A 57,671-nucleotide genomic window follows, 5' to 3' on the forward strand; every position below is an offset into this window, starting at 1 on the left:
CATTGTTGATAGCGACATCAAGATCTTCAGGTTTTACTCCAGCTATAGTGGATTTGATAACAATCTCATTTTCGGTTTGGTACATATCGATAGTGAGCTGTCCATCTGGATCATCAGAAGAATTTGAAACCTGACGCATTTGAGGGCGTGGTTCATCAGTTTGAATTTGTGGGCTATAAGCGGGTTGAGTGTGACGCATTGGTGTTTCCATATTTGTTGTTATAGGTGCTATTGGTTGAGATATTTCTTCTTCTTCATCGGAATAAACTGGCATAGCCCGTCCTTGGTGGAAGGATTCTTCGGCCTTTGCTCCAGTTAACCTTTCAAGAAAAGATCGTTTTTCTTTTGTCATACATTTTTGTTTATATTTACGAAGTTACCCTTTCCTTTTTTAATTATAATATGTTCGAAAAATCCATGCAAGTTTTTTGTTTTTTAGGAGAAAAATAACAAGAGAATACTGTTGTATAAACCATGGATAAATATTGCTAATAAGCCAAAAATTAAAATATAAAGGGTTGATGATTTTTGAATTCCCAAAGACCAAAATATTGAAGTTATGATGTGAATAAAAGAAGGAAAAAAAACAGCAATGGAAAATATGTTTTTTTCAGGAGAGGAAAATATAAGAGAAATTTCGAGAAGAGAAAAGCCTAAAGCAAAAAATAATCCTAGAATAACTGTATTCCAAATTGACTGTTGGGAAGATAATAATTTTTTGAGAAAAAGAAATTTCATTCCTTCTTCTATGAAAACAAAAGAAAATAAAAGGAAGAAAGGAATAAAGGCTGTGGAGGGAAATAACGTTACGAGAAATGATTGAAAAAGAAAAGAAGCTATAGCAGAAAATATTCCGTAAATAAGAGCTAAGAAATAGAATTTTGGAGAAAAATAAAGCATTACGCTATTTTTTCAAACATTTGTTTAAGTTCTTTCTTTTGTTTTTGAATTTCATGAAGTTTTTCTTGGGATTCTTTTACTATATTTTCAGGAGCGTTATTTCTGTAAGAAGGATTATCTAATCTTTTTCTGAGAGAATCTTCATAGAGAGTAAGTTTTTCAATTTCTTTTTGGAGGCGTAATTTTTCAGCTTCTTTATCAATGATATTTTCTTGGGGAATATGGAGAAGAATGTGAGCAGATACGGATTGTGAAAGACAAGGCATTTTTGGATTTTCTGAAATAAGAAATGAAATTTCGGAAATACCTGTTTTGAGAGAAGTAATAAGACTCGCATTTCTTTCCAAAAGATCGAAAAGTTTTTCTGAATTTTTGGGAAGGGAAATGATAAGTGTGATTTTTTTGGCTGGTTCTATATGATAATGAGAACGAAGATTTCGAATAGCCACTATAATATCAACAATGATCTGAAATTCTTCTGAATTTTTTACATTTTTTGAATAAGCATCCGCTGATGGCCAGGAAGAAACGAGAAGTAAATTTTCCTTTTTATTTCGAAAACTTTCCCAGAGTGTTTCCGTAACGAAAGGCATAAAAGGATGCCAAAGTTTGAGGAGATCTTTGAAAACAAACAAAAGAATGTCCTCTGTTTCTTTAATGTTTTTTTCGAATTTCACAGTTTCTATATACCAATCAGCAAAGATATTCCAAGTGAATTCTCGGAGACGTTCGCCTGCTTGAGAAAATCGAAAATGATCAAAATCCTCTGTGACATTTTCAATAAGAGCTTTCATTTTTGAAAGTATGAAATAAGAAGAATCAAGCGTTATATTCTTTGGTAGGGAGGAAGGGCTTTCTTTTGAGGAAGATCGGTCTAGAATAAAGCGAGCTATATTCCAAAGCTTATTAGTAAAATTTCTATATTGAGCTATTTTTTCATCACTAAGGCGGAGATCGTTTCCAGGAGTATTTCCCAAAAGAAGAGAAAGACGAACAGCATCTGTTCCATATTTTTCAATAACATCCAACGGATCAATGACATTTCCTAATGACTTGCTCATCTTTTTTCCATTTTCATCACGAACAAGACCATGAAGATAAACTGTTTTGAAAGGAACTTCTTCCAAAAGATAGGTGCTCATAAGGATCATTCGAGCAACCCAAAAAAAGAGAATGTCATAGCCTGTTTCCAAAACGTTATTGGGATGATAAAGAGAAAGGTCATTTGTTTTTTCGGGCCAACCGAGTGTGGAAAACGTCCAAAGACCTGATGAAAACCATGTATCTAGAGTGTCATTGTCTTGTTTCCATCCCAAACCTTTCGGGGGAATAACGTCGCAATACAACTCATCTTTTCGATACCAAACAGGAATGCGATGGCCATACCAAATTTGTCGTGAAATGCACCAATCGCGAAGATTGTCGATCCAATGAAAATAGGTTTTCTCAAACCGTTTAGGAAGGATGTTAATATCCTTATTTTTTACGGCATTTTGCATGAGTTTTTTGAGTGTGGTTTTCTTGTTGTTTCGTGTAAAAGTTTTATTTACATCAACAAACCATTGTTTTTTTATTTGAGGTTCTATAATGCCACCCCCACGAGAATTTATTGCTATATTGTGCTTGTAACCTTCTTCTATGCGGACAAGAAGATTTTTTTTCTTAAGTTTTTCTATGATTTTTTTCCGTGCTTTGAAAATATCAAGACCCAAAAATTCTTCTGAAATATTAAGCATCCGACCGTCATAATCAATGATTTGTTCTTTTTCGAGATTGTGGCGCTCTGCTATTTCAAAATCCGTAGCGTCATGCCAAGGTGTAATAGTCATAGCACCAGTTCCAAATTCTTGATCGATGGCAGTATCCTTAATAAGTGTTGCGGTAATGGGTGTATCGTCGATCCATTCTATTTGGAATGTTTGCCCGTGAGTATATTGAGAATATCTTGCATCATCAGGATGCACAACGACATATTTATCTTTAAATTTTGTCTCTGGACGAGAGGTTCCTATAACAAAAGGTCCATATTGAAAGTAATAAAAGGGGATACTTTCTTCTTTCCATTCTACCTCATCGTCAGATACGGTTGTTTGCATTTTTGGATCCCAATTAACAATACGATCTCCTCGGTAAATAATGCCATCATCAAACATTTTTTTGAAAGCGGTATTTACAGCATAATGTCTTTTTTCGTCCAGAGTGAAAGCTTCTCGACTCCAATCAAGGGAGGATCCCATTTTTTTTATTTGATTGACGATAAAATCATGACTTTCTTGGGCAAATTCATGTACACGAAGCAAAAATTCTTCTCGGCCGAGATCATGCCTATTTTTCTTTTCATTGAGCCAAAGAATACGTTCGACTTTTTCTTGCGTTGCAATAGCTGAGTGATCTGTTCCTGGAAGCCAAAGCGTTTTTTTGCCAGTCATTCGAGCATAACGAATCATGGAATCTTCGAGGGCAAGCATGGCTGCATGTCCGATGTGAAGATGTCCCGTTACATTGGGTGGGGGAAGAACTATACAAAAAGAGGGTGCATTTTTTTTGGTAATACCTTTTTGTATACAAATATCAGGATTGAAAAATCCGCTATCTGTCCATTTAGTATAAATGGAATCTTCGTAAAGTTTGGGCTCATAAATTTTAGAAAGCTTTTTCATATGTGTTCTATGATAACACTTTTGACTCATATGACAAGAGAAAATGAGTGGTTGTGTGTTTGGGCTATAAGGAAAAATTGACGAAGAATTTTTTTGCTTTTAGAATAGAAATCAGTATTTTGAACAGAGAGGAAAAACGTATGTTAGAAATTACTACGAAGTTGTTTGTTTTGTCTAGTAGATTTTTTCGAAGTGAAGAAGAAAATCGTATTGATGATCTTCAAAAAGAGAACGCTCTTCTTCGAGAAAAAATTTCTCTTTTAGAATATGAACTTGATTCTATGGGACAGATTACAAGATCACTCTATTGGAAAAAATATTGTAGTCACCAACAATAAAAAACTCTAGCCGTCGATTATTACAAAGAATAATTGACGGTTTTTATTTTTTTAAAGAAGTGATTATTTCATAGTGTGAGCATAGTCTTCAAGAGAGAAGTTTGCTCGAGCCTCGAGATTTTTCCAAAGAGTAGAAGCTTTTTGTTTTTCAGAATCAGAAAATAAATCCCAACGGAGTAATCCGGCTATACCAATCATGGCGGCATTATCAAGAGAAAGATCTTTTTGAGGAAGTCGGAGAAAAATATGAGGAAACTTTTCGTCGATGCATTTTTTGAGCATTTCTCGTAAATGAATATTAGCGCTTACGCCTCCAGCAATGAGTACTGACTGAATAGAAAAACGTTCAATTGCTTTTTGTGTTTTGGATAATAAAACATCAACACAAGCATCTTCAAATCCAGCACTCACTGCCTTTTGAAAATGTTTCGGAAGAGGATCATTTTCAGAGAGATTGTTTTCTTTGCGATACGTTTTTACGGTATAAAGAACTGCTGTTTTGAGACCAGAAAAAGAAAAGTGAAAATTAGGAGAATGTATCATTGGGCGAGGAAATTGAATGATATTTTCATTTCCATTTTCATTTCGAAATTCTTGTGCAAGGCGAGAAATTTCTGGTCCACCTGGATAAGGAAGTCCCAGAACACGGGCTGTTTTGTCGAAAGCTTCTCCAACGGCATCATCTTGCGTTTCACCAATAATAGAATAAGAAAAATGTTCTTTCATTAAAACGAGTTGTGTGTGACCACCACTTACTACGAGAGCGAGAAGGGGAAATCGTAAGGAATCAATAACGGTATCATTTTCATCTTTTGGTGCAAAATTGGCATAAATATGACCTTCTATATGATGTATTCCCAGAAGAGGCTTCTTCCAAAGCCAAGAAAGTGTTTGTGCTGTAGTGGTTCCTACAAGAAGAGCAGGAATAAGTCCTGGTGCGATAGTTACGGCGAGAGCATCTAAGGATTCAATGGAACATCGAGCTTGAGAGAGAGTATTCTCGATAACGGGTAATATGTTTTTGGTGTGTTCTCGAGCTGCTAGATTGGGTATAACTCCGCCATTTTGAGAATGAATCTGTGTTTGAGAAGATATAACATTAGAAAGAACGTGTATACTATTATTTTTCTTTTCGATAATAGCGCAGGCAGTATCGTCGCAAGAAGTTTCTAGGGAAAGAATTGTTGACATATTGCTAAAAATAGGTTATTTTTGAATGATATGTGCGATTTATTGAAGAGGAAAATATGCTCGTTTTATGGGAAAAAATGAAAATGCTCAAGAAAAAGACGAATTAAATAATAGTAGCGATAAAGATCTTGTTTTGCAAATCCGAAAAGGAAATGAAAAATATTTTAATGATCTCCTTGGTCGTTACCGAGAAAAATTGTTTTTTTACCTTAGGCATTTTGTGGGGGGGAAAGAAGAGGCGGAAGATCTTTTGCAAAATGTTTTTGTAAAAGCATATGAAAAATTTTCAAGTTTTGATCAAGAAAGGCAATTCTCTTCTTGGATTTATAGAATTGCTCACAATGAAGCAGTAAATTATCTTAAGAGAAGAAGTCAAAAAATATTTCTTTCTTGGGAAGATATTGTAACTGCCAAAGATCGATTAGAATCTTCGAGTAAGGAACGATCAGCTCAAGAAGAATGGATTCGCAAAGAAGTTCGTGATGATGTTCGGCTTGCTCTAGAAAGATTGAATGAAAAGTATAGAGAAATATTGATACTGCGATTTTATTTGGATCATTCGTATGAAGAGATAGCAAAGATTATTGATAGACCAACAAATACCGTAGGAACACTCATTAGTCGAGCAAAAAAAAGACTTCTTCGAGAGATGAATACTTTAGTAAAATAAAAAAGTTTTCTCTTTTCCGTCTTTGTAAGTGTAGCGAAGCAATCCAGTCCGATTCGAATCATTGCGAGGAGGAGTCTTCGCGTGAAGTGGCAATCCAGAGCTAATTCCTCCCCCTTAGAAAAAGGGGGATTGAGGGGGATTTTCTTTGTATGAAATTCTTTTGTGAAATCAATACAAATCCCTCCCCCTCGAAGACTCGGGTACTCCCTTTTAGCAAAGGGAGAGAAGATATAAAAAAAGTGAAAAAACTCAATTTCCAAAAAAATAAAAAAATGATACTATAGAAATGTTATGAATAAAAAATAGAAGAAAAACAAATGTGAAGAATGACTTTAAAAAAGAATTTTTCTTTCACTTTTCCCTTCCTTTTCTTTTTGGAATTCTTTGTGTTTTCTTTTTTTCTTTTTCTTCTCCTACTCATGCTTCCACTGTAACCTGGACAGGAACAACAAGCACTGCTTGGACTACAGTAACGAACTGGAATACAGGAACTGTTCCTACAAGCACAGATGATGTTGTTATAAATTACACAGGAACGAATCAACCTACACTCGATGTAAATGGTGGAACCATTACTATACAATCTCTTACTCTTGGAGGAGGAGCATCAACTTCTACTCTTACTATGAGTAATGGGTACAACGGAAATGATACAAACAAAAAATTGAATGTTACAGGAAATGTTACGATTCTCAACAATGGTTACCTTACCCACACCGCAAACACTACTACAGAAACCCATAGACTCTTTATGGATATCGGAGGGAATCTCGATGTTCAGACAGGAGGGCAGATTAATGTGGATGTTAAAGGATATAGTAGTGGACCAGGAAATGGGGGCTGTTCAAGTCAAGGCGCTTCTTATGGTGGACAAGGTGGCTGTGGTTCTACTTTTATCGATACTTATGGGTCAATCTCTGATCCCGTAAATATAGGAAGCGGAGGCGCTGGCAATGGGACGCTTGGCGGGGGTTCTACTGTTCTTGAAGTTGTCGGAGAAACAACGATTAATGGGATTGTTGCTTCTAGTAGTATTTCATCTGCAAATCGGTGTGGCTCAGGAGGAACTATCTCTTTAAAAACAGGTTCACTTAACGGCTCTGGTCTTATTCGTGCGGATGGAGTAGTAGCTTCATATGGGACTTCGCAGGGAATTGGGGGGGGTGGTCGTATTGCTATAAAGCTCACGTCTAGTAATAATTTTGGATCTGTTATGATGCGGGCATATGGTTATGGTGGTGCAGCAGCCGGTACCATCTACACTGAAACGGCAAGTCAAAGAGAGGGGAATGGAACGGTAATTATTGATAATAACAATCAAAATTCTTCCGTTTTTACCGCTATTCCCGCAACACAAACATGGACGATTAAAAATCTTGTCCTAAAAAACAAAGGACAAATCAGTGTACCAACAGGAACGACGTTGGATATTAGTAATGTAACAATTACCACAACAGACGCCACTCCCATAAGTGGAATAATGGTAAATGGTGGAACTTTTATCCCTCCATTAAATACCCATTCTTTTTCTCTTCCTCTTTTTTACAATTTTTACGCTCCCTATACCATCACTGGAGATCTTACTCTCGGTGGAGGATCAGCTCAGACACAACTTATTATTACCAACGGATCCCCAACAAACAAATTCACTGTTACCGGAAATGTTACGATTCTCAATAATGGTTATCTTACTCATACCAGTGACTATTCTTCCGAGACCCATCGTCTTTTTATGGACATAGGAGGAAACCTTGACATTCAAACCGGAGGACAAATTAATGCTGATGATAAGGGATATGGTAGTGGTCCGGGTTATGGAGGAACAAATCCATATTGTGGATCTTATGGTGGTCAAGCCCTTCCTTTGGGCGTTACTTATGGGTCTATTACTTCACCAGTTAACTATGGCAGTGGTGGGGGAACAAATGTGTATGGTGGTGGGTCTATTCAATTAACAGTTTCAAGAAATACAAATATAGCAGGAATTGTTAGTTCAAGCTCAACTGTTTATAACGGATCTCGATCGGGGTCAGGCGGATCTGTTAATATTATTACAGAAACTCTTTCTGGTTCGGGAAGTATAATTACCAAAGGGGCTCAATCTCCTTGTGGTGCAGGTGGACGTATTGCTGTCAAACTTACCTCTGGAAACGATTTCGGATTAGTAACAATGCAATCATTTGGAGTGGGTGGAGCTGCCGGAACCATCTACACTGAAACTGTCTCTCAAGGCCCCAACAATGGCACCCTCACCATAGACAACAACAACATTTCCACTTCAGCCCAAACCCTCATCCCCCAAGACAACTTCACCAACAACTCCCTCTCTCTCGGAAACATCATTGTAAAAAACAAAGGACTTCTTGCCATTCCTACAGGAACCACTCTTAACACTACAGGAGACATAACCATAGGAACTCTTAACTCTTCTACTGACACCTCACACATAGTAGCCAATGGAACAGGAACTCTCATTTCTACCAATCTCACTATTCATGGAGTAAGTGGTACAGGAGCATCCATAAACACCAACACGAAAGGTTACACTCCTACTCTTGGAACAGGAGCAGGAACAACAGGCTCTCTTGGATATGGATCAGGAGGAACATATGGAGGAAGAGGAGGAAATAGTAGTGATGGAGCAACTTCCCCTAACACCTATGGAAATGACTTTGTTCCCGAAGATCTTGGAAGTGGAGGAGGAAAGTCTACAGGAGGAACAGGAGGAGGAGATATACGAATCAGAACGAATAACAATCTCAACCTCTATGGAACCATATCCAGTAACGGTAGCGCTGGACTCACCAATGGTGGAGGAGGATCAGGAGGATCTATAAACATACTCTATGCAAAAAACTTCACCATAAACGGTGGAAAGCTTCAAGCCAATGGTGGGGCGGGACAAGGTGGTGGAGGAGGAGGGGGAGGAGGAAGAATCGCCTATGCCTATGAAAACAAAACATTTACCAATCAAACGATTCAAACACTCGGAGGAACAAAAGGAGCTACCGCACCTGCAACTGATGGAAGCGCAGGTTCACTTAAATCTGGATACCTTGCTGGTTCTCTTATCTCTTCAGCATTTGATTCCAGTAGTGATGCTAATGTCATGGGAACAATAGAATGGAAAGAAAATGAAATACTCCCAGCAAATACAACCGTAACCATCTCTCTCAAAACTGCAGGAACGAAAGAAAATCTTTCTTCTTCCCCCTGGACACAACTTGCACAGTCCACTGCTTCTTCTCTTACCTCAGGATGTACAAAGAATGGAATCAATGTTATCTGCTCTCTTTCTTCTATCCCTAATACTCTACGAGATACTATAGGAGATCGCTTCTTTCAATACAAAGTAGATCTTTCTTCTCCTGACCTTCTTTCTCAACCTCAAGTCGATGATGTAAGTGTTTCCTATGTTGTAAACGCTCCTCCTGAAATAGAATCAGTAAGTGCTTCTCAATCTACTCCCAATGATACCATTACCTTTACCTACAGTATTCAAGATATCGATACACAAACAGGAACCTATACTCCCAACTACATCACTCCTACCTTTGAATATTCTCTTGATGATGGATCAAGCTGGCATACCATCTCTTCTTCATTCTTTACCTACAACAGCGCACCCTTTGGAGGAGATATTTCTGATCAAAACGCTGATACTATCATGGAGAATAAAGTTACCGATACCTACAAAACCTATTCCATTAATTGGAACGCTCAACAACAACTCGGTCTTAATACACAAACAAACAATGTACGCATACGACTCACCATTACAGACAATGAAGCAGCAAACAATAACAAATTCCTTGTAAGTGATCCTTTTGGTATAGACACAAGACCTCTTACCTCCATTACCGTTTCTCAATCATACCAAGAAGCTACACTCGGACAGGTTCTCATTTCCTATGACTATGAGATTCAACCTACTATCCAAAACAATACAACACTCACTCTTGAATACTTCAATGGAAGTACATGGATAGAAGCAGTAAGTGTAACAGGGGATATCGGACTCAATGTATCTACAGGAAACAAAAGTCTGGTATGGATTCCAAAAACAGATATCCCTGAACATTTCTCTTCTACCTCCAGAGTTCGACTCATCGCTTCGTATCAAGTTGCTTCATACACCATGACTTCAGTAAACTACACCCTCGATACAAAAACTCCCACCAATCCCTCCCTCCTTGTTGATGCTTCCACTCAAGACCTCACCATTCCCTCCACCACATCTGTTCTTACTCTTGGAGTCAGTGATGACTCTCCAACACAGATGAAGATTTCTCTTGACGAAAACCTTACCAACTCTCCTTGGGAACCTTTTAATGCAACGGTAACAATAAAACTCGAAACTGATCCCGACATTGTCTATACTCGCTTCAAAGATCAATACGGGAATGAAACACAAACCATACACACAACTACTCCAGAAACTCCTACACGAGTCATTTCTCAAGATACGAGTAATATGCTTCTTACCCCTCCAGAATACCGAGCCTTCGTAGGATTCAAAACAATAGAAGAACCTCCAACAGGATTCGGAAACTACAAACTCTATAGAAGTGATGACGCTACTACCTATACGCTTCAAAATATCATAACCTCAAGAACAACAAACTTCCTTACTGATGCTACCCCACAACCAGACATTCTCTACACCTACAAAGCAAAGACAACAGACACACCAGGAAATGTTTCTTTCTTCTCACAAACCGTTACGATGAAAGCAAATGGTATTCAAGACTTCGGAGAAGGTGGAGGAGGATCAGATCAAACCCCTCCTGTTCTACAAAACGTAACCGTAGAATCTAAAGACACCACAACCGTAACTATCACATGGGAAACAGATGAACTCTCTGACTCTCGTGTAGAATATGCAACCACTCCCAACACCTATACCAAACAAACAGGAGTCTCTACCTATGCTGACACCCAAGCACAATCAGGACTTCATAGAGTCACTCTTACCAACCTCACACCAAACACTCCCTACTTCTTTAGAGTTGCCTCTACTGATCCTCAAGGCAATACCGGAGTCAATGACAATAATGGCAATGGATATGAAGTCACAACGAATCCTGGACCTTCTATCAGTGGTGTAGCGGTATCAAGTGCTTCTAACACACAAGCAACCATATTCTGGAATACGAATGTCCCTGCAGACTCTGTACTCCATTACAGTGAAAACAAGAATGGATCTCTTATCGATCCTATCACTCTCTCCGGATCAAGTGTTCTTACAAAAAATCATCAAGTAACCTTAGATGCTCTTACTCAAGGAACCACCTACTATTTCTACGTTACCTCCACCGACTCACAAGGAAACATTGCCAATGACAATAATGGAGGAAACTATTTTCAATTCTCTACAACACTCGACGAAACACCTCCTACCATAACGAATCTTCAAACATCTCTTATCTCAAATGACAAAGCAGTTATTACAGCAAACACAGATGAAGAAGCATCCTTCCTCCTTCAGTACAGAAAAAAAGGAAGCCTTACCTTCACACAAACAGAACAAGGAACAACATACGATAGATCTCACTACAGGGTACTCGATACTCTTACTCCTGATACAGAGTATGAATATCAAGTGAGTGTTAAAGATATCAATCAAAACGAATCACAGAGTGATATACAAACAATGAAAACAACCTTAGATCCAGAATACAATCATGCACCTCTTTCAAAGATTCATACTATCAGTGATCCTCCTAAAGTACTCACTGATCAAAAAGCAGTCATAACCTTCCAGACGGATCAAGCAGCAAACTGCATCCTTGAATATGGAACCCAATCAAGAAACTACCAAGAAGTTCCTCAAACAGAAGCGACAGGAATCTATGACACACTCCATTCCCTGCATCTTGGAGGACTCATCTTTAACACAACCTACTTCTACAAACTTCTTTGTGAAGATAATCTTGGAACCCTCATAGAGAGTGAAGAAAAAAGCTTCACAACAAAACTCAAACAAGTAGACAGTGGAAGTGAACAAGCAGAATCTACTCCTCCCTCTATCTCAGGAGTCAAAGTCAAAGACATTACAGGAGAGAGTGCAGTGGTGAGTTGGGAGACGGATGAAGTTTCAAACTCACAGGTGAGATATGGGACGACGAAGGAGACTCTTCAATTTGGTGGTGACAGTCTTGTCAACTTCGACCCCACCAAATACACCACCTCCCACTCCGTAACTCTGCGAGGTCTCATCCCATCTACTAAATACTTCTTCTCCACAGGATCTTCCGACACCGCCGGAAACATAGGCACCTCCTCCCAACAAACCTTCCAAACGCAATCTCCTTCTTCCATCTCTTCCATTAAAGCTTCTTCCAAACAAATAGGGGAAACAACTATCACATGGAAAACTTCCACTCCCACTACCTCTATTGTTGAATATGGAAACACAGAAAACTATGGACAAACAAGAAAAAGTGAAGAACTCAAAAAAGATCATGAAATTATCATAAACAATCTTTTAGAAAACTCTACCTACCACTTCCGAGTAAAAGGAGAAGATGAATCAAAAAATCTCTTCTCTTCTTCCGACTCTACCTTTGAACCAAAGTCTCCACCACAAATCAAAGAAATCAAGATAGAAGTTCTTTCAGACAGAGAAGCAAAAGTAAACTTCCTTACTGATACTCTTACCGACTCTCTTGTAACCTACAAAAACAAAAACAAAGAAGAAGATCAAAAGAGTGAAGGAAATCCCTCCCTCCTCCAAACTCACTCCCTCACCCTCAAAGAACTCACTCCTGGAGAAAACTACGTTCTTACTGTACGAGTCAGAGATGATATGGGAAATGAAACTCTCTCTGATGAGATAGAATTCACTATGCAAAAAGATGAAACTTCTCCTACAGTAGAAAGAGTCTCTACCGACTCCGCTCTTTCACAAAACGGAAAAGTACAAATGATTATTAACTGGCAAACAGATGAAGATGCTTCTTCCTCCCTCATCTACAAAGAAGGAAGAGCAGGAGAAGAAAAAACAGTGAATGTAAGTTCTTCCCCAACAAAGAATCACATCATTGTACTCACCTCTTGGAAACCAGGAACTCTCTACTCTTACAAAGTCATAGTAAAAGATCTGAGTGGGAATGAAACCATAACCAAAGACTACATCACCCTTACACCACAAACAAAAGAATCTGTTGTAGAACTCATCATAAAGAACTTCAAAGAAATCTTTGCTTGGACGGGAGGGTAGGAGGGGAGAGATTTATTGCCTTTTTGTCTTTGTGAGCAGTGATTCCTCCTCCTTCTTCTTCTTCTTCTTATCTTTTCGATCGATGAGTCTTCGAGGAATGGAGATTTGACCCGCCTTTGGTGGAAAACTTTCTTAACTCATATTCATAAAAGAAGAAAAGAAATTTTCAAAAAGATCTTATCTAGAGTATAAAGAAAGAATATTCTTAAATATCTTTTGAAAAAGTTTAGAGAAGCAGATTGTGTATGGAGTATAGATATTCAGCTATTATTTTGGGAAAGAAAGATATCGGAGAAGCTGATCGAATGTATATTTTGTATACAAAAGAAGAAGGAAAAATTGTTGTAAAAGCCCCTGGAAGTAGAAAAAATGGAGCAAAACTTTCTTCTCATTTAGAAACTGGAATGTTGTCTTCCGTTTCGATTATGCGATCACGGGGCATGGGTCGAGTGACGTCTGCTTTCTGTGAACAATCTTTTTTTGAAGAAGATCTGATATTTCCCATTGCGCATGAAATGATGAATATTCTCTATTACATGAATCGATATACAGTAGAGCATGATAAGAATGAAAATATTTTTGACCTTTTGATGTCTTTTTTAAAAAAAGCAAAACATTTTTCAATCCTTGGAAAAGAAGAAAGATTCTCTTTAATGGGAAGTGGTTTTTTATTTCAATTACTTTCTCATATGGGATTTTCTTTTGAAATATCGCGTTGCGTTTCTTGTCTGGAAAAACTTGAAGGTGAGCAATTCTTCTTTGGTATACAACAAGGAGGAATTTTATGTAGCAATTGTTCTTTAATAGAAAGTGTAGGATTAGAAATAGAAAAAAATAATATAAAATTATTTCGATTATTTGCCACGAATGCTATAGAAAATTTAGGAAAAATTCATGTATCTAGAAAACAGAGCGATCAAATGCGTAATCTTCTAGAAATGTTCTTTCGAAATTTGGAATAGCTCTAATAAAATTTTAAAAAGGCAAATATTTTCATAAAAAATGGATGACAAGGAAAAGAAAATAGCGTATCATTGTATTTCGGTTGGATGAAAGAATTATTGCCAAGCTCCGCTTTTTACTACAATTTCCAAGTTTCGTTACGAAAGGAGAATATCGACAGCCCTATAAAAGAAATAAGCGAGATAAAACAATTATGATTGAGCATTCGATAAAGAAATCTTTTCCAAGAAATCAACTTCGAAAGAACATTCTTTCTACGGTATGTTACTTTGACGCGATAGAAAAATCACTTACAGCTTTAGAAATTTGGCGTTTTTGTTTGGACACGCAATATCTTTTTGGAGAAAATTCTCATCGTTTGGAGCCGGGAAATGTTTCCTATAGTGAAATTCTTCGAGTTTTAGATGATCTTGTGAGAGAAAATTTCTTAGTTTTTTCTGAAGGATTCTATATAATTTCTTCAAAAAAAGAAGAACATGAGATAAGAAAAAAGAATAAAAAAATTTCAGATGAGAAACTTTGGAAACTTCATTCCTGGGCTTCTTTTTTGCGATACATTCCTTTTATTCGATCAATTATTGTTACTGGTGGATTATCGTCTGGAAATGCAACAAAAAATAGTGATTGGGATGTTTTAATAGTTGTCCGACGAGGGCATATTTGGACAGCTCGTTTTCTTATGGTTTTTGTGACGCAGCTTTTGGGGAAGAGAAGATATGCTCATTATATTAAAGATAGAATATGTCTTAATCATTTCATTTCCGATGGAGCTCTTTCTCTTCAATTACGAGATCTTTTTTCCGCCAAGGAATATATCCTTTCTCTTCCTTTGTGTAATGAAAGATTGTTTGAAAGATTCTTAAGGGAAAATTTGTGGATACGATCATTTTTTCCTCTTTGGGAAATTCCTCGAGCCAAAAATATGATTTGTTTAGAGAAAAATTCTTTAGGAAAAATTCTTCAGCGTTTTTTGGAAGCTATTCCTTTTTGGGGAATCCTTGAAAAAAAACTTCGAGTTTGGCAAAAACAAAAGATTCTCAAAAATCCAAAAACAAATGAACTAGGAAGTTACATTGTAGCTAATGATGATGCTTTAATTTTCCTTCCCGATCCCCATGGGCCTCGGATATTTGAAAAATTTAAAGAAAATACTTTTCGATTTTCAAGTCGAACAGAGATATAAAAGATTTTAAAGGTAGGGACATTTACCTTCTTTTTTGAGTTTATCAATAAGTTTCTTGATATCGCTTCCTACAGTTTTTCTATCTGCTACGAGAATAGCATCTTCAGAATCTATAATAACAATATTCTTGAGATTGAGTGTGGTGATGAGTTTATTTTGGCCAGAAATAAAACATTCTTTACTTCCTAAATCAATATGATTTCCTTTGGCAACGATAGAGGAATTATATCGATTTTTGAGAAAGTCATAGAGCGCTTCCCAGTTTCCAATATCATCCCATTCAAGATCAGTCGGGATAACAAGTCTTTTATCTTTGGGCATTTTTTCGATAATGGCAGTATCGATAGGATCTTCTGGCATAGTAAGATAAAGAGTTTCAATAGTTTTTTTGGAAGGATGTGGTTTTTGGAGTTCTTTATTAATTTTTCTAAGAGGTTTCCAAATAGTAGGTGCATATTCTTTCACGAGTTCTAAGAGTGATCCTGGAATAAAAACAAAATATCCCGCATTCCAAAGATACTCCCATCCAGAAAGGTATCTTTTCGCGGTTGCAATTTGGGGTTTTTCTTTGAAAGCGTCAGCATGAAAAACACGTTTTGTGAAAGTATTTTCTATTTCTTTTCCAATTTTTATATATCCAAATGCTGTGGAGGGATGCGTGGGATTAATACCGAGAGTTGCAATGCTATCAGGAAATTCTTCAATAGCCTCAAAAGATGTCTTAAGTGCATCGGAGAATTCTTTGATATTGCCAATAGCATGATCTGAAGCAATGGTTGCTATAATGGCATCCTTATGAAGAAAGGAAAGTTCAAGTGCGGCTAGTGCTATTCCGGGAGCAGTGCTTCGTTGAGCGGGTTCGATAATAAGATGATCTTGTGAAATATCGGGAATGTTTTGAAAAACAAGATCCTGGTATCTCTTTGTGGTAGAGATGTAGATATTATTTTTTGGTACTATTGAGAGAGCTCGTTCATATGTTTCCTGAAGAAGTGTTTTCGAAGAAAGAAGTGTGTGGAATTGTTTGGGTTTTGACGATCGTGAAATGGGCCAAAGTCTTGTTCCTGTTCCACCTGCCATAATAACAATAATCCTTTCTTTCAAAGGTTTTTTTATAACATCTTCTGATTTGTCGTTGACTTTTTTCATAGAGATTGGTACTGTTAACTATGTTTTACGTATAAATGATTGTGAATCTTCTCTTTATATATTATGCATACTTTAGAAGTTCTTCAAGTGATTGTATCTCTTTTGCTCATTGTTTCCATACTTATGCAAAATCGTGGGTCGAGTCTTGGGGGAGGTTTTGGGGGAGATTCTTTTTCAAGTTACCACACAAAGCGGGGATTTGAAAAGTTTCTTGTCCGTATATCAATCTTCCTTTCTTTTGCGTTTCTCGCTTTGTCTCTGGCAAATGTCTGGACCGTCTCGTAGAGATTTATTGTGATTTTGGAAAAATGAATACGCGCCTATGTCGTTGTATCGAAAAAGCACTTCTTCTGTAAGTCGATTTACCCTCGGATGGTGGGGGGCTCTTCGTTCGTTTTCTTTTCGCGAAAAACTTGTCGTGGGTTCTTTATTTATTCTTATTGCAAGTTCTATTTTTTATTGGGGAAATTTGGTTTACAAACATTTTACTATAGCCATCCCTAAAGAAGGAGGGACGTATATAGAGGGAACAATAGGAAATCCTCATCGTATCAATCCAATATTTTCGAAAGCAAATATCCCAGATCATGAAATTTCTCGATTAGTTTATTCTGGACTTTTAAAATATGATGCGCAAGGAAACCTCATAGAAGATATTGCAAAAAGCTGGGAAGTTTCTGAAGACGGAAAAACCTATACCGTACAGCTTCGAGAAGACGTTCTTTGGCATGACGGAGTTTCTTTGAATGCTCATGATATAACTTTTACAATTGATACAATAAAGAATGCTGAATATAGTAGTCCTTTTAGAAATATTTGGCTTGATGTTAGTGTAAAAAGAGGAGAAAATGATTATCAAGCTATTTTTACTTTACAAAGTCCGAGGGCAAATTTTAAAGAAAATCTTACTGTGGGAATTTTACCAAAACATATTTGGGAAAGTATTCCTCCCCAAAACTTTGCACTTCACCCTTCCAACTTAGAGCCTATAGGGACTGGTCCTTATCGTTTCGAGCAATCTCAAAAGGACACTGAAGGGAAGATTCTTATTTATGAACTTTCTTCCTTTGCTAAATATTATGGAAAAAAACCAAATATTTCAAAAGTTATTTTTAAATTTTATCCAGATAGAGAGTCTTTGCGTCAGGCTTATAAGAATAAAGAAGTGAAGGGTTTGAGTGGCATTGATACTTCTGACCTTCAAGAATTAGGAGATCACGTTGAACGTCTTAATCTTCATGCTATTGAAGTACCTCATTTTTTTGTTGTGTATTTTAATCAATCAAAAAGTAAATCTCTTGCCTATAAGGAAGTAAGAAATGCACTTAATCTTGCCACGAATCGTACAAAAATTGTTGAAGATATTCTTTCTGGAAAAGGAAAGGTTGTTCGAGGACCTTTTTTGGAAGAAAGCTTCACGGAAGAATCATTTGAAGATCGTCAAAAAAAAGCAAAAGATCTTTTAGAAGAGAATGGTTGGAAGTTGGGAGCTGATGGTGTGCGAGAGAAGAATGGAGTTCGTATTGAATTTGATATGTATACAGGAGATATTATTCAGGATCTTTCTGTTACTGCAGATGCTTTGAAATCACAGTGGGAGGTTATAGGAGTAAGGGTCAATGTAAAAGTCCTTCCTGATCATGATCTCTTTAATAATTATATGAAACCTAGAGAATATGATTCTTTGCTCTACGCCCACATGACAACATTCATTCCCGATATTTCTCCCTTTTGGCATTCTACTAAAACAAAGGATCCAGGATTGAATTTTTCAGTGTACAAAAATGATGAACTCGATGGATTTCTTGATACGCTTCTTATTTCACAAAACGATGAAGAAAGAAAAAAGGCATCAGAAGGAACTACACGCATTTTTGCGGAAGAGAGTCCTGCTCTCTATCTTTATTCTCCCTCATACATATATCCTTTGGATAAAAGTATTCAAGGAGTTACCTTAAAGAGGCTCACCGAAGACGCTAATAGGTTTTACGATATTGAAAATTGGTATATAAAAACAAATCGTATTTGGAAAAAGTAAACACATAAAGGAGAAATCTTTAAAGTTTTAAAAAAGAAATACTATGGAAAATAGAGAAAAAGATCCTTCAAATATGCGAAAAGTTATTCTTGAAGAATATGCTCAATTTCAAGAAGGTTTCTGTACTGTAGATAATGCCACGAAAGAAATTATACCTTTAGTAAAGCCTTATAAGCGAATCCTAGTCTTTGGTATGGGAGGAAGTGCCCTTCCTTGTGATATAACGGATATTTATATTCGAGATGCGGCGGTTCGCTTACATTTTCCTTATATTCCTTTTTCATCTTTTCGTTCTTATGAAACTCCTTTGGAAAGTTCCAAGGAAACATTGCATATTATATGTTCGCATTCTGGAAATACAGAAGAAACGCTTTCAGCATTGGAAGTTATTGCAAAAAAAGGATTTCCTCTTATTGGTGTATCAAGTGGAGGAACATTAGAACGTCGATGTTTGGAATTAGATATTCCTTTTGTAAAACTTCCTATTCCTTTTTTGAATTTTCAGCCACGGATGGCGTCAGGTCATTTTTTCTCTGTACTTATTGGCATTTTGATTCGTAGTGGTATTCTTCCGGAAATTCTTCGTGAAGAGATTCTTTCTGAAGCAAAAAATATGCAACAATGCATTGAGAATCAAGAAATGATAGCCAAGGAAATAGGAGAATCTTTGAAGGGTAAAACACCAATTATATATTCTTCGGAAAGATTTCGAGCTTTGGCGATGACTTGGAAGATAAAGATAAATGAAAATGCAAAAACTCCTGCTTTTTGGAATTATTTTCCAGAACTTAATCATAATGAGATGGTTGGATTTACGTATCCTCAAGCTGAATTTTCTTTCTTTTTGCTTCGTGATGAGGATGAAGATCCGAGAATCCTTCGTAGGTTTGAAGTCTTTTCGCAATTAATGAAAAAAGCAGGAAGGGAAGTTAAGATTATTGACATTTCTGGAAATACGGTATATAGTAAACTTTTCTCGACGCTTTCTTTTGGTGACTGGGTTTCGTATTATTTGGCACTCGCTTATGATATAGATCCAACACCTGTGGATATGGTTGAAGCATTTAAGAAAATGCTTTAATTTGATAGATAAGAGGTACTATTTTTTGTAAAATTTACCTCTTCGGGGATATGGCGAAATTGGTAGACGCGTCAGCTTCAGGGGCTGATAATAGCAATGTTATGAGAGTTCAAATCTCTCTATCCCCACGAATTTTTTGGATAGAGAAATGAAATATTTTTTATCAAATTTCCTCGCTTTTGATAAAAAGGTTCATTTTTCTATCCTTGATGAATAGAATAAGACTTTTTAAAAGAAATTTCTTTCTATTTTTAAGTGATTACAATACTAAACAGTGAGAATGAAAATATGTTTATAGATACTATACGAAGAGACAGAAAAACATCGCCAAAAAAAGTGAACCCTCAGGATAAAGAAGGGCACACACTTAATGCGAAAAAATCTGTTGAAAGAAGAAAAACGGAGATATCTCCGTTAAAGAATCAAGCTAAAAATGTGAGTAGTGGAACGAATCAAGCATCCCCGACACAGAATGAAAATACACCACAAAGAAAAAGATCTGCGCAAGGGGGAAGAAGAGGTGGGCAACAAAAGCGAACGCCATCTCATTCTTTTGGGGGTTCAACGCACACACTTCGAGGAGGTGCAGACCGTGTTACAACAAGACAAGATCAATCAAGAGTGGAAATTGTTCCACCTGTAAAGCCTAAAACACTTCGAGTTATTCCTATTGGGGGACAAGAAGAGGTGGGAAGGAATATGGCAGTGTTTGAATATGATGGCGATATTGTTATTGTAGATATGGGAATGCAGTTTCCTGAAGAAGATATGCCCGGTATCGATTATATCGTTCCTAATATTGATTATTTAAAAGGAAAAGAAAGTCGTATCCGAGGGGTAATCTTTACTCATGGTCATTTAGATCATATTGGCGCAGCACCGATTCTTTTGGAAAAATTGGGGTATCCTCCTATTGTGGGAAGAGATCTTACTATTGCTATGTTGAAGAGAAAAATAGAAGAACATAATCCTAATGCAGCGTCAAAACTTAAAGTTATCCATGTAAAATCTTTTCGAGATACTGTCCGACTTGGCCAATTTCAAGCAGGATTTTTCGATGTTGAACATTCGATTATGGATGCTATAGGAGTTGTTCTTGCTACCGACGCTGGAACAATTGTTCATCTCGGAGATTGGACTATCGGACATGATTCTATAGAAAAAAATAATATTTCGTATACTCATTTATCTCGACTTCCTCGACCTACCATTTTAATGCTTGAAAGTTTGGGGGCTATCAATAAAAATCCTCCTAAATCTGAAAAACAAGTGCAAAAAAATCTCGAAGATCTTATAGCGGAAGCTCCCGGACGAGTTATTATCGGAACATTCTCTTCTCAGATTAAACGCGTTTCTTATCTTTTGAGCTACGCGGAAAAGATTGGAAAGAAAGTTGCTCTTGATGGGTATAGTATGCGAACCAATATTGAAATCGCTCGAGAGCTTGGTTATCTTAATGTTCAAAAAGATACACTTATTCCGGTTTCTGATATTCATAAATATCCCGAAAATAGAATTGTGGTTATTTGCACCGGTGCTCAAGGCGAAGCGAATGCTGTTTTTAATCGAATCGTTACGGGGAATCATAGATTTATTACTTTGCAAAAAACAGACACGATCGTTTTTTCTTCGTCGGTTATTCCTGGAAATGAACGAAGTGTGCAACGATTAAAAGATAATCTTTATCGAAAATGCGAGAATGTAATCCATAGCGATATTATGGATATTCATATGAGTGGACATTCTACAGCTGAAGATATTCGTGAAATGATTCGTCAGATCAAACCTTCATATTTCCTTCCTGTATATGCTAATCATTTTTTTCTCAAAGAAGCTAAAAAACGAGCAGTAGAAATTGGTTATCCTGTGGAAGATGTATTTGTTTTGGATAACGGAAACGTAATTGACTTTAAAAAAGGAGAACGACCTAAAGTTCTTAAAGAAAAAGCTGATTCTAGCTATGTATTCATCGACGGACTTGGTATTGGAGATATTGGGCACGTAGTTCTTCGTGATCGACAAATGCTTTCTGAAGATGGTATGTTTGCCATAACTATCATTCTTGATTCGAAGACCAAAGAGGTTGTTGGGAATATGCAAGTAACTTCTCGAGGATTTATTCTTGTGAAAGAAAACTTTGACTTGGTTAATGAAACGAAACGTCGTGTAGGCGATATTATAAAAAGAACAACGTCCAAAGATACTAAGTTAGATCCTCGATTTGTAGAAAATGCTATTAGGGATCAAATTGGAGAATTTCTTTTTCAAAAAACACAAAGACGTCCAATGATTCTTCCTGTTGTAGTGGAAGTATAAGAAATCTTTTTCTTTTTAAAAAAGTATACCTTGAAAAAGGTATACTTTTTTGTGAGTCTTACTATTTTGGAGAAAGATATTATTTGTGATATTCTTATAAAAGAAAAATTCTATGAAAATAAATAATAAAAATATATTGAGTATGAAACAAAAGAATCTTCTTTTTTTCTTTGGATTTTTTGTATTTAATTTTTTCATACTTCCTTTTTCCGCTCAAGCTCAAACAAGTCAGTGGATGTGGGGAGGGGGAGTTGCACCAACAAATCCTCCTGGATATGATGGTATGGGTTGGATAAGTGCTACAAATGAAAATATAGGAGGAGGCTCGACATACAAAGTAATAATTCCTCCTGCTGACGGAGCGGTTTCAGGATATGGATGGAGCGAATATTACGGTTGGATTGATTTTCAACCCACAGGACCTTATCCAGCAGGGCCTAATCATCCAGCACAAAGAGAGGGAAATCTTCTTACTGGTTGGGCAAGGATTCTTTCGATACAAAATGAAGGGATTAATTCTGGAGGATGGAGTGGTTGGATAAAATTAAGTGGTTCAGGCTATGGGGTGGATGTAACAAAATTTGGAGTTGAAGGAACGTATGCATGGTCGGATGAGCTTGGTTGGATCGATTTTCGTTATATAGGAATTCCTACAGACGGAAAATGCGGAACTGCTAAAAGAAACTATCTTTGTTCTGAGACTGCGTATTCTCCGGGAGATACTTTTTGTGATAAAGGAATGTCTATTCCAACAACGCCTTCATTTCCTACCTCAGCCATTCCTGTTATATGGCAATGTCCTGGAGAAAATGGAGGAAAGGATTTGGATTGTCCGGCTACAAAACAAGTCACTGAAGATGGACGCTGTGGAACGAATTTAAAATGTGCAGAGGGTTCTTTAGGGGAGGATGATCGCGAATTTTGCCTAACAGGAACGGTTAAGAATTTAGATTATTCCTCAGGACGTTGGACATGGAAATGTGAGGGATCGTGTGGTACTTCTGAGGATTGTAATGATAGTAAAGGATTATCGCAGTGTGCTCGATATATGGAAGTAACGCCATAAACAAAAGAACGAAGAAAGAATTTTTAATAAATAGATACTATAGTAAAAATTTTATGATAATAAAAAAGAAAAAATATCTTTCAGCCTTTCTTATTTTCCTTTTGTTTATAATGATTATTTTCGTTCTCTTGGCTTTGTTTTGGAAAGGGAATAGTAATCAAGGGAATGGAGATAAAAAGGAGTCTTTGAAAGTATATACAGATAACGAGACAGTATATTCAGAAGAGGAAATTCGAGAGGCTTTGAATAAACGTCTTCCGGAAGGAGATCAAAAAAATGAACTTTCCCAAGAAGAAATACGGACTCTTTTAGATGAAAGAAAAGAAGCTGAAACGAAAGTATATTCCGAGGAAGAATTACAAAAGGCTCTCAATGAAAGAAAATAAATGTATAAAAGTTTTATAAAAAAATAAGAGAAAAGAATTATGAAAAAAAATGTATCATCCTTTACTTACTGGGTATCTGTTATTGTTTTTGGTGTAGTATTTGGAACAGGACTTCAAATTGCTCGTGCTTGGACTGAACCTATTTTACCTCCTCCTAGTGGAAATATAAGTGGACCTCTTACAACAAGTGCTACCGGACAAGAAAAAAAAGGGAATCTTGTGATTTCTACACTCAATACAATAACAAATGGACTTATTGTTGCTTATGGAAAAGTGGGAATAGGAACTTTAAATCCTCAAGCAAAGCTTGATGTGAATGGGAAGGCTATATCTCACTCTACGATAGATACTGATCCAGGGAATACTTTGGTGACAAAAGATTATGTTGATGCGCAAATGGGAGGGGGAAGCGGTATAACAGGGGGATGCGTCGCTTTTATATCAAATGACGACGGTAAACTTTATGTTCCTGAAAGATGGGGGAATGGTTGTTCACAGGGAGGGGGTAAAGTAGATATGAAGAAAGATTGGTATTATCCTTGTAGAATTGTTACTACTGCGGGTTATGAATGCGGAAACGCTGGCGCATTAGGAGAACAGCGTATCTGTATCTGTATCAAAAAATCCAGTTAAAAAGAATTTGTAAATTTTTATTTTTTCAGTTATGAGGAAGAAATCATATAGTAAGATTTCTTCCTTTTTGTAGGGATTATTTTTGGTTTTTCAGGTATGCTTCGATTTTCTTTTTTGGATAAAACTTTTTGTAGGATTGTTATTCTTTTTATTTTTATAAGTATGGGTGGTTTTTCTTTTTTTCTTTTTGAAAAAAATTCTTCTCACCCTTCAACTTGCCAGGTGAGTCGAGAGATAAAAACAGTCCGAGGTCATTCGATGGAACCTTTATTTTTGGATGGAACTGAGGTGACCGCTCTTATGGGATATTTTGAATGTAAAAAACCCTCTCGAAATGATATCGCACTTGTTTCTTATGGAGGAAATAAATTCCCTCTTATAAAACGTATACGCGCACTCCCTGGTGATACGTATGAATTTTTCGAAAGAGAACAGGAAAGATTTTCTTTGGTAATAAATGGAGAAATACTTACGAATAGTGCTGGAAAATCCTATAATTTTCTTCGATCAGATATCCAAGAAATGGTACGCTATGGAAGTGCTTATGGCTATGTCATTCCTGAAAATAGATATCTTATTCTTGGAGAAAATAGCGCTGGAAGTATGGACTCTACGCAGTTTGGTTTTTTGGATAGAGATACTCTTATTGCAAAAGTGATGAAAAAATAAAATTTTCTGTAAGGGAAAAGGAAACTTCAATAGGAGATTAAGAAGAAACTTGTTTGAGAAGTCTTAAAAAATTCTTTATTTTTTAAGAAAGAATATTTTTCTATTTTTGCTAAAAAAAGAAAAACGAGTATACTTTAAACTATAATGTTTTGAAACCTATAGTATGAAAAAAAGACTTTTTTCTGGGGTTCAGCCTTCAGGAAGACTTCATTTGGGAAATTATGTTGGAGCGGTTCGGCAATGGATAGCTCTTCAAGAAGAATTCGAAGCTTTGTTTTGTGTGGTAGATCTCCATGCTATAACCGTTTCTCAAAATCCTGAAATTTTGCGAGAAAAAACTCTTGAAATAGCTAAGACTTATTTGGCGCTTGGTATTGATCCTGAAAGAGCTCATATTTTTATTCAGTCCCAAGTCTCAGAACATACAGAACTTGCATGGATTCTTAATACGCTTACCAGGATGAGTGATTTAGAAAAGATGACTCAATTCAAAGATAAGGCAAAAAGTCGTGAAGAGAGTAGTGTGGGATTATTTGATTATCCCGTTCTTATGGCAGCAGATATTTTACTCTATAGTACGGATACCGTTCCCGTTGGAGAAGACCAAACGCAACATCTTGAACTTACTCGAGTCCTTGCTCGTCGTTTTAATAAAAAATTTGGAGATACGTTTTTTGTTCCCAAGACATTTGTTATCGAGGAAGGTTCTCGTATTATGGGACTTGATGATCCAACTAAGAAAATGTCAAAATCAGCAACAAGTGAATATAATTATATCGCACTTGATGATGACGTTGTGATGGCAAGAAAGAAGATTATGCGGGCGGTAACAGATAGTGATAAGGGAATAACATACGAAGATAATCGTCCAGGACTTAAAAACCTTCTTATCCTTTTTACTCTTTTATCAGGGCGAACACTGGAAGATGTTATCTTGGAATATAAAGATAAAGGATGCTCTGAATTTAAAAAAGATGTAGCGGATATCGTGGTGGATTTTCTGGAAACATTTCAAGAGCAATACCAATCTATTTCCGATGAAGATGTTTTGAATATTTTGGAAGAAGGTAGGAAATATGCAAAAAAAATTGCAAAAGAAAAAATTTGTGAGGTAAAGGAGAAAATGGGTTTATATCTTTGATAGAATATGGATGTTTTTTCTAAAAAAATATGCATTTCAGCAGATGACTTTGGTATGTGTCGATTGGGAAATGATCGGACACTTTTTCTTCTTGAGCAAAAAAAAATTCATCGAATTTCTTGCTTAGTCTATGGAGAATATAATGAAGATGACATTCAACGTCTTGTAGCATCAAATGCAAAGCTAGATATTCATTTGGATACAGAAACGGAAGTGAAGCAAGAAGGGTCGGGTCGTGGATCAGTTGCGAGAAGGGGACTTTATTTTCTCTATGAGTTTTGGTTCACAAAAAAATATCTTTCAAAGAAGATGGAGCAAGAATGGGAAAAACAAATTCTTCTTTTTTATAAAAAATTTGGAAAATATCCTGACGGTTTAAATACACATCAGCATATTCATTATTTTTTTCCTTTTTTTCGGGTCCTCATAAGACTTTCAAAAAAATACTCTATTTCCTATATTCGATTGGGAAAAAATTCGTTTTATGTACCAGACGCTGTTGCTATTATATTGGATATTCTTCGAATTTTTGATATTACTTTACTTAAAAGATCAAAAAAACAAACAAGTGATGTTCTTTTGAGTTTTGATTGGTTTAGACAAGGAAACTTTTTGACGATAGAAACATTATATTCTCGATTACAAGGAAGAAATATAGAAATAATATTTCACCCTAAAAGAGAGGAAGATTTTGTTTTTCTTTCGGAGAAAAATAATTTTTAGTTTTAAGACGTTTCGGCCAGTTTCTATTTTTTCTTGCAATCCCCAAGCTCTCGCTATAACTTCGATGAAAATCTGACAGAATATTCAACTATTCCTTACAAATTTTTCACAATTTTTGTGAAAAATTTGAAGATTTTGTTACTGAAAGAAGTGGTGTAACAACCCCTTTAAAAATCTTTTTTAATAATAGAGAGAATCTCTTTCGTTTTTTCTTCCATGAGAGTTTTCGTTTTTGCTTCTAAATTAAGGCGAAGTACAGGCTCGGTATTAGAAGGACGAACATTAAACCACCAATTGGAAAATCGAATTTTTGTGCCGTCTAGCTCAGAGATTTTTCCTTGTCTGTAGACTGTTTTAAGCTCTTCTAAAACAATATTTTTATCCTTTACTTCGCTGTTTATTTCGCCACTATGATGATAGCGACGAAGATCCGCAACAAGTTCTGAAATAGGAAGTTTTGTTTCTGCCATAAGATTAAGAAGGGTGAATGCTGCAAGTGTAGAAGACTCACCATTTTTATTGGCCTGAAAATAATAATGTCCTGAAAGTTCTCCTGCAAAAAGAGCGTTTTCTTCTCGCATTTGTGCTTTGATAAAAGAGTGTCCAACACGACATTCTTTTGCTATTCCTCCATTTTCTTCTATAACTTCTTTAACAGAATCCGATGAACGAAGATCATAAAGAATAGTAGCTCCATGATTTTTTTCCAAAAGTACTCGAGCGATAAGTCCTGTTACAAGATCCATAGGAATAATTTCTCCTTTTTCATCTACAAACCCTACTCGATCAGCATCTCCGTCATAAGAAATTCCAAGATCGGCCTTTTTCTTTACTACGACTTCTTGAAGTTCTTTGAGAGTTTCTGTGTTAAGAGGATTAGCCTCATGAGCGCTATAGGGATGATCAAGATCGCAATAAAGAGGATGTATTTTTATATTTTCTTGAAATTTTTCATAAAAAGGAAGTTCAAGAACTCCCATAGTATTTGCACAATCAATGACAAGCGAAAATTTTTGGTTTTTGAAATGGGCAAATTGACCAAAATATTCGTAATAGTCAGTCTTTATGTCTTGTGTTTTTTCTGAACCTTTTTTTTGCACGGGAATGAAATTCCCAGAAAAGGCTCTGTCTCGAATATCGAAAAGTCCAGACATTTCTCCTACAGGAATAGCATTTTTGAGACAAATTTTTACGCCGTTATATTCGGCGGGGTTATGAGAAGCTGTGACAGAAAGAGCTCCATCAACAGGAAGCTGCCAAGAAGAGAAATAAAGCATGGGAGTGGTTATCATTCCAATATTTATCACAGTACATCCAGCGTCAGTGAGTCCACGAATGAGTTCTTTCATGAGGGATGGCCCAGAAGCACGGGCATCTCTTCCCACAGCAACGGTTGTAAGGCCGAGTATTTCAGCAGTTGAAAATCCTATAGCATACGCACAAGATTCATCTATATCAGTTGGATAAATTCCTCGTATATCGTAAGACTTAAAAATCGATGGATTCATAAATGTGAGATATTAAAATTATAAAATCATTTACTTTTCTAGCATAACATTGACAGGGGTAGGTAAACAAGACACACTTTAGGAGTAAGAGAAATGTTTTTTTGGAAAAATAAGGAGAAGAAATAGTGTATAATTTTTAATCTTTTGTGCATATATGAAAGTTGGAATTGTGGGCCTTCCTAATGTTGGAAAATCAACCTTATTTAAGGTGCTTACTCGAAATCCTGTAGATATAAATAATTATCCTTTTTGTACTATTGATCCAAATATTGGAATAGTAAAAGTTCCTGATGAAAGATTATGGAAACTTTCTCAAATGTCTCAAAGTAAAAAAACGGTTCCTGCTGTTGTTGAATTTGTTGATATTGCTGGATTGGTAAAGGGAGCTTCGCAAGGAGAAGGTTTGGGGAATGCTTTTCTTGCTAATATTCGTGAGGTCGATGCTATTGTTCATGTTGTTCGAGTTTTTGGTGATGGAAGAATCATTCATGTGGATGGTTCGGTAAATCCTCATCGAGACAGGGATACTATTTCAACAGAACTTATGCTTGCAGATCTTCAGACTATACAAAAACATGTAGATAGACTTTCTAAAGAATCAAAATCAGGAGATAAGGATGCCCTGAAAGCATTTTCTGCAAGTAAGAAGATACGAGAAACTTTGGATGAGGGTAATTTGGCTATTCACACAAAACTTCCTGATGAAGAAATGTCATATATGCGACAATTTGGCTTACTTACAGCAAAACCTATGATATATGTTTTTAATGTGGGTAATGTTGAAGAAGCGCTTTCTGATGAATTGGAAAATCTTGAACATATAAAACTTGATATAAAGATGGAGGAAGAAATATTGGATATGACAGATGAGGAAAGAAAAGAATTGGAAGTAAAAACAAATCTGGATCAACTTATTCGAAAAGCATATGATGTATTGGGTCTTATTACTTTTCTCACAACAGGAGAGCAAGAAAGTCGAGCGTGGACAATAAAAAGAAATTCTACCGCGCCAGAGGCGGGTGCTGCTATTCATACGGATTTTATGAATCGTTTTATTCGAGCAGAAGTAATTTCTTGGAATACCCTTCTTTCTCTTGGGTCATGGAATAGAGCAAGAGAAGAGGGGAAGTTAAGAACTGAAGGGAAAAATTATATTGTTTGTGATGGGGACGTTATTGTATTTAAAGTATAATATCAAAAATCTTGACAAGATTCTCTAGCACGCTACAATATTAGCAGTCGAACATAAAGAGTGCTAATAATTTATCCGTAATGATTTTCTTTATTGGTAAATCATGAATTATAAATACCGATAAATGAAAAAATAATACATACAGTATGGCAAAGCAAATTCGTTTTTCTACGGAAGCAAGAAAATCCGTAAAAGCAGGAATTGATGCGGTGGCAGACGCCGTAAAGGTTACGATTGGTCCTAAAGGAAGAAATGTTGTTTTAGACAAAGGTTTTGGTGCTCCAACCATTACCAATGATGGTGTGAGTATCGCAAAAGAAATTGAACTCGACGATAAATACGAAAATATTGGAGCTGAGCTCATTAAGGAAGTTGCTGAAAAAACCAATGATGCTGCTGGGGATGGTACTACTACGGCTGCAGTTATCACACAAGCATTAGTGCGAGAAGGTTTGAAATATGTTGAGACAGGTATTAATCCTATCGGTATTCGTCATGGGATGGAGCAGGCAAAAGACGATATTATCGCCATACTCAAAAAACGAGCCAAAAAGGTAACAACTCGAGAAGAAATTGCTCAGGTTGCGACTATCAGTGCTGAATCTCGAGAAATGGGGGATATGATTGCTTCTGTAATGGAAGAGGTTGGAAATGCAGGTGTTGTTACTGTTGAAGAATCAAACACCTTTGGTTTTTCGAAGGAAGTTGTAGAAGGTATGAATTTTGATAAGGGGTATGTTTCTCCTTATATGATAACGGACGCACAAGAACAAATTGCTGAAGTGAAAGATGCTTTTATTCTTATTACAGATAAAAAGATTTCGGCTATCAGTGAAATTTTGCCGATTCTTGAAAAGCTTTCTCAATCGGGAAAGAAGGATATCGTTATTATCGCTGAAGATATTGACGGAGAAGCTTTGGCAACACTTGTGGTAAATAAAATTCGAGGCGTATTCAACTCTTTGGCGATTAAATCTCCAGAATTCGGAGATAATCGAAAAGCTATGCTTGCTGACATCGCCGTCCTTACAGGAGGTCAGGTTATTAGCTCCGATACAGGAATGAAGTTAGAATCAGTAGAACTTTCTATGCTTGGACGAGCTCAGAAAGTTATTTCTTCCAAAGATGAGACAACTATTGTTGGGGGAGAAGGAAAGAAAAAGGATATTGAAGTTCGAATTGCTCAGATTCGATCACAGATTGAAACGACAGACTCTAAATATGATAGAGAAAAACTTGAAAAACGACTTGCTAAACTTTCTGGAGGAGTAGCTGTTATTCGAGTAGGAGCAGCTTCCGAAACAGAATTGACCTATATTAAGCACAAAATGGAAGATGCTTTGGCAGCAACTCGCGCAGCTATTTCGGAAGGAATTGTTGCTGGTGGAGGAACGGCTCTTGCAAAAGCAGCTATTGAGTTAGAAAAAAAGAATTTAAGTTCGAAGAGTCATGAATTTCAAGCAGGATATGAGGCTCTTTTGGAATCTCTTTACGAACCACTCCGACAAATTGCTAAAAATGCCGGAGAACAAGAGAGTGCTGTAGTGCTTAATGAAGTATTAGAAAATGAAGGAGAAAACTTTGGATATGATGCTTCAACGGATGAATACATTGAAGATATGGTTAAATTCGGAATTATTGATCCAGTAAAAGTGACACGAAGCGCTCTTGAAAACGCTGTTTCTGTTGCCGCAATTCTTCTCACAACGGAAGTGGTTATTACGGATAAGCCTGAAGAGAAAAAGGATATGATGCCTGGTGGTATGCATGGTGGTATGCCAGGAATGATGTAATTTTTCGATGGTTTTTTTCGATCGAAGACAGACTCTCTGAAAATGGGAGTCTGTTTTTTTGTTTTCTTAGAATATGGTATACTTAAAATATATGTATAAAAAGAAAGAATGAAAATGTTACCGGAGAAGAAATTTTTCAAAAATAATAAAATTAAAACGATAGTTGGCTCTGGAAAAAGTGTGTATGATAAAAATAGAAAATAAAAAATTAAGGGATTTCCTTCTTGATACCAATTTTATAAAAAAGGATATTATTGAAAATGCTTTTCTTGAAGCGGAATCAAAAAATGAGAATCTTTCTACTATTTTATTAGAACAAAAAGCTATAGAAGAAGCAGATCTTCAAAAATTCATTGCTTACATTCTAGGTATTCCTTTTGTGGATCTTGAGAAGATGATTATTAATTCTGATGTTTTGAGAATTATCCCAGAGCCGATTGCAAAAAAATATACCATAGTAGCTTTCGAAAAAAATGGAAAAGAATTAAAAATTGCAATGCTTCATCCTGAAGATCTTCAGACAATAGATTTTATTTCAAAAAAAAGTGGTTTAAAAATTGTTCCTTGCTTTTCAACAAAGAAAAGTATTTTATCCGCATTGCGTCAATATGAGAAAAGTTTACAAGCAGAGTTTATTAATCTTATAGATGAAGATACGGGGAAAATTCATGAAGAAGAAAATTCCGATTCTGATCTTGAAAAAGTTGCTCAAGATATACCCGTTATTCGCATAGTTGATACACTTCTTAAATATGCCATTATTCAACAAGCGAGTGATATTCATATAGAACCAACAGAAAAAGAAGTTATTGTTCGTTATCGGATTGATGGAATGCTTCATGATGCTATGAATCTTTCGGCAAAAGTTCTTCCTGGAATTGTTGCTCGTATAAAGATTCTTTCCAATTTAAAACTTGATGAACATAGACTTCCTCAAGATGGAAGGTTTAAAATACAAACCAATGAATATAAAATTTCTTTTCGAGTAAGTATTTTGCCAGTATTTGATGGTGAAAAAGTGGTTATGCGTCTATTGGATGAGACTTCTCGTGGATTGACTTTGGAATTAATTGGTTTTTTGGGAAGAGATCTCGAAGTTATGCATCGGCTTATACGAAAATCCAATGGTATTATTTTAGTTACTGGACCTACAGGATCAGGAAAAACGACTACGCTTTATACCATTATGGATATTTTAAATTCTTCCGATGTGAATATATCCACAGTAGAAGATCCAGTGGAATATCGAATGCAACGTATAAATCAAACGCAAGTAAATGCTAAAATAGGAATGACTTTTGCCACAGCCTTACGTTCATTGCTTAGACAAGACCCCGATATAATTATGGTTGGAGAAATTCGAGATCAAGAAACGATGGAAATAGCTCTTCATGCTGCTATGACAGGGCACCTTGTTCTTTCTACTCTTCATACAAACAGTGCAGCAGCGACCATTCCTCGACTTGTGGATATGGGGGCGGAGCCTTTTCTTGTAGCTTCAACGGTAAATGGAATTCTTGCTCAACGTCTTGTTCGAAAATTATGTCCTGATTGCAGAAAAGAAAGATTTTTAAGTGAAAAAGAAGTTCGAGCTATGAAGAAAAGTCTTCATATGGATGATATTCTTAAATATCTTCAAGAAACATTAGAGAATCCAAAAGGTAAAACTCAAACGTGGAAAAATATAGCCTTTTTTTCTCCACAAGGATGTGAAAGGTGTGGAGGTACTGGCTTTAAAGGAAGAATGAGTATTTTTGAAACACTAGAAATGTCGGAATCTATAAGAAAAGCTATTTCTGAACGAGCTACTGCAGAAAAAATTCAAGAAATCTCTCGAAAAGAGGGTATGCATAGCATGCTAGAAGACGGACTTCTTAAGGCAGCCAGAGGAATCACTTCAATAGAAGAAATATTGCGTGTAGTACAAGAATAGAATATATGAAAAAATTTACCTACGAAGCGAAACATAATGAAACCGGAGAATCTCTTTCCGGAATTATGGAAATGGAAAGTCGGGAAACTCTAGCACATAATCTCAGAGCTCAGGGATATATTCTTACTTTCGTCCAAGAAGAGAAAAAAGGCACTTCTCCCGTAGTTTTTTTTAAGAGAATGTTTTCATCAGTACCTTTGAAAGAAAAAATGGTATTTGCAAGAAATTTGAGTATCATGATTGAATCCGGACTTCCTTTGGTGCAGGCAATTGATGGATTAAAAGAGCAAACAAAGAATAAAACATTTCAACATGTTTTGAATGAGGTAAAAGATTCAATACATGGAGGAAATTCTTTTGGAGATGCTCTTTCGAAGCACCCTGAAGTCTTTGATGATCTTTTTGTTAATATGGTCCGGGTAGGGGAACTTGGGGGTGATCTTGATCATGTTCTTACTATTGTGGCAACGCAGTTAGAAAAAGAACATTCCCTTAAAAGTAAAGTTCGGGGAGCAATGATTTATCCTTCAGTTATACTTTTTGCCATGCTTATTGTGGCAGTTCTTATGTTAACATATATTTTGCCTCAAATACTTGGAGTATTTAAAGATATGGATGTGGAATTGCCGATGATGACAACTATGATTATGGATTTGAGTGAAATTTTTCAGCATCATTCTGCTTTGATAGGATTTGGATTTTTAATTTTTATTATTCTTTTCCGTTTGTTTCTGAAAACAGCCTCGGGAAAAAGAGCTCTTTCTTGGCTAACTCTTCATCTCCCCGTTGTGAGAACTATTACAATAAAAGTGAATTGTTCTCGTTTTGCACGTATTTACAGTTCATTACTTAGAAGTGGCGTGGGCGTTGTGGAGGCGCTGGGTATTATCGCTCAAACGTTGAGTAATGTTTATTATAAAGACGCTATTTTGGAGGGAAGAGAACAAATTCAAAGAGGACTTGAACTGAGTAAGATAATTGAGAAAAATGAAGCTATTTTTCCTGTTCTCGTTCGTCAGATGTTTCAAGTTGGAGAGCAAACTGGAAAATCAGAAGAAGTTCTTCTCAAACTGGCAGGATTTTATGAAGAAGAAGTTGATCAGATAACAAAAAATCTTTCCTCAGTAATAGAACCCTTATTGATGCTTGTTATTGGGAGTGCTGTTGGATTCTTTGCTGTCGCTATGCTTCAGCCGATGTATAGTGTTATGAATTCTATTTAAAAAAAGGATTTTTGTATGAAAGTTTTTAGATTTAAAACATTTTTTTTAAGAAAAGAAAAAAATAAAAAAGGATTTTCTTTAATGGAAAGTCTTATGGTTATTTTTATTGCAGGGATAATCACCTCTTCATTTTTTGCAGCATTCACTCAGGGGAATAGATTAATTAATGAATCCAAAAAAAAAGTTACCGCAAGTTCTCTTGCTAATGAACGGATGGAAATGCTTCGAAATCTTAATTATGATGATATAGGAGTTGTGGGAGGTATACCCCAAGGAGTTTTTCCTGGAAATGAATTTATTGAAAAAAGTGGCACAGAATATCGAATTTTTACTGATATTCGTTACGTTGATGATATCTACGATGGAAAGCAAGGGGGGGATCCTGAGGATCTTGTAAATACTGATTACAAAATAGCAACAGTATCTGTGTTGTGGGGTGCGGAAGCTGAGAATCAAAAGGTACAATTTAGTTCCTTTTTTGTTCCCCCAGGTTTGGAATCTGATAGTGGGACGGGGACACTTTCTATTAATATAATTGATTCTTCAGGAGCTGGTGTTCCTTCGGCAAATGTCACGATACAAAATATTCCAGAAAACATTTCATTTTCTACAAGTACGGATGCGGTGGGAAATGTTTTTTTGCCAGGATCTCCTCAATCGCAACAATTGTATAAAATAGCGGTAGAAAAAAATGCATTCGAATCAGTTTCTACATACCCACCGTATCCAACTACAGAATTTACTCCCGTTGATGAACATGCTTCTGTTTTTGAAGGTGGTGTTTCTAATAAAGTTATTCTTATTGACAAACTTTCTGACATTCATTTTATAGCTAAGACAGCGAGCGGTGAAATTGTTCCTGATGTTGAATTTTCTCTTACTGGAGGAAGGGTTATAGGAAGTCGAGCTGGGACAGAAGAAAAAGTTTTTGGATATGAAGAAGATATTTCTCTCGGAATTGATGGAGAAACGGATGTATTAAATTTGAGCCCTGGTCAATATGCTGTTGAGATTTCTGAAGATATGTTGCCTAGATATCATTTTCTTTCTGTATCCACGAGTGTTTTTGGTGAGGAAAATGTTTTTTCTTTGAATTCAGATACTCATGAAACAATAGAGATTTTATTTCTTGATACACAAGCATCTTCTCTTCTTGTTTCCGTTCAAAATGAACAGGATAACCTTGGTATTTCTGGAGCAAATGTTCGAATAGAAAGTTCAGACGGAATATTTTCTAAAGAAAAACTTTCTGATCAATATGGTAATGCATTTTTTTCTTTAGAGGACGGCATAGTTTTGGGAGAAACGTATACAATTGAGGTATCTTTGGAAGAATATGTATCTATGAATAAAGATATTGTAATACAAGAAAATATGTTACTAGAAAAATTCCTTCTTCAACGAGAATAATAGTGTTAGATAGAAAATAAAAAATGGTATATGAAAAAAACGAAAAAAGGAATGACATTAATAGAAGTAATCGTGGCTATAGGAGTTTTTTCTATAGGGATGGGCCTTGCTGTTCTTCTTTTTGTTCAATCATGGAATATGTATAAAATTTCTTTCTCAACGGGGAGTATGCAATTCGTGGCTTCTAATGGAGTTCAAAGAATAATAGATTCTATTCGTAACGCACAACGATCAGAAAATGGTTCTTATCCAATTGTGAGCGTGGATGAAAATGAAATTATTCTTTATTCTAATGTAGATGATGATGAGGAAATAGAAAAAATACGCTTTTTTTATTCTGGCTCAGGTATTGTTCGAGAGGTGCGTAACTCTGTTTTTGGTACGCCACCTCAATATCCTGCTGGCTATGAAATTTCGGAAGAAATTATTCCTTATGTAATAAATACTGCAGATACACCTTTATTTTCTTATTATAATAATGAAAATGAAAAACTTACTGAGCCAATTTCTCTTATTGATGTGAAGATGGTAAAAGTAGATCTTTATGTAGATGAAAATATTAACAGAGATCCTGAGAGCATAAATATTGAATCATTTGCTTCTATTCGTAATCTTTCCCAATATGAAATTTCGAATTGAAATAAAAAAAAATCGTGGGGCAGTTCTTGCATATACATTAGTTATTATTTCTATAACAATGATATTATTGGTTGCTATTATGCAATTTACTGTTTCGCGCATTGAATATGCAAAATATAGAGAAATACATGAACAATCTTTACAAATAGCAGAGTCGGGAATTTATTTCTATAGGTGGTATTTAGCGCATGAAGTCGAGGGAAAAACAACACAACAAATTAAAGATTTTTGGGAAAATGGAAATCCTTTGGGCGTTGAAACTCCTTATGAACGAGATTTAAGTGATATTGATGGAACTGTTCGAGGAAGGTATCGAATTACAGTAACACCTCCAGAAGCTTACTCGACAATTGTTTTAGTAGAAACAGAAGGGTGGACGTTTCGGAATCCTGATATAAAAAGAAAAATACAAGTTCGTTTTCGAAGACCTTCTTGGAGTGATTTGGCTGTTTTGGGAAATGCGTATATGCGTTTTGGAAATGGAACTACGGTAATGGGACCTCTTCATGTGAATGGAGGTGTCCATTTTGATGGAGTTGCTTATAATGTCGTGAGTAGCTCTGTAGAACAATACTACGACAATGATAGTGATGTAAAAGGCTGGCATGACGGTGTTTGGACCTCTTGGGCTAATGAATACAATACAAGCATGGGGGAGTCCGTTTTTTCTGGAGGAAATGAATATCCTGTTGCTGAAAAAAGTTTCGCTAATGTTTTTACAGATCTTTCTATTATAAAAAGTACAGCACAAAACACGGGAACGTATTTTGGTAATAATGGACAAGGGCGTCATATCATTTTGAATAATAATAAGACTTTTAGTGTTCGAACAGTGGCTACTTACAATACATCAACAAACGCAATAGCGACGTACTCAGGTAATTGGTCAACTTTAGCACTTCCTGATGATGGTGTTATTTTTGTAGAAGATAATATTTGGTTGGAGGGAAAAATAAATGGGAACCGATTAACAATTGCCGCGGCAGATTTAGTGGGGAGTGTAAAACCTAGTATCTTTATAGGAAAAGATATACTCTATACATCCTATGACGGACGTGATATATTGGGAATAATAGCTCAAAATAATATAGAAATAGTTTTTGGAAGTAAGGATGTTCTTCGTTTAGATGGAGCTCTTCTAGCTCAGAATGGACGAGTCGGACGTTCTTATTATCCAGGAGATCAAAAAAGTACGATAACAGTTTTTGGCTCATTAGCATCGAATACAAGATATGGATTTGGATATACTGATGGTACTGGATATGCTATCAGAAATTTATTTTATGATAATAATCTCTTGTATTATCCCCCTCCTTATTTTCCTACGGGAAATGCTTATTCTATAGATCTCTGGAAAGAAATATAAAAATATTATGTTAGAAAGAATTTCAAACACCTTAGGATCAAATATTTTTCGACCAGTTCAATCTTTTATGGGACTGGATTTAAGTGATCTTAGTGTGAAATATATTCAACTTGAGAGAAAGGGAAAAAATCATTCCGTTCGATCTTTTGCATCTGTTCCTTTAGCGAAGAACTCAATTATAAATGGAGAAATAGAGAATCCAGGAGCAGTTATAGATGCTATAAAAGAGTTGATGCAAAGAGGAAAACCAAAGCCACTAAATACACGATCAGTTATATGTTCTATACCTGAAATAAAAGCTTTTTTACGTATCATTGATATCGTAAAGATGACTGATAAAGAAATGAGAGAGGCAATACCATGGGAGTTAGAAGAAAACATACCTTTAGCAATTGACCAGGTTTATTATGATTGCCAGACTCTTCCTACAAGAATTCAATCAAAAGATGAAAGTCGTCAGAATGTTTTGATTGTTGCTGTTGCAAAAAAAGTTATTGATTCATTTATACATGTAGTTGAAGGTGCTGGTTTAGAAGTTATGGGTATGGAGATTGAATCTATTGCTCAATCGAGATGCCTTCTTTCAGAAGGAGCTTCTAATGAGCATTGTACCTTAATATTAGATATAGGAGATCGTCGAACTAGTTTATTTTTTTCTGTCGGAAATATTATAGTATTTACTTCAAGCATACCTCTTTCTTCGCAGATGCTAACTGATGCTTTCGCAAGCCATTTTGGTGTTAGCCAAAAAGAAGCTGAAAAAATAAAAATAGAATATGGAATAGGTTCTTGTGTGAAAAAAGACCCTCATTTTTTGGCAGCAGAACCCCTTCTTGAGAATCTTTTCTCTCAGATACGACATTCAATGGATTTTGTTATTCAAAGTCTTGGTTATACGAAAATTATCAATGAAATTTTATTATGTGGTGGAGGTGCTAATACAAAAGGACTCCCTCTTTATCTTTCAAAGAAAATAGGAATTCCAGTTAGTATGGGAAATCCTTGGATGAATATTACGCTTGGAAAAGATCTTCCCACAGAGCTTCAAAAATCATCTATAGAATATTCAACCGCCATTGGTCTTGCCCTTCAATCTATGTATTCAAAATATGAGAATAACACTTAATATACTTCCAGACGATCATAAAAAAAGAATTCGACAAAAAGAACTTTTTTCTCGAGTCCTTTCTTATGTAATAGGAATATTTTTTCTCACATTATTTTTTGTGATGATTCTTTTTAGTATTCTTTTTGGTATTCAATCTCGAGAATTTCCTCTTTTTACAGATGAAACAATTGATGAAAAAAAACTTCAGAGTCTTATTGAATATGATGAAATCCTTTTTCAAAAAAATAAAGATATGGAACTTATAGAAAAACTTCTTCAAAATGAGAAAAAATATACAAAAACACTTTCCCTTTTTAGTGATTTAAATTTGGAAGGCATTACTTTTTCTTCTTTAAATATAGCAGAAAATACAAAGGTTAATTCGAAGGGCTTTTCAAAAACTCGAGATAAAATTCTTGAATTACAGGAAAAACTTCGCCAGGATGAATGTTTTCTTTCCGTCGAAGTTCCTATAGAGGATCTTGTGAAGAAAGAAGATGTGGATTTTTCACTTTCTTTTACTTTAAATGATGCGTGTCTTTTGTAGAATATATGAGAACACTTTCAATACAATACCGATTCACCCTTCTTGTGGGTATAAGCCTTGTCTTTTTTTTACCGATTTTTTTTGGAATAAATTTTTTGTTGAAAGAAATAACAAAGAATGAATCTTTGGTATATACAAAGATTGTTGACAAAAAATGGCGACAAGATCGTTTGAAATCATTTGAAACTATTCGTATGCAAGTAGAGAAGGTTTCATCGTGCACTGATGTTTTTTGTGAAAGAATTTTAGATAGAGAAAATCAAATCGCTTATCTTACTTTTCTTGATGAAACAGCTGAAAAAAGAAATGTTTTTATTAAGGTGGTTGTTGGGAAAGTTGATAGTACGTCTGTCAAAAATAAGAAAGTTAAAGAAGAAGAAAAGAAAGAGATTGATTATGGAAGTACTATAGAGCCTTTTGATCTTTCGGTTCAGGTTTTGGGATCTTATAAGGATATATTTCTATTTCTTTCTGATATAGAAAATGCGCCTATAGTTATTCACTTTAGTTCACTCTCCATAGCTTTAGCGGAAGAAGATGCTTTCAAAAAATCAGCTCTTACTGGTAAAGAAAATATTGCTTTTGATGTTGATTCAGAAAAAACGAATGAAAAAATAGATGCCATAAAATTTGATGTTGTTGCTGATATGAAATTGCGAACATATATTCGAAAATCAGTCGAAACCCCTAAAGAGAAATAGAATAAATTTATGGAGAAGGAAAAGGAGAAAATTTGGAAAAGTTTTTTTACATCGAATATAAGAAATATTTTTTCTTTGTTATTTCAAAAACAAGAAACTTTTTTTGTTATGATATTCGTTGTATTAAGCGGCTTTGGTATTTGGATTTGGTATGAAAATTTATATCTTTTGGGGAGGGATGCTGGACGTATTGAAAATATGTTAAAAGAAAAAGATGAAATTCAATTTAATGAAAAACTTTACGATAACATTAAACAAAATTTTGATTCTCGAAAGAATCTCTATGGCTCAGATAGGGATACAAAAGAACTTTTTATTAAAAAAGAAAAAGAAGAAGAAAAATAAGGATCGTTTTTATGAAAAAGTAGGGTGTTTTCTTTTTTTAAATTTAGCTTGCACGATATTTTTTTAAAAAAACAAAAAAATATTTTTCATTGAAGACAGAGAAAAAGTTTTTATTTTTTCTTTGAGTTTTTTTGTATAGAGCAGGACTCGGTTACGAATATATTTTTTAAAAATATTTCTCGACTCCGACTTGCGGTTTCGCATAAACGCGAAATGTCGCTTCGTCTTTCTTGCTCTGACTCAAATAAAACCCTTTATTTGCTACGCAAAACAAGTACTTTGTTCATTGTGTCCCCGGCAGGACTCGAACCTACAACCTTCTGGTCCGAAGCCAGACACTCTATCCATTGAGCTACGGGGACTTTTTCTTCTTTGTGAAGAAGGGGGCGACTACTGGGAATTGAACCCAGATTCTTGGGACCACAACCCAATGTCCTACCATTGAACGATAGCCGCCATGTATCGTAAATTGTATCAACTTTTCTCGCTTATTGCGAGATGAGAACCCGCAATAACTTTTTTGTGCCCTCGGAGGGAATCGGTCACGAGTATTTTTCTAAAAGAAAAATCTCTCGACCCCACCTCGGGGTGCTTCGCACATCACTCCGGTTTTCTCATCCCTCATGCACGTAAAGCAGTTTACGTGCTCTCGTGCACAAGAAACTTGTGCCCTCGGAGGGAATCGAACCCCCATCAAGAGCTTAGAAGACTCCTGCTCTATCCATTGAGCTACAAGGGCTTTAAAAAAACAGTTTTCATCAATTCAACTATGTGCGCGCAGAGGGATTCGAACCCCCGACCGTTTGGTTAAGAGCCAACTGCTCTACCAGCTGAGCTATGCGCGCAAAGTGTGCTATTGTGGGATGCTTTTTGTAAAAAAACGATACGAGATGAGCGTACCAGAAAAGTAAAAATGAGTCAATAAAAAATAGTTGACTGTATAAATTGATCTGTGCTAGTATGAAAACCTCATTTGAGAAGGGGAGACCGAAAGGTCTTTTTTGATTGTCTTTAGGGGGTTTATTTGTAAGAACAATGTATGTGTAATCTTCTTCAAGAAGGAAGCGCTGAAAGTTTTGTTTCCTATAAAAATAACCTAAAAAATAATAAAAAGAAGAAGAAAGGAATGTATTTAGTGGGAAAATATATTTTCCTCGTTTTTTTGACAGCTACTTGGTTATTTATAAGACCATGGGTTGTTTCAAAAGCTTATGAAAGTAAAGATTTTAGCTCTTTTGAAAGGAGTTCAAATGAATTTGATTTAGATACTATTCGAAAAGAAATAGATTTTTTCTTTCTTTCTGAAAAGAATGATCAGGAAAATTTAAAAGAACGTGAGCAACTTTTTAAGGAATTTGAAAAAACAGAAACCGAGGATTATTTAAAAAATATACTTTCTGGATATCCAATGGAAGACATGATACCGTTTCTTTTAACCCAGGATAGTCAGGTTATGGCATTTTTGGTTGGTATCGCAAAGAAAGAAAGTGATTGGGGAAAACATGTTCCTGTGGATAGACATGGTACGGATTGTTATAATTATTGGGGATATAAAGCTCCTGGCTCCTTGGGTGTACAAAAATCGGGCTATGGCTGTTTTTCAAGTCCAGAGGAAGCAATTTCTCGTGTTGGGGAAAGAATAAAAAAACTTGTACTAGAAAATAAGAAAGATACTCCTGGAAAAATGGTAATTTGGAAATGTGGATCTTCATGTGCTGGTCATGAAAAAGGCTCAGTTCAAAAATGGATTGGAGATGTGGGATATTATCATGCTAAAATCCTTGCTGTTGTAGAAAAAGATTCTCTATGGAAGAAAAACAAAACATAGTTATTCTGGCACATAACATTCGAAGTGCTCATAATATTGGAGCATTATTTCGAACTGCGGATGGCTTTGGTGTTTCTAAAATTTTTCTTTCAGGATATTCCCCTGTTCCTTATAAAGAAAATTCACTTTATAAGAATAAAGGACAGAAGGAAATCGAAAAAACAGCACTTGGAGCTGAAAAAAATATTCCATGGGAATACTTTTCAAAACTTTCTTCTGTTTTAGAAAGAATACATAAAGAAGGATTTTTTCTTGTTGCTCTCGAACAAAGTCCCAAGAGTATTCCTTTTCATAATGAAATAATAAGAAAAAAGACTCAACTAGCTATACTTTTGGGAAATGAAGTTCTTGGAGTACATGGTAAAACACTCAAAAAAATGGATGCTATTTGTGAAATACCCATGAGGGGAAAGAAAAATTCTTTTAATGTTATCATTGCATGTGCTGTTTTTCTGGGAGCTATTCGCTATTTTGACAAAGATTCATAATAGCGACGATTTTGAAGTGAACTAATAAGAGTTTGTTCATCAGCATGTTCGATATCTCCACCTGTCGCGAGTCCTCGTGCTATGCGACTTATTCGAATATGAGGGAATTGATTGAGTTGTTGACGAATATAAAGAGCTGTAAGATCTCCTTCGGAAGTCGGATTGGTCGCTAAAAGAATTTCTTGTATATTCTCTTTTTCTGTTCGTTGTAAAAGATCTGAAACAGTAAGAGGTGCATCTATTTGCTTTTTATTTTTTCCTGGTTCGATAACACCACCAAGAATGTGATATCTTCCACTGAAAACGCCAGTTCTTTCTATAGCGATAGCATCCAAAGCATCTTCTACTACACAAAGAATAGTAGTATCTCTTTTTGGATCACGACAGATGGAGCAGTATTCTTGATCGCTTATAGCATAACAACGTTTGCAAGAAGAAAGTTTAGTGAGAGCTTCGAGTGCGTGCGAAAAAGATATAATATCTTCTTTGGATTGTTTGAAAACGAAAAGTGTTAATCTCTCAGCCATTTTTGGTCCAATAGAAGGAAGATTTACAAAATGTCGTATAAGTTCTTGAAAAGTATTTGGAAGCATAGAAAAAAAGAATGTATTATTTTTCTTGATGAATTCTTTCTAAAGAACGAAATGTTGTAGAAGCTTCATCAAAATAGAGCTGTACTTTTCCTAAAGGACCATTTCTATGTTTTGCAATAATAACTTCTACAATATTTTTATTAGGGGTGTCAGGTTTATAGCGGTCTTCTCTATAAAGAAAAAGAACGACATCAGCATCTTGCTCGATAGAACCAGATTCTCGAAGATCTGAAAGTTTTGGAATTTGATCTGTTCGAGATTCTACAGCTCGAGAAAGTTGAGAGAGTGCAATTATGGGTATATTAAGTTCTTTGGCAAGATTCTTAAGTCCACGAGAAATCTCGGAAATTTCTTGGACACGACTTTCTTTACTACGTCCTTCCATAAGCTGGAGATAATCGATGATAATCATCCCTAAATGATGCTCTGCTTGAAGACGTCGTGCCATAGTACGAAGTTGCATAATATTAGCACTTGAGCTGTCATCGATATAAATAGGAGCTTCACTGAGGACTCCCATGGCATTATTGATGCGCTCAAAATCATCAGAACCTTCTCCACTTTTAAGCTTTCCCGTTCGGAGTCGCCAAAGATCAACACCTCCTTGAGCCGCTATCATACGATCAACGAGCTGATCACTGGACATTTCCAAAGAAAAAATACCCACAGGAACTTTTGCTTTTGTTCCAACATTTCTAGCTATATCAAGTGCAAAAGTTGTTTTTCCTATAGAGGGTCGAGCTGCAAGGATAACAAGATCAGATTTTTGAAATCCAGCAAGAATATTATCAAGATCGGGATAACAAGAGGGAACGCCACGCATTTCATCACCATTATTATGGAGCTCATCAATACGATTAAAAGCTTCTTCCAAAACAGATTTTATAGGAACAAAATCTTTTTTGATGTGTTTTTGAGATATCCCAAAAAGCTTTTGTTCAGCCTTATCAAGGGTAAGTTGAACATCTTGGGATTCTTCAAATCCTAAATCGGCAATTTCATTGGCAACGGCTATGAGTCGACGAAGAATGGCCTTTTTCTGGACAACTCCAGCATAATGTCCAACATTGGATGCGGAGGGGACACTATTCACAAGAGAAGCGAGATAACTTGTCCCACCTATTTCCTCGAGTTTATTCTTTTCCTCGAGTTTATTAGAAAGACTGAGGAGATCAATAGGATCTCGTTGTTCATAAAGATCAAGAATGGCTTCATAAATAAAACCATGTTTGCCATTATAAAAATCTTTGATACCCACTATATCAGCAACACGAATAATGGCATCTTTATCGAGCATGAGTGCTCCGAGAACACTTTGTTCAGCATCAATATTATGAGGAGGAACACGAAGCTCTTTGTGAGAAGTGATGGGCATAAAAGAAAAATAAGTGTCTGATGTCTGACAAGTATACTTCCTTTACGGAGTTTGGAAAAGTCTTGACGGTGTTTTGTTTTTATAGCGAAAATAAAAATTTTCCTTATTTGTAAAAAATAATGGTATACTTTTTTTATGAATATCGAATTATTACAAGCTTTAGTTGTCTGGAGAAAAAAGATAGCCCAAAGGGATGGTTTTCGCGAGCTTTATCGCATTTTTTCCAATAGCACTTTGGAAGAATTAGCTCGAAAAACTCCTCAAAATGAGTACGAATTGCTTAATATAAAAGGCATAGGGCAAAAAAAATGCGAACGTTACAGTAAAGATATCCTGAAATTAGTAAAAGAAACAACATTTGAAAAAGAAGATGTTGTTTCTCAAAAAGAAAAATATAAAGAGGATTATGCTACAAAAGAAATAGAATGTGTTGGAGATTTTCTTGATCGTCTTAATCAATCGCTTGGGGTCAATCGAGGTCGGGTGAGGGGAGAAATAACTTCACTTCAATGGCGAGAAACCTGTGTATACTTTTCTCTAAAAGATGCTGAAAAAGATGCCATACTCCCTTGTTTTATGTGGTCATCAGATCTTTTGCTTTTTGGTTTAAATCTTTCAGAGGGTATGGAAATTATTGCTTTAGGTGTACCAAATATTTATAAACCTGTGGGAAAGATGACGTTTCGGGTTTCTGATATTGAATTAGTTGGAGAGGGAGCTCTTAAAATGGCCTACGAAGCTTTGAAAAAGAAGTTGGAAATAGAGGGTTTATTGGATGAAAAACGAAAAAAGAAACTTCCTGAATTTCCAAGGAAGGTGGGAATTATCACATCACTTCAAGGAGCTGTCATTCATGATTTTCTTAATAATGTATCTCATTATGGATTTCGATTTTTTTGTAGGGATACTCGGGTAGAGGGGCAATCAGCAGTTCGAGATTTACTTCAATCTCTTCGTGTATTCAAAAATCAAGATATTGACATTCTTGTAGTTATGCGTGGAGGAGGAAGTTTGGAGAGTTTGCAGGCATTTAATAACGAAATACTTATTCGAGAATTAGCAACGATGCCTTTTCCTGTTGTGGCAGCGATAGGACATCATCAAGACATGCCTTTATTTGCACTTGTTTCTGATAGTGCTGTTTCTACACCAACCGCCGCCGCTCATATTTTAGGAGAATGTTGGAATAGTGCTAAAGTTCGCTTATTGGATATGGAACATTCTCTTTTTTCTTTCTTTGAAATCGCCTTAGAAAGACATCATCGAATACTGGATCGTTCTGGAAGTGATCTAGAAAAATACAGCACTACTATTATAGAAAGAATTACACAGGTTAGAAGAGCTCTTTATAAATGCAGTCTTCTTTTGGAAGCTCGCATCCAAATATTAGGAAAAGAAATATGTGAAGGAAATAAACGTTTATTTACTTTATATGAGATGATTTTGATGCGTACCGAAGAAAAAATTGTGCAATATGAAAAATCTCTCTCTTCTCATGACCCCAAACGAATGCTTGCATTAGGTTACTCACTCATTCGAAAAGATGCTAAAATAATACGAAGTGTCGAAGACGTTTGCAAAAATGAAGAACTCGAAATAACTATGTATAACGGAAAAATAATTACTCAAGTAAAAAATATTACGTATGAAGGAAAAAAATAATCTTACAGATTCGTTGAAAGAATTAGAAAAAATTATTTCTTGGTTTGAATTACAAAATGAAATCGATGTAGAAGAGGGTTTAAGAAGGGTTCAAGAAGGCGCGAAACTCGTTGAAAAGTGTCGAAAAAGACTTAAAGATGTAGAAAATGAGTTCAAAATAATTCGAGAAGATTTGAAAGATTCTGAATAATTTTCTTTCAAGAAAATATTTATTTGACGATTAGGCTGTTTTTTGCTATCTTGTTCTCGTAAGGTTTCTCGGGTTTCGAGTCGATTCGAAAACGACGTATGGCGTCTTAGTATATTCGATCGGCGTTTTGTTAAGGGCTACGGGAAAGGGTCGACTTACGTTCGTAAATCAAGAAGATGTTTACATGAACAAAAGACTTTACGTTGGAGGTATTCCCTACAGCTCTACGGAGGATGGTCTCAAAGACACGTTCTCCCAAGCCGGTGAAGTTACTTCCGTTCGCATTATTCTCGATAGAATGACTGGGCGATCTCGTGGTTTTGGTTTTGTCGAAATGGCAACCGAAGATGAGGCTCAGAAAGCTATTGAGTTGTTTGATGGCAAGGAATTCGAAGGAAGAACCCTCGTTGTCAACGAAGCGCGATCGGACGAAAGACGATAGATTTCGTTTTCTAAGTCCGTAGAAAAAATCTAAGATAAACGAGGTGACGCCACCTCGTTTTTTCTTTTTTTGTTTTGTCTGAATTTTTTAGAATTCTTGCTCGAGATTTCATTCTTTGGTATAGTGTTTTTGCAGATAGGTTTGTTGTTTGTAAAATAATTGTGAAGATACGCGAATTTTTTGGTATTTTTAGAAAAAATCGAAGTAAACAACAAGAATACGAATATTAGTTTTTATCGAAAAAAGGAATTACAAAGAAAGAGAAAAACATAGTTATGAAAATATTCTCATTTTTTCTTGGTATTATTTCCATTTTCGGTTTAAGCGGAACTGTTTTATTTCTTGATCCAGAAAGTAAAACACTCCTTCCGTTTATAGCTTTTTATGGAAGTTTTTTTCTTTTTATTTTTTCTTTTTTTCTTTTTTTTCTTTTGAAAAAGCAATCTGCTGACGTGACAAAAGCTGTTCGTCAGAGTATACTATTAGGACTTCTTGCTTGTGGAATTCTTTTTCTTCAACAATGGAGGATTTTAAGTTGGTGGAGTTCTGGAATCATTGTTTTTGGCATATGTCTTTTGGAGTTAGGTTTTTCCGCCTTCTCTTTTCAAGAAGAATAGAGAAAAAAAATAATTGAATAGAATGTTGACTCGGGTATGGTTGAAAAAAATGTAAAGAAAGAGCAGGAATATGGAGCAAAATCCATTCAAGTTTTAGAAGGATTGGACCCAGTTCGTAAGCGCCCAGGAATGTATATAGGAGGAACTTCTCTTGAGGGGCTTCATCATTTGATATGGGAAATTGTTAATAACTCTATAGATGAAGCTATAGCAGGACATTGTAAAAATATTTTTATTAGACTTCTTCCTGATAATACTGTGGAAATCGGAGATGATGGTCGAGGTATTCCCGTAGAAAAACATCCTCAGACTGGAAAATCTACGTTGGAAACGGTTCTTACTATTTTGCATGCTGGAGGAAAATTTGGTGGTGGTGGTTATAAAATATCAGGAGGTCTTCATGGTGTTGGTATATCAGTTGTAAACGCTCTTTCTGTGTGGCTTCGTGCTGATATTCATCGAGAGGGATCAGTTTTTTCTCAAGAATATTCACAAGGAAAGCCCTCTGCTGATTTGAAAAAAATAGGAACATCTACAAAAACTGGAACGATTATAGCATTTCGACCTGATCCAGAGATATTTCCCGAGATAAAATTTCAATGGAAAAGAATACTTGATTATGTTCGTTGGCAAGCGTATTTAACGAGGGGTGTTAAGATAGAAATATACGATGAAAGAAAAAAAGAAGAAAAAGGCATTCGCCGTTACGCATTTTCTTTTGATGCTGGGATTATTTCATTTGTTGAGTTTCTCAATCGATCTCAAGAGACGAAACATCGATATCCTATTTATATATATAAAGAAGTAGAAAGTTCTATTGTAGAAGCAGCTATCCAATATACAGATGGCTACAAAGAACATTTATATTCTTTTGCTAATAATATTTATAATCCTGAAGGCGGTACCCATGTTACGGGATTCAAAATGGCGCTCACAAGAGTTCTTAATGACTATGCTAAAAAGAATAACCTTTTAAAAGAAAAAGATGGTGCGTTCACTTCTGACGATCTTAGAGAAGGCTTAACCGCTGTTTTGAGTGTAAAACTTACAGATCCTCAATTTGAGGGTCAAACAAAAGCAAAGCTCGGAAACGGAGAAATGAGAGGTCTTGTTTCTAATGCTATCGCAGAAGGATTATCTGATTATTTGGAAAGTCATCCCGCAGAAGCGAAGGCAATACTTGAAAAATGTCTTTTGACAGTAAGGGCTCGCGTAGCTGCTCGCGCTGCAAAAGATGCTGTACTTCGAAAAGGCGCCTTGGAAGGAATGGCACTCCCAGGAAAACTAGCTGATTGTTCGACGAAAAAAGCAAGTGAATCAGAGGTATTTATCGTAGAGGGAGATTCTGCTGGTGGTAGTGCCAAACAGGGGAGAAATAGACGATATCAGGCTATACTTCCACTTCGAGGAAAATTAGTAAATGTTGAGAAAACGACATTAGATAAAATAGTTAAGTCTGATACCCTCAAACCTATTATTATTGCTCTCGGAACAGGTATAGGAGACACTTTTGATGTGAGTAGATTACGATATCATAAAATAATCATCATGGCGGATGCTGATGTGGACGGTGCTCATATTAGAACTCTACTATTGACGTTTTTTTATAGGTATTTTGAAGAACTTATTCAACAAGGGTTTGTTTATATCGCTCAACCGCCATTGTATAGGCTTCAAAAAGGAAGGACGATAAAATTTGTGTATACAGAAGAAGAAAAAATAGAAGCACTTAAAAAATTTGGTATCAAAGAAAGTCTTTTGAACGAAGAGGATTCTCAAGCAGAAGCTTCCAATGAAAATCAAGAGAGTGTTGGAGGGGTAAATATCCAGAGATATAAAGGTTTGGGAGAAATGAACCCGGAACTTCTGTGGCAAACCACTATGAATCCGGATACAAGAATGATGTACCGAGTAACTATTCAAGATGCACAAGAAGCTGATAGAGTATTTGAAATTCTTATGGGAAAGGAAGTTGCTCCAAGAAAGAGTTTTATACAAACCCATGCTAAACGTGTAAAAAATCTTGATGTTTAATACTTAGAAAAATAGTAGAAATATTAAAAAACATCCTTTTATAAAAGGATGTTTTTTAAAAACTAAAAACGAGGAAACTATTTAGTTTCTTGTTTGGCAAGTGTTCGAATACAACTCGTACATAATCGAATAGTTTTTCCTTCGATTTTTTTCGTTTGAATATTAGCACCGAATCGTCGTCTTGTGGCAATGTTTGAGTGACTTCTCTTATTTCCTGTTCTTGCCGTTTTGTCACACATTTGGCATTTTTTTTGACTCATATTCATTCTTTCCATTGATTTATACGAAAACATCGTATAGAGTTATAACATAGGGATTGTTAAAACGCAAGTCTTTATTCTCGAAGGTAAGATGAATAAAATAGAAGATCCTTTCTATATTTGAGAAAATATAGAAAATACTGTGAAAATTTGAAAATTTATGTTGTGTTTTTTGAAAGAATTATGAATAAAAGAATACTTTTTGAAGTAATATTTAAGACTCATTTTTTGTCTTAAATAAAGTATTTTTTATTATTATAACTTATTATTTTTTTCCATAGTCTATGAGCAATGAATTAATCCTTATTGGTTTCTATGTTCTTATTCTTATTTATAGTATTATCCTTCATGAGATTTCTCATGGATGGGTTGCTTTGTGGTTAGGAGATGTTACTGCTAAATATGCAGGAAGATTAAGTTTAAATCCAAAAAGTCACATAGATCCCATTGGTTCAATTCTTGTTCCTATAATGCTCCTTCTTGTTTCGGGTGGAAAAATGGCATTTGGTTGGGCAAAACCAGTTCCTTACAATCCTAATAATCTTCGAGATAGAAAAAAAGGAGAGCTTCTTGTGGCTCTTTCTGGACCTGCTACGAATCTTTTATTGGCAATTGTCGCAGTGATTCTTTCTTATTTAATAAATCTTTCTTCTGTTACAAAAAAAGAAATGATTTATAATCTTAATGATTGGGAAAAAATAACACAAATGCTTTCGGGTTCATTTGAATCCATCGCATTTATTCTTCTTGTCTATGTAGTTTTTTGGAATGTTATTTTAGCTTTTTTTAACCTTATTCCTATTCCTCCGTTAGATGGTTCTAAAATTCTTTATGCTCTTTTTCCTCTTGATATAAAAACAAAAATTTTTCTAGAACAATATGGCTTTTTTATTCTTCTTTTTATTATGATTTTCTTTGGAGGTTTAATAAATGGTCTTATGTCATGGGCATTAAATATTTTCTTTTCACTCATGATTTGATCTTGAGGAGAAATTTTTCCTATAGAAAAACTACATTGAGATTTTTTATTAAAAAATGAAATCATAAAAAACAGAAGACTCTTCCTGAGGGAGGAGTCTTTTTTGAAGGAATGTGTTTTGGGGAGACTTGTCGTTACCTGCGTAATGTATTGATTGTCAAAAAAATATATGGTAAAATTTATTTACTAAATAATTAATAAGGATTATAATTTTCTTTTTAATAAAAATGAAGGAAAGAAAAAATCATTGTATATATGGAAGTAGTATTTACGGATGGTAATTTTGATGAAGAAGTTCTTAAAAGTAATGTTCCCGTTTTAGTCGATTTTTGGGCTCCATGGTGCGGACCTTGTCAAATGATGAGTCCAGTAATCGAAGACCTTGCTAAAGAAATGGAAGGAAAAGCAAAAATAGGAAAATTGAACGTAGATGAAAATCCTGAAAAGGCAAGTCAATATGGAATTATGTCCATTCCTACTCTTAAAATTTTCAAAGATGGTCAGATCGTAAAAGAAATGACAGGGGTACAATCTCTTGATTTTCTTAAAGAATCTCTCCAGTCTTTTTCAAAGTAATTTCAGCGTATTAAGAAAAAGAAAAAATGAAAATAGAAACACAAACAATAAAGTTTGAAACGAAATCACAAATAGATTTTATTGACATTACAGAACAAGTTCAAAATATCATTGAAAAAAGTGGTGTTCGTGAAGGAATAGTTCTTGTTTTTTCTTCTCATACTACGATGGGTGTGTGTATTAATCACAATGAACCACTTCTTCTTCAGGATTTTATGTCTATGATGTACCGACTTTCTCCTGTAGATAATAGATATAATCATGATCTCTTTGAATTAAAGAAAAAAATAAAGAGTGATGGACGAAGTAATGGTCATTCTCACTGCAAAGATCTTCTTGTTGGGAATAGTGAAACAATTCCAATAGAAAGAGGAGTGGTATCTTTGGGACGATGGCAAAGTATATTCGCTGTAGAATTTGATGGATCCAGAAAGCGAGATATTGTTGTTCAAATAATGGGAGAATAAATTTTCTTATTTGTTTTTTATGAGTCAATTGGTAAACAATCTTATTCTTAAAGGATATCTTTTGACTGATAGAGTAGTAGATGCTTTCTCAGAAATTCAACGAGTTGAATTTCTTTCTGATGAGTTTTCTCAATTTTCAGATGCAGAAATTTCTCTTCCCGCTGGCTTTGGAAGAACTATGATTCAGCCACAAGTAGCTGCCACTATGATTGAACTCCTTGATGTGGGACAGGGACAAAAAGTTCTTGAAATTGCCAGTGCTTCTGGGTGGATAACTTCAATTCTTGCTTACATAGTAGGAAAAGAAGGAAAAATTATTGGTATTGAAGAATCTTCAGGTTTAGTAGAACTTGCTCGCGAAAATGTTGATAAATACCAGTTCATAACGAGAAAACAAGTGGAAATACAACAATGCGATATTCAAAAGGGATATCCCAAAGAAGCTCCTTATGATAGAATAATGGTCAATATTAGTTTCGATCATATCCCTGATGTTTTTCTTGAACAGCTTCAATGTAATGGTGTTATAGTCATGCCTTTATATAATGGAATTTGGCGTATTTCTAAGGATAAAGATGGAAATATTAAGAAAGAATCCTATGCGGGATTTTCTTTTTTATCCGATGAAGGAAGGTGATAGAGAATAAAAATATGAAAATAGTAAAAATAATTATTTTTCTTCTATTTACGCTTTGTTTTTTTGTATATCTGAGCATATTTCATTTATATAAAAAAGATATTGCTTATCAAGGATCTGAACCTCTCCTTATCACTATTCAAGAAGGATCAAATGTTCTTGATATTGCGCGTGAGTTAAAGAAACAACGATTAATAAGCTCCGAATGGGCTTTTATTATAGGAACATGGAGTGATGATCTGAGAGGTAAATTTTTTGCGGGAGAATTTTCAATTAAACCAGGCCTTTCTAGTATGGACATCGCCTATATTTTGACAGATGAAAAATTAGGAAGAAAAAAAGATGTTCAAAATCAAATAACTTTTCCTGAAGGTTGGACATCTCGTCAGATGGCAGATAGATTGACCGCAAAAGGTTTTCGAGGAGAAGAATTCTTCAAACTTACCCAAAACCCTTCGCAAGAAATACTTGAAAAATTTCTTTTCCTTTCCTCCTTGCCACAAGGAAGATCTCTCGAAGGCTTTCTTTTTCCAGATACTTATATTTTTGCTTCTGATGACAGGGCGCAGGATATTATAGAAATGCTTTTAGAGACATTTGAGAAAAAAGTTTTTCGTGTTCATAAAGATGCTTTTTATTCAGACGGAATATTTGATCAAAATGCTTTTTATGAAAAGGTTATTCTTGCAAGTATTTTGGAAGGAGAAGTTCGTGTAGATAGAGATAGAAAAATTGTGAGTGGTATTTTTCAAAAACGATTAACTTCCAATATGCGACTTCAGAGTTGTGCTACGGTCGCTTATGCTTTGGGAGAAAGAAAAGTTCAATATACGGCAGAGGATTTAACAGTGGATTCTCCTTATAATACCTATACTCATGATGGCTTACCACCCGGACCAGTATCTAATCCATCCCTAAATTCTCTTGAGGCGGCATTTTTTCCAGAAAAATCGGAATATTTATTTTTCTTAAACGATCCTGAAACAGGAGATACGTATTTCGCAAAAAATTTTGAGGAGCATAAAATAAATAAAGAAAAAACGGGATTGTAAATGTATTTTTTGATGTACATTTAACACTAATGAGTTTATTTCTTACTGTTCTATTTGTAGTAAATTATTCTTTTAATCTAAAGTTAAGGAAGAATACAATATTATTAATAAATAAATTATTTTGAAACATATTTTTTTGAAAGTGTAAGTACGAGTCTTTCCAACTGGGAAGGATTTTTCTTTAGAACTAATTGTTTTTATAATAGTGACGATAACAGATACAAATGAAAAAGTTGAACACTTTTATAGAATATTCGAGGATAGAATTTTAAAATTTAGATTTATTGCAACTGAACCACTTAATGTTACGCAACAATATAAGTTAAATAAACTTCCGTATTATTAAAAAAGAGACGTCGAGTGTTTGAATATAGGAAACAAAAGTTCTCATCTATAAAGATTTCGAAACTTTGTAAATGTAAATTTGACGCTGTAATGTAACATTTGTGGACAAGTTTGATTTTTTGTGGGATAAAGGAGATGAAAATATTTTAAAAGAGGAGGAAATTAGTTATGGCAACCTTGTCTTTTTTGGAATTTGCTCAAGAAGAAGAAGTGAGATCTTCGATTCAAGAAAAAAAAATAAGAATAATTCTTGAACCTTCCTCATCTGAGTACTCGTCGAGCTTAAACGAAGAAATGGTGAGAAAATTTCTGACCATCATGTATGGTGAGGATAAAAAATTAAATGATTTCATTTGAAATGAAACTCTTTACGCCTTCAATGAAGGCTTTTTTCTTTTTCTTCAAGGGAGGAAAAAATTTTTACTCCTTGACAATACTTCAATTATATTTTATTTTGTTTCTATACGTATGAAACTGATTAAAGACCTGTAAAACAATGAAATCATCATTATCATCTTTTCACAAAAAGTCTTCGGAGAGCCAATTTCTTTTTGGTGTGAGAGAAATATTACGAGATTTTCCTGAAAGAACACAAAGCGTTCTTTCAGATCGATATAATTTGAGTGGAAAATTAAAAAAAGGGAAAACACTTGAAGCTATTGGTTGTGAGTACGGAGTAACCCGAGAACGTGTACGTCAGATTATTCAATATGCAATGAAAGTTTCGAGAGATAGGGGCATGAAGAGTCTTGATAGCGCTATAGAGACTGTGAGTACTACTCTTTCTGAGCGTGGAGGGATCCTTTCCAAAAAAGGTCTTTTGCATAATCTTGATATAAAAGTTCCAGGAGATGATGGTGCGCTTGATTTTATTCTCGATCTTTCTGATAAATTTGTAGTACTTTCTCCCAATCGCTATGTCACTCATGCTGTTTCTATGATAGGTTTTGATCATAAAAGATTTCAGAAAGTTATTGAGGATGTTGAATCGTTCTTACAAGATATTAAAAAACCAAGCTCTTTAGAATTCCTTCATAAAATTCTTTGCGAACGTTCCGATGAGCAGGCTGATATTCTTCATTTAGAATCTTTCTTGATTTCTAGTGCAACTATTGATAAAAATCCTCTTGGAGAATGGGGTATGCTGAAATGGGGAGAAATACGACCGAAAAGTGCGGGTCAACGCGCATATTTAGCACTTCGTTTTCATGGAAAACCGATGCATTTTACGCAAATATCTCAGAAAATTCACGAGCTTGGACTTTCTTCGAGAAAAGTTAATTCTCAAACAGTTCATAATGAACTTATAAAGAGCTCTTTGTTTGTGTTGTGTGGAAGGGGAATTTACGGTCTTTCTGAATGGAAAAACTTTTCTTGATTTCTTTCGTAAATACGAAGATAATAAAAAATAATATACAAACATTAAACCGATGAATCTTACAGCAATTATATCTTCTGGATTTTTTTTCCAACTCGGGGAATTTTTTGATGTTATCTCTGTAATCTGGGTTTTTGTTTTGCCGTTTGCTTTTTATTATCTCTTCATGCTTCTTTGGATGGATTATGTGAATGATAGATATGCTGGAAAGATGAGTTTTATTCTTCTTGAAATCACGCCTCCTCAAAATATCGAAAAAAGTCCTCAGCCAATGGAGGCTTTGTACTCTGGAATGGCCGGTGCTTATAAAACACCAAATGTTTTTGAACAGTATCTGGATGGTTTCTTTGTAGATTCTTTTTCTTTGGAGTTTGTGGGAAGTGGGGGAAAGGGGGTTCACTTTTATATTCGAACACCTAAACAATTTCAACATCTTGTAGAGGCTCATCTCTATGCACAATATCCTGAAGTAGAAATTCTTGAGGTGGAGGATTATATACACGAAGTTCCCCCTGTAATTCCTAATGATGAATGGGATATCTGGGGCTCTGATTTTGAGCTTACTGAGCCTGATCCGATGCCAATTAAAACGTATAGACATTTTGAAGAAGATGTTACTGGAAAGATGATAGACCCTCTTGCAGGTCTTATTGAAATAATGGGACAACTTACCCCTGAGCAACATTTATGGCTTCAGTATATTATCACCCCAGTTTCAGAAGGTTGGTCAAAGGAGGGTCGTCAATATGTGCAAGAACGAGCTGGACGAGTAACTAAAAAACCTGGATTTTGGGATAAATTCATAAAAGATTTTTTTGATGTGATTAAAGCGATTGTATCGGGTATTTTTAGTCCGCCACAATTTTCAACAAGTGAAGAAAAAAAAGATGCTCAACCTTTGGAGGATCGATTAACTCCTATGGAAAAACGTATTCTTGAGGCTTTGGAAGGAAATGTTGGAAAGAATGTTTTCCAGGTAAAAATGAGAATGGTTTATGTGGGAAAGAAAATAGGTTTTGATAAAGCAACGTTCGTTTCTGGTTTGATGGGAGGAATTAAACAGTTTTCAGATATGAACTATAACGGGCTTCGTCCAGAGGATGCCTCCAAAACATACGCAAATTATATTATGAAAACTTCGAGATTGAATTATCGACAGAGAAAAATATTCAATCGATATCGTGATAGAGATCCTTCGGGAAAGAGATTTATTTTTAGTACAGAAGAACTTGCTACTGTTTTTCATCTTCCTGATATGGCTGTCATTTCACCTTTCTTTCGACGTGTAAGTGCTAAAAGAGGAAGCGCTCCAATAAATCTTCCTTTCTAATTTCCTTATTTTGTGGTATACTTTTTCCTATGACAAATCTAAATGAAATAACAAAATTTGCCAAAACTAATTTCCGTAATAGGGAGGTAGTGTTTGGAATAAAGACCGATGATAGACGTCGGCATATGTATATCATTGGAAAGACTGGAATGGGAAAAACGAATCTCTTGGAACATCTTGTAAGTCAAGATATTAAAAATGGACATGGCGTAGCTTATGTGGATCCCCATGGAGATACTTCAGAAAAACTTACACACCTTATTCCACCCGAAAGAATTAAAGATGTTATCTATTTTAATCCTGCTGATCAAGATTTCCCTATAGCCTTCAATGTGATGGAAAGAGTGGATCCAGCGTACCGACATCTTGTTGCATCAGGTTTGGTGGGTGTTTTTAAAAAACTATGGGCAGATTCATGGGGACCAAGATTGGAATATATTCTGAGAAATGCTCTTCTTGCTCTTTTGGAATACCCAGAAAGTACTCTTTTGGGTGTGATGCGTATTTTGGTTGACAAGAAATATCAGAAAGAAGTTGCTTCTTATATTACTGATCCTGTAGTGCGAAGTTTTTGGGTAGATGAATTTACAAAGTGGAATGATAGAGTTTTGCAAGAAGTAATCGCTCCGATTCAAAATAAAGTAGGCCAATTTCTTTCGAGTTCATTAATTCGAAATATCGTTGGTCAAACGGAATCCTCTTTTAATATCCGACAAGCGATGGATGAGAAGAAAATCCTCATTTTCAATTTGTCGAAAGGAAGAATAGGAGAAGATAATAGCGCACTTTTGGGTGCTATGATGATTACGAAAATTCAGCTTGCGGCCATGGGTCGTGTAGATATTGCAGAAGAAAGTCGAAATGACTTTTATTTGTATGTAGATGAGTTTCAGAATTTCGCTACAGAATCTTTTGCTAATATTCTTTCAGAAGCGAGAAAATATCGATTAAATCTTATCCTTGCTAATCAGTACATAACACAGATTGAAGAAAAGGTTCGTGATTCTATCTTTGGAAATGCGGGAACATTGGTATCGTTTCGTGTGGGAGCAGCAGATGCTGAATTTTTAGAGAAGGAATTCGAGCCTGTTTTTTTGCAGAATGATCTTGTGAATCTTCCTAAATATCATATTTATTTAAAGCTTATGATAGATGGCGTGGCTGGAGATGCTTTTAGCGCAACAACACTTCCTCCTGTGGAAGGACAAGAAGTAGAAGATGTTTCGGAGCAAGTTATTTTTGAAACTCGAAAACGATACACATCTTCTCGTGAGCAGGTGGAAGCAGATATTCGAAAACGAAGTGGTATGGACGAATTGCTTTT

General features: G+C 35.5%; 51 protein-coding genes and 5 tRNA genes (2 of these 56 cut by a window edge). 43 read left to right on the forward strand and 13 right to left on the reverse strand.

Annotation, left to right across the window (positions count from 1 at the left end; genetic code table 11):
- The 3 genes from IPN70_03760 to IPN70_03770 form a co-directional block, all read right to left on the reverse strand.
- Positions 1-352 carry the 5' portion of an Hsp20/alpha crystallin family protein gene (locus IPN70_03760; protein ID QQS60979.1) on the reverse strand. Its footprint begins 224 nt before the window's first position, so only the first 352 of its 576 coding nucleotides appear in the window; the start codon lies at positions 350-352; the stop codon falls past the left edge of the window.
- 83 nt (positions 353-435) lie between these two features.
- Entirely contained in the window at positions 436-900 is a 465-nt protein-coding gene (locus tag IPN70_03765; protein ID QQS60980.1) for a PrsW family intramembrane metalloprotease, read from the reverse strand.
- Complete coding sequence (locus IPN70_03770; protein ID QQS60981.1) at positions 900-3,560, reverse strand: valine--tRNA ligase; 2,661 nt, start codon at positions 3,558-3,560, stop codon at positions 900-902. Before IPN70_03770 ends, IPN70_03765 begins: the two co-directional genes overlap by 1 nt.
- 140 nt (positions 3,561-3,700) lie before the next feature.
- Between IPN70_03770 and IPN70_03775 the strand changes: the two genes are divergently transcribed.
- A complete protein-coding gene (locus tag IPN70_03775) occupies positions 3,701-3,898 on the forward strand; it encodes a hypothetical protein (GenBank protein QQS60982.1) in 198 nt (65 codons plus the stop codon).
- Between the two features lie 63 nt (positions 3,899-3,961).
- Here IPN70_03775 and tsaD read toward each other — a convergent pair whose 3' ends face one another.
- Positions 3,962-5,089, reverse strand: coding sequence for a tRNA (adenosine(37)-N6)-threonylcarbamoyltransferase complex transferase subunit TsaD (gene tsaD, locus IPN70_03780; protein QQS60983.1), 1,128 nt, complete (start codon positions 5,087-5,089; stop codon positions 3,962-3,964).
- A gap of 67 nt (positions 5,090-5,156) precedes the next feature.
- Here tsaD and IPN70_03785 point away from each other — a divergent pair, with 67 nt between their 5' ends.
- The 4 genes from IPN70_03785 to IPN70_03800 all read left to right on the forward strand — a co-directional run bounded on the left by IPN70_03785 (position 5,157) and on the right by IPN70_03800 (position 15,127).
- Positions 5,157-5,759, forward strand: a complete 603-nt coding sequence (locus IPN70_03785) for an RNA polymerase sigma factor (GenBank protein ID QQS60984.1) — start codon at positions 5,157-5,159, stop codon at positions 5,757-5,759.
- 319 nt (positions 5,760-6,078) lie between these two features.
- Complete coding sequence (locus tag IPN70_03790; GenBank protein QQS60985.1) at positions 6,079-12,981, forward strand: fibronectin type III domain-containing protein; 6,903 nt, start codon at positions 6,079-6,081, stop codon at positions 12,979-12,981.
- 245 nt (positions 12,982-13,226) lie between these two features.
- Entirely contained in the window at positions 13,227-13,943 is a 717-nt protein-coding gene (gene recO / locus IPN70_03795) for a DNA repair protein RecO (GenBank protein QQS60986.1), read from the forward strand.
- Positions 13,944-14,026: 83 nt separating this feature from the next.
- Positions 14,027-15,127 (forward strand): hypothetical protein, encoded by a 1,101-nt coding sequence (locus tag IPN70_03800; protein ID QQS60987.1) that lies wholly within the window; start codon positions 14,027-14,029, stop codon positions 15,125-15,127.
- A 6-nt stretch (positions 15,128-15,133) separates the two neighbouring features.
- On the opposite strand, the gene IPN70_03805 is transcribed toward IPN70_03800, so the two are convergent.
- Positions 15,134-16,276 carry a mannose-1-phosphate guanylyltransferase gene (locus IPN70_03805; GenBank protein QQS60988.1) on the reverse strand — a complete coding sequence of 381 codons (1,143 nt, stop codon included), beginning with the start codon at positions 16,274-16,276 and terminating at the stop codon, positions 15,134-15,136.
- Positions 16,277-16,339: 63 nt separating this feature from the next.
- Between IPN70_03805 and secG the strand changes: the two genes are divergently transcribed.
- The 11 genes from secG (at position 16,340) to IPN70_03860 (ending at position 26,329) form a co-directional block, all read left to right on the forward strand.
- Positions 16,340-16,561 carry a preprotein translocase subunit SecG gene (secG, locus tag IPN70_03810; protein QQS60989.1) on the forward strand — a complete coding sequence of 74 codons (222 nt, stop codon included), beginning with the start codon at positions 16,340-16,342 and terminating at the stop codon, positions 16,559-16,561.
- A gap of 37 nt (positions 16,562-16,598) precedes the next feature.
- A complete protein-coding gene (locus IPN70_03815; GenBank protein QQS60990.1) occupies positions 16,599-18,314 on the forward strand; it encodes a hypothetical protein in 1,716 nt (571 codons plus the stop codon).
- A gap of 43 nt (positions 18,315-18,357) precedes the next feature.
- Positions 18,358-19,395 (forward strand): bifunctional phosphoglucose/phosphomannose isomerase, encoded by a 1,038-nt coding sequence (locus IPN70_03820; protein QQS60991.1) that lies wholly within the window; start codon positions 18,358-18,360, stop codon positions 19,393-19,395.
- Positions 19,396-19,439: 44 nt separating this feature from the next.
- Positions 19,440-19,523: transfer RNA gene (locus IPN70_03825), tRNA-Leu, on the forward strand.
- A 160-nt stretch (positions 19,524-19,683) separates the two neighbouring features.
- The gene (locus tag IPN70_03830) at positions 19,684-21,711 is read left to right on the forward strand and encodes a ribonuclease J (protein ID QQS60992.1); all 2,028 of its coding nucleotides are present in this window, start codon (positions 19,684-19,686) and stop codon (positions 21,709-21,711) included.
- Positions 21,712-21,853: 142 nt separating this feature from the next.
- A complete protein-coding gene (locus IPN70_03835) occupies positions 21,854-22,777 on the forward strand; it encodes a hypothetical protein (protein QQS60993.1) in 924 nt (307 codons plus the stop codon).
- Positions 22,778-22,830: 53 nt separating this feature from the next.
- Entirely contained in the window at positions 22,831-23,163 is a 333-nt protein-coding gene (locus tag IPN70_03840) for a hypothetical protein (GenBank protein ID QQS60994.1), read from the forward strand.
- Positions 23,164-23,202: 39 nt separating this feature from the next.
- Positions 23,203-23,796 (forward strand): hypothetical protein, encoded by a 594-nt coding sequence (locus tag IPN70_03845; protein QQS60995.1) that lies wholly within the window; start codon positions 23,203-23,205, stop codon positions 23,794-23,796.
- 96 nt (positions 23,797-23,892) lie between these two features.
- Positions 23,893-24,465, forward strand: coding sequence for a signal peptidase I (lepB, locus tag IPN70_03850; protein QQS60996.1), 573 nt, complete (start codon positions 23,893-23,895; stop codon positions 24,463-24,465).
- 163 nt (positions 24,466-24,628) lie between these two features.
- Entirely contained in the window at positions 24,629-25,606 is a 978-nt protein-coding gene (trpS, locus tag IPN70_03855; protein QQS60997.1) for a tryptophan--tRNA ligase, read from the forward strand.
- Positions 25,607-25,612: 6 nt separating this feature from the next.
- Positions 25,613-26,329 carry a ChbG/HpnK family deacetylase gene (locus IPN70_03860; protein ID QQS60998.1) on the forward strand — a complete coding sequence of 239 codons (717 nt, stop codon included), beginning with the start codon at positions 25,613-25,615 and terminating at the stop codon, positions 26,327-26,329.
- 167 nt (positions 26,330-26,496) lie between these two features.
- Here IPN70_03860 and IPN70_03865 read toward each other — a convergent pair whose 3' ends face one another.
- Positions 26,497-27,837: a phosphomannomutase/phosphoglucomutase gene (locus tag IPN70_03865; GenBank protein ID QQS60999.1), complete on the reverse strand. Its 1,341-nt coding sequence runs from the start codon at positions 27,835-27,837 to the stop codon at positions 26,497-26,499.
- Between the two features lie 154 nt (positions 27,838-27,991).
- Here IPN70_03865 and ychF point away from each other — a divergent pair, with 154 nt between their 5' ends.
- From ychF to IPN70_03920, 11 genes are all read left to right on the forward strand, one after another.
- The gene (gene ychF / locus IPN70_03870) at positions 27,992-29,029 is read left to right on the forward strand and encodes a redox-regulated ATPase YchF (protein QQS61000.1); all 1,038 of its coding nucleotides are present in this window, start codon (positions 27,992-27,994) and stop codon (positions 29,027-29,029) included.
- A gap of 146 nt (positions 29,030-29,175) precedes the next feature.
- Positions 29,176-30,822, forward strand: a complete 1,647-nt coding sequence (gene groL / locus IPN70_03875; protein ID QQS61001.1) for a chaperonin GroEL — start codon at positions 29,176-29,178, stop codon at positions 30,820-30,822.
- Between the two features lie 187 nt (positions 30,823-31,009).
- Positions 31,010-32,755, forward strand: a complete 1,746-nt coding sequence (gene tadA / locus IPN70_03880) for a Flp pilus assembly complex ATPase component TadA (protein QQS61855.1) — start codon at positions 31,010-31,012, stop codon at positions 32,753-32,755.
- A 5-nt stretch (positions 32,756-32,760) separates the two neighbouring features.
- A complete protein-coding gene (locus tag IPN70_03885; protein ID QQS61002.1) occupies positions 32,761-33,978 on the forward strand; it encodes a type II secretion system F family protein in 1,218 nt (405 codons plus the stop codon).
- Positions 33,979-33,993: 15 nt separating this feature from the next.
- Positions 33,994-35,388, forward strand: a complete 1,395-nt coding sequence (locus tag IPN70_03890; protein QQS61003.1) for a prepilin-type N-terminal cleavage/methylation domain-containing protein — start codon at positions 33,994-33,996, stop codon at positions 35,386-35,388.
- A 30-nt stretch (positions 35,389-35,418) separates the two neighbouring features.
- On the forward strand, positions 35,419-36,027 hold the full coding sequence (locus tag IPN70_03895; protein QQS61004.1) for a prepilin-type N-terminal cleavage/methylation domain-containing protein: 609 nt from the start codon (positions 35,419-35,421) through the stop codon (positions 36,025-36,027).
- On the forward strand, positions 36,011-37,393 hold the full coding sequence (locus tag IPN70_03900) for a hypothetical protein (GenBank protein QQS61005.1): 1,383 nt from the start codon (positions 36,011-36,013) through the stop codon (positions 37,391-37,393). Before IPN70_03895 ends, IPN70_03900 begins: the two co-directional genes overlap by 17 nt.
- 7 nt (positions 37,394-37,400) lie before the next feature.
- Positions 37,401-38,519 carry a type IV pilus assembly protein PilM gene (gene pilM, locus IPN70_03905; GenBank protein ID QQS61006.1) on the forward strand — a complete coding sequence of 373 codons (1,119 nt, stop codon included), beginning with the start codon at positions 37,401-37,403 and terminating at the stop codon, positions 38,517-38,519.
- Positions 38,503-39,048, forward strand: coding sequence for a hypothetical protein (locus IPN70_03910; protein ID QQS61007.1), 546 nt, complete (start codon positions 38,503-38,505; stop codon positions 39,046-39,048). Before pilM ends, IPN70_03910 begins: the two co-directional genes overlap by 17 nt.
- A 5-nt stretch (positions 39,049-39,053) precedes the next feature.
- Positions 39,054-39,749: a hypothetical protein gene (locus tag IPN70_03915; protein ID QQS61008.1), complete on the forward strand. Its 696-nt coding sequence runs from the start codon at positions 39,054-39,056 to the stop codon at positions 39,747-39,749.
- Positions 39,750-39,758: 9 nt separating this feature from the next.
- Positions 39,759-40,094: a hypothetical protein gene (locus IPN70_03920; GenBank protein QQS61009.1), complete on the forward strand. Its 336-nt coding sequence runs from the start codon at positions 39,759-39,761 to the stop codon at positions 40,092-40,094.
- 289 nt (positions 40,095-40,383) lie between these two features.
- Here the strand turns inward: IPN70_03920 and IPN70_03925 are convergent.
- The 4 genes from IPN70_03925 to IPN70_03940 form a co-directional block, all read right to left on the reverse strand.
- Positions 40,384-40,456 (reverse strand) — tRNA-Arg (locus tag IPN70_03925).
- A gap of 23 nt (positions 40,457-40,479) precedes the next feature.
- Positions 40,480-40,550 (reverse strand) — tRNA-His (locus tag IPN70_03930).
- A gap of 211 nt (positions 40,551-40,761) precedes the next feature.
- Positions 40,762-40,833 (reverse strand) — tRNA-Arg (locus IPN70_03935).
- Positions 40,834-40,866: 33 nt separating this feature from the next.
- A tRNA-Lys gene (locus tag IPN70_03940) sits at positions 40,867-40,939 on the reverse strand.
- Between the two features lie 194 nt (positions 40,940-41,133).
- Between IPN70_03940 and IPN70_03945 the strand changes: the two genes are divergently transcribed.
- Entirely contained in the window at positions 41,134-41,922 is a 789-nt protein-coding gene (locus IPN70_03945; protein QQS61010.1) for a hypothetical protein, read from the forward strand.
- The gene (locus tag IPN70_03950; GenBank protein QQS61011.1) at positions 41,901-42,410 is read left to right on the forward strand and encodes a hypothetical protein; all 510 of its coding nucleotides are present in this window, start codon (positions 41,901-41,903) and stop codon (positions 42,408-42,410) included. Before IPN70_03945 ends, IPN70_03950 begins: the two co-directional genes overlap by 22 nt.
- Here IPN70_03950 and recR read toward each other — a convergent pair.
- Both recR and dnaB read right to left on the reverse strand, forming a co-directional pair.
- Positions 42,389-43,003, reverse strand: a complete 615-nt coding sequence (recR, locus tag IPN70_03955) for a recombination protein RecR (protein ID QQS61012.1) — start codon at positions 43,001-43,003, stop codon at positions 42,389-42,391. The two genes, IPN70_03950 and recR, sit on opposite strands and share 22 nt — an antisense overlap.
- A 16-nt stretch (positions 43,004-43,019) precedes the next feature.
- The gene (gene dnaB, locus IPN70_03960; GenBank protein QQS61013.1) at positions 43,020-44,378 is read right to left on the reverse strand and encodes a replicative DNA helicase; all 1,359 of its coding nucleotides are present in this window, start codon (positions 44,376-44,378) and stop codon (positions 43,020-43,022) included.
- A gap of 135 nt (positions 44,379-44,513) precedes the next feature.
- On the opposite strand from dnaB, the gene xseA reads away from it, so the two are divergent.
- From xseA to gyrB, 5 genes are all read left to right on the forward strand, one after another.
- A complete protein-coding gene (gene xseA / locus IPN70_03965; GenBank protein QQS61014.1) occupies positions 44,514-46,040 on the forward strand; it encodes an exodeoxyribonuclease VII large subunit in 1,527 nt (508 codons plus the stop codon).
- Positions 46,024-46,230, forward strand: a complete 207-nt coding sequence (gene xseB / locus IPN70_03970) for an exodeoxyribonuclease VII small subunit (GenBank protein QQS61015.1) — start codon at positions 46,024-46,026, stop codon at positions 46,228-46,230. The genes xseA and xseB overlap by 17 nt, the downstream gene beginning before the upstream one ends.
- Before the next feature lie 184 nt (positions 46,231-46,414).
- Positions 46,415-46,672: an RNA-binding protein gene (locus tag IPN70_03975; GenBank protein QQS61016.1), complete on the forward strand. Its 258-nt coding sequence runs from the start codon at positions 46,415-46,417 to the stop codon at positions 46,670-46,672.
- A 275-nt stretch (positions 46,673-46,947) separates the two neighbouring features.
- Entirely contained in the window at positions 46,948-47,289 is a 342-nt protein-coding gene (locus IPN70_03980; protein QQS61017.1) for a hypothetical protein, read from the forward strand.
- A 36-nt stretch (positions 47,290-47,325) separates the two neighbouring features.
- A complete protein-coding gene (gyrB, locus tag IPN70_03985; protein ID QQS61018.1) occupies positions 47,326-49,323 on the forward strand; it encodes a DNA topoisomerase (ATP-hydrolyzing) subunit B in 1,998 nt (665 codons plus the stop codon).
- A 77-nt stretch (positions 49,324-49,400) separates the two neighbouring features.
- On the opposite strand, the gene rpmB is transcribed toward gyrB, so the two are convergent.
- On the reverse strand, positions 49,401-49,583 hold the full coding sequence (gene rpmB / locus IPN70_03990) for a 50S ribosomal protein L28 (protein QQS61019.1): 183 nt from the start codon (positions 49,581-49,583) through the stop codon (positions 49,401-49,403).
- A gap of 284 nt (positions 49,584-49,867) precedes the next feature.
- Between rpmB and IPN70_03995 the strand changes: the two genes are divergently transcribed.
- The 9 genes from IPN70_03995 to IPN70_04035 form a co-directional block, all read left to right on the forward strand.
- On the forward strand, positions 49,868-50,563 hold the full coding sequence (locus IPN70_03995; protein ID QQS61020.1) for a site-2 protease family protein: 696 nt from the start codon (positions 49,868-49,870) through the stop codon (positions 50,561-50,563).
- A gap of 254 nt (positions 50,564-50,817) precedes the next feature.
- On the forward strand, positions 50,818-51,138 hold the full coding sequence (gene trxA, locus IPN70_04000) for a thioredoxin (protein ID QQS61021.1): 321 nt from the start codon (positions 50,818-50,820) through the stop codon (positions 51,136-51,138).
- 26 nt (positions 51,139-51,164) lie between these two features.
- Complete coding sequence (locus tag IPN70_04005) at positions 51,165-51,605, forward strand: YjbQ family protein (GenBank protein QQS61022.1); 441 nt, start codon at positions 51,165-51,167, stop codon at positions 51,603-51,605.
- A 19-nt stretch (positions 51,606-51,624) separates the two neighbouring features.
- Positions 51,625-52,242 carry a methyltransferase domain-containing protein gene (locus tag IPN70_04010; GenBank protein QQS61023.1) on the forward strand — a complete coding sequence of 206 codons (618 nt, stop codon included), beginning with the start codon at positions 51,625-51,627 and terminating at the stop codon, positions 52,240-52,242.
- Positions 52,243-52,256: 14 nt separating this feature from the next.
- Positions 52,257-53,294, forward strand: a complete 1,038-nt coding sequence (mltG, locus tag IPN70_04015) for an endolytic transglycosylase MltG (protein QQS61024.1) — start codon at positions 52,257-52,259, stop codon at positions 53,292-53,294.
- A 513-nt stretch (positions 53,295-53,807) separates the two neighbouring features.
- Positions 53,808-53,996, forward strand: a complete 189-nt coding sequence (locus tag IPN70_04020; GenBank protein QQS61025.1) for a hypothetical protein — start codon at positions 53,808-53,810, stop codon at positions 53,994-53,996.
- A gap of 139 nt (positions 53,997-54,135) precedes the next feature.
- Complete coding sequence (locus IPN70_04025) at positions 54,136-55,017, forward strand: hypothetical protein (GenBank protein QQS61026.1); 882 nt, start codon at positions 54,136-54,138, stop codon at positions 55,015-55,017.
- Between the two features lie 52 nt (positions 55,018-55,069).
- Positions 55,070-56,347 (forward strand): hypothetical protein, encoded by a 1,278-nt coding sequence (locus IPN70_04030; protein QQS61027.1) that lies wholly within the window; start codon positions 55,070-55,072, stop codon positions 56,345-56,347.
- A gap of 29 nt (positions 56,348-56,376) precedes the next feature.
- On the forward strand, positions 56,377-57,671 hold the 5' portion of the coding sequence (locus IPN70_04035; protein QQS61028.1) for a type IV secretion system DNA-binding domain-containing protein. The gene runs 718 nt beyond the window's last position; 1,295 of the gene's 2,013 nt are visible here — the first part of the coding sequence; it begins with the start codon at positions 56,377-56,379; its stop codon lies off the right edge, out of view.

It is taken from the genome of Candidatus Moraniibacteriota bacterium, from assembly GCA_016699795.1.
GTDB lineage: Bacteria > Patescibacteriota > Minisyncoccia > Moranbacterales.

What these genes read in the sequence shown, in the direction of transcription:
- IPN70_03765 (QQS60980.1), bottom strand. Translation starts at nt 900, where the DNA reads ATGCTTTATTTTTCTCCAAAATTCTATTTCTTAGCTCTTATTTACGGA.
- IPN70_03770 (QQS60981.1), bottom strand. Translation starts at nt 3,560, where the DNA reads ATGAAAAAGCTTTCTAAAATTTATGAGCCCAAACTTTACGAAGATTCC.
- IPN70_03775 (QQS60982.1), top strand. Translation starts at nt 3,701, where the DNA reads ATGTTAGAAATTACTACGAAGTTGTTTGTTTTGTCTAGTAGATTTTTT.
- tsaD (QQS60983.1), bottom strand. Translation starts at nt 5,089, where the DNA reads ATGTCAACAATTCTTTCCCTAGAAACTTCTTGCGACGATACTGCCTGC.
- IPN70_03785 (QQS60984.1), top strand. Translation starts at nt 5,157, where the DNA reads ATGGGAAAAAATGAAAATGCTCAAGAAAAAGACGAATTAAATAATAGT.
- recO (QQS60986.1), top strand. Translation starts at nt 13,227, where the DNA reads ATGGAGTATAGATATTCAGCTATTATTTTGGGAAAGAAAGATATCGGA.
- IPN70_03805 (QQS60988.1), bottom strand. Translation starts at nt 16,276, where the DNA reads ATGAAAAAAGTCAACGACAAATCAGAAGATGTTATAAAAAAACCTTTG.
- secG (QQS60989.1), top strand. Translation starts at nt 16,340, where the DNA reads ATGCATACTTTAGAAGTTCTTCAAGTGATTGTATCTCTTTTGCTCATT.
- IPN70_03815 (QQS60990.1), top strand. Translation starts at nt 16,599, where the DNA reads ATGTCGTTGTATCGAAAAAGCACTTCTTCTGTAAGTCGATTTACCCTC.
- IPN70_03820 (QQS60991.1), top strand. Translation starts at nt 18,358, where the DNA reads ATGGAAAATAGAGAAAAAGATCCTTCAAATATGCGAAAAGTTATTCTT.
- IPN70_03830 (QQS60992.1), top strand. Translation starts at nt 19,684, where the DNA reads ATGTTTATAGATACTATACGAAGAGACAGAAAAACATCGCCAAAAAAA.
- IPN70_03835 (QQS60993.1), top strand. Translation starts at nt 21,854, where the DNA reads ATGAAACAAAAGAATCTTCTTTTTTTCTTTGGATTTTTTGTATTTAAT.
- IPN70_03840 (QQS60994.1), top strand. Translation starts at nt 22,831, where the DNA reads ATGATAATAAAAAAGAAAAAATATCTTTCAGCCTTTCTTATTTTCCTT.
- IPN70_03845 (QQS60995.1), top strand. Translation starts at nt 23,203, where the DNA reads ATGAAAAAAAATGTATCATCCTTTACTTACTGGGTATCTGTTATTGTT.
- lepB (QQS60996.1), top strand. Translation starts at nt 23,893, where the DNA reads ATGCTTCGATTTTCTTTTTTGGATAAAACTTTTTGTAGGATTGTTATT.
- trpS (QQS60997.1), top strand. Translation starts at nt 24,629, where the DNA reads ATGAAAAAAAGACTTTTTTCTGGGGTTCAGCCTTCAGGAAGACTTCAT.
- IPN70_03860 (QQS60998.1), top strand. Translation starts at nt 25,613, where the DNA reads ATGGATGTTTTTTCTAAAAAAATATGCATTTCAGCAGATGACTTTGGT.
- IPN70_03865 (QQS60999.1), bottom strand. Translation starts at nt 27,837, where the DNA reads ATGAATCCATCGATTTTTAAGTCTTACGATATACGAGGAATTTATCCA.
- ychF (QQS61000.1), top strand. Translation starts at nt 27,992, where the DNA reads ATGAAAGTTGGAATTGTGGGCCTTCCTAATGTTGGAAAATCAACCTTA.
- groL (QQS61001.1), top strand. Translation starts at nt 29,176, where the DNA reads ATGGCAAAGCAAATTCGTTTTTCTACGGAAGCAAGAAAATCCGTAAAA.
- IPN70_03885 (QQS61002.1), top strand. Translation starts at nt 32,761, where the DNA reads ATGAAAAAATTTACCTACGAAGCGAAACATAATGAAACCGGAGAATCT.
- IPN70_03890 (QQS61003.1), top strand. Translation starts at nt 33,994, where the DNA reads ATGAAAGTTTTTAGATTTAAAACATTTTTTTTAAGAAAAGAAAAAAAT.
- IPN70_03895 (QQS61004.1), top strand. Translation starts at nt 35,419, where the DNA reads ATGAAAAAAACGAAAAAAGGAATGACATTAATAGAAGTAATCGTGGCT.
- IPN70_03900 (QQS61005.1), top strand. Translation starts at nt 36,011, where the DNA reads ATGAAATTTCGAATTGAAATAAAAAAAAATCGTGGGGCAGTTCTTGCA.
- pilM (QQS61006.1), top strand. Translation starts at nt 37,401, where the DNA reads ATGTTAGAAAGAATTTCAAACACCTTAGGATCAAATATTTTTCGACCA.
- IPN70_03910 (QQS61007.1), top strand. Translation starts at nt 38,503, where the DNA reads ATGAGAATAACACTTAATATACTTCCAGACGATCATAAAAAAAGAATT.
- IPN70_03915 (QQS61008.1), top strand. Translation starts at nt 39,054, where the DNA reads ATGAGAACACTTTCAATACAATACCGATTCACCCTTCTTGTGGGTATA.
- IPN70_03920 (QQS61009.1), top strand. Translation starts at nt 39,759, where the DNA reads ATGGAGAAGGAAAAGGAGAAAATTTGGAAAAGTTTTTTTACATCGAAT.
- IPN70_03945 (QQS61010.1), top strand. Translation starts at nt 41,134, where the DNA reads ATGTGTAATCTTCTTCAAGAAGGAAGCGCTGAAAGTTTTGTTTCCTAT.
- IPN70_03950 (QQS61011.1), top strand. Translation starts at nt 41,901, where the DNA reads ATGGAAGAAAAACAAAACATAGTTATTCTGGCACATAACATTCGAAGT.
- recR (QQS61012.1), bottom strand. Translation starts at nt 43,003, where the DNA reads ATGCTTCCAAATACTTTTCAAGAACTTATACGACATTTTGTAAATCTT.
- dnaB (QQS61013.1), bottom strand. Translation starts at nt 44,378, where the DNA reads ATGCCCATCACTTCTCACAAAGAGCTTCGTGTTCCTCCTCATAATATT.
- xseA (QQS61014.1), top strand. Translation starts at nt 44,514, where the DNA reads ATGAATATCGAATTATTACAAGCTTTAGTTGTCTGGAGAAAAAAGATA.
- xseB (QQS61015.1), top strand. Translation starts at nt 46,024, where the DNA reads ATGAAGGAAAAAAATAATCTTACAGATTCGTTGAAAGAATTAGAAAAA.
- IPN70_03975 (QQS61016.1), top strand. Translation starts at nt 46,415, where the DNA reads ATGAACAAAAGACTTTACGTTGGAGGTATTCCCTACAGCTCTACGGAG.
- IPN70_03980 (QQS61017.1), top strand. Translation starts at nt 46,948, where the DNA reads ATGAAAATATTCTCATTTTTTCTTGGTATTATTTCCATTTTCGGTTTA.
- gyrB (QQS61018.1), top strand. Translation starts at nt 47,326, where the DNA reads ATGGTTGAAAAAAATGTAAAGAAAGAGCAGGAATATGGAGCAAAATCC.
- rpmB (QQS61019.1), bottom strand. Translation starts at nt 49,583, where the DNA reads ATGAGTCAAAAAAAATGCCAAATGTGTGACAAAACGGCAAGAACAGGA.
- IPN70_03995 (QQS61020.1), top strand. Translation starts at nt 49,868, where the DNA reads ATGAGCAATGAATTAATCCTTATTGGTTTCTATGTTCTTATTCTTATT.
- trxA (QQS61021.1), top strand. Translation starts at nt 50,818, where the DNA reads ATGGAAGTAGTATTTACGGATGGTAATTTTGATGAAGAAGTTCTTAAA.
- IPN70_04005 (QQS61022.1), top strand. Translation starts at nt 51,165, where the DNA reads ATGAAAATAGAAACACAAACAATAAAGTTTGAAACGAAATCACAAATA.
- IPN70_04010 (QQS61023.1), top strand. Translation starts at nt 51,625, where the DNA reads ATGAGTCAATTGGTAAACAATCTTATTCTTAAAGGATATCTTTTGACT.
- mltG (QQS61024.1), top strand. Translation starts at nt 52,257, where the DNA reads ATGAAAATAGTAAAAATAATTATTTTTCTTCTATTTACGCTTTGTTTT.
- IPN70_04020 (QQS61025.1), top strand. Translation starts at nt 53,808, where the DNA reads ATGGCAACCTTGTCTTTTTTGGAATTTGCTCAAGAAGAAGAAGTGAGA.
- IPN70_04025 (QQS61026.1), top strand. Translation starts at nt 54,136, where the DNA reads ATGAAATCATCATTATCATCTTTTCACAAAAAGTCTTCGGAGAGCCAA.
- IPN70_04030 (QQS61027.1), top strand. Translation starts at nt 55,070, where the DNA reads ATGAATCTTACAGCAATTATATCTTCTGGATTTTTTTTCCAACTCGGG.